Consider the following 57,671-nt stretch of genomic DNA (forward strand, 5'->3'; position numbering starts at 1 on the left):
TACCAGCTCGTGCGCTCATTCTTCCCGGCGGCGCGCGCCATCCGCTACACACCGGAAATGAAGACCGCGATGGTGCTGAAAGCAAAAGACACCATTCGACGCGGGTGTCTGGAATATGACGCCGGTGCCACCGATATCACGCAGTCATTTATGGCTATCCGTAAAACCATGACCAGCAGCGGTCGCAGCTCAACCTATGAAGCCAGCCGCAGTGAAGAGGCCAGCCACGCGGATATCGCATGGGCGACCATGCACGCCCTGTTAAACGAACCGCTTTCCGCAGGGAGCGGGATGCACTCAACCTCAATTCTGGATATTAACTAAGATGAAAAAACGACAGAAGAAACCAGCCGCCATGACCGCCAGCGCACCCCAAAAAATGGAGGCGTTCACATTTGGTGAGCCCTCTCCGGTTCTGGATCGCCGCGACATCCTCGACTATGTCGAGTGTATTAATAACGGAAAATGGTACGAGCCGCCGGTCAATTTCTCGGGGCTGGCGAAAAGCCTGCGCGCCGCCGTACACCACAGCTCGCCGATTTACGTAAAACGTAATATTCTCACGAGCACCTACATCCCGCACCCGTTGCTGTCACGTCAGGATTTTAGCCGCCTTGTGCTCGATTATCTGGTCTTTGCCAATGGCTATCTTGAGAAGCGAATGAGCGTCACCGGCAAGCTTTTTAAACTGGAAACCTCCCCGGCCAAATACACCCGCCGTGGTGTCGAGGATGGCGTTTACTGGTACGTGTCGAACTACGCCCAGCCACACGAATTTGCACCCGGCTCGGTGTTCCATTTGCTTGAGCCTGATATCAATCAGGAGCTTTACGGGATGCCGGAATATCTGAGCGCGCTCAATTCCGCCTGGCTAAATGAGTCCGCCACGCTGTTTCGTCGCAAGTATTATCAGAACGGCGCGCACGCCGGGTACATCATGTATGTCACCGATGCGGCGCAAAGCAGCACCGACGTTGAGTCGCTGCGCTCCGCAATGCGTGATTCGAAGGGGCTCGGGAATTTCAAAAACCTGTTTTTCTACGCGCCCAACGGAAAACCGGACGGGATTAAGATTGTCCCGTTGAGTGAGGTCGCCACCAAGGATGACTTTTTCAATATCAAAAAGGTGAGCGCCGCTGACCTGCTCGATGCGCACCGCGTGCCGTTCCAGCTGATGGGAGGCAAGCCCGAGAATATCGGCTCAATGGGTGATGTCGAGAAGGTGGCAAAGGTGTTTGTGCGTAACGAGCTGTCACCACTGCAGGAGCGTTTTAAAGAGATTAACGACTGGCTCGGAATGGAGGTGATACGCTTTAAAGATTACAGCCTCGCAGAATAACCCCCGCCCAAAATGCCGCCTCCGGGCGGCATCATCTCAAAACACCTCAGACGCCCCACACGCGACGCAACCACTACCACAGCATCATCGCAGACCAGCGAAGCGACGGCGCAACCACGACGCCCTCAGGCGCATTAAATTAAATGTCGTCACCACCGCTGGCGCGCAATGCTTTCCCCGCCACGCCTGCCCGCTTTATGGGTCGCTTTTAATGCAGGTGCATCAGCTGCCCTGAGCCGCGCCAGCGCTGGCGCTCGCTGGCAAATCATGCCCTTAAAAATGAATGCAAACTCATGCACCTAATGCACGCATCACTAAAAAAGCGGAAAATTCACGTCAAATTCATCACTTTTGGCCTCGACGTGCGTCACCGTCATCAGATAAGCCAGCCCCTCGCTCAATGACACTGGTCGCCAAAAATCCATCATATAAACATCGTCGTAAGTGCGGCCTAACCAATAGCCTCCGCCGCACTCCTTAGGGCGCTGAAAAAACACCCATCCACCCGGTCGATAATTCTCCAGCATCTCATCCCGATAGACCACCTGATAATTTACGTCTTTGCCGCCCATATCGACCTCAATTAAAAAACTACTGTATTTGCATACAGTAGTTTTAGCATATAACGGCGGTGATTTCTAACGCCTCGCGAAGCGAGTTGTTTAACCCCGCCAGTCCAGAAACAAGTTTCAGAACCGGCGGCGTTTACGGTCTCCGGGGCGGTGGCTGGATCACATCTAATTTCGGATTGCTGATGTCGTGATATTTGCGGTGATTATCCCTGACGACACCGGCGCACCCGACCAGCTCGTCAGGGGTCAGATTCTCGTTAATCATGATTTGCTGCAGGCGATGCACGACGGCCATCAGCTTGACACTTTTCGTGGTGTGTACCGGCGGCACTGGCATCATTCGCGGATAAGTCATTTTAACCACCCATTTGCTTTAGCATTTGCGACAAGCTCGTCTGAATATTGCCAGACACCATCATCAGCGACGAAAGCCCCACCCGAAACACCGTTAAGTGTTTCATATCCAATAGCGAGACCTAATGGGTGCAAAATTTCGTGATTGATTCTGAAAACCAGCCCCTTCTCGCTTAGTTCTTTCCAGTTCAATAACGACAGGCCGCTAGGTTCATCCGTGGCTAGTAACTGGATGCTCAACATCACATAGTTTCCCACCCACACCGTTAAATCAGTAACGTCTGTTACCCTTACTGATATGCGTTGCCCGGTGTATCCGTTTTCAGGCTCCCATTCATGCAACCTGAGGATATCGCCGCACGCATAATCTCGGTCATTGAGACGAAATTCAGCGCGTTTTTCCTCGTATTTCACAGCCTTAAAATGCTCAGGTGCAATTTTTAACTCATGTATTTTGCTCATTTTTACCATTCCTCAGACATTGAAAACCCCGGCCACAAATCAGTAGCCGCATACTTAAATTTTTTATCGCCATAAATCACCGTTGCCCCACGCGTCAGCGCGTCGAGCTCCCACCGTTCCGGGGTAATACCTTCCTGTGCTAAATCGAAACGAATTTTTGCCACGCGATCCCGTTCGGCTCGGGTCATCCTGGCTGATGGCGCTTGCTCGCTCGTTTTGAGCGGAGCCGCATTTCTTTGCTGACGATTTTTGCGGGGCGCGCCCTCTTTTGACGCCGCTCTGAGTACCCTCATCACGTCGGGCTCATCCCACCCAATGACGCCCTTATCAATCAGATTTAACACCGCTGCGGCTTGCTCAGACGGTGTGGGTGTCATAACTGGATCACCACCGGCGGTGAGCTTTCCACAGTTATTGACAGGACTCCGAGGCGCGGCAGAGCCGCTTTTTAAGGTCAAAGGCTCAACGGCCAAAACCTTTGGAACGATGCGCCAGTCTGCGGACCGCGTTACATGGATATGACCCGCGCCGAGGTGAGGGGCATAAATACCGACCACTCTCTCGATATCTTCCTCGTATTCGTTGACCTCATCCGCCACCTTACGAGCGACCCTGACGGCCTGAGCATCACGCGGCATATTTGCACCGCCTTGCGCGATGATATACAGGTCAAAATCGCCCTTATCTGCAGCCGCTCGCGCAGCTTCGACACGGTCGTCAAACTCGCTGGCGATACTCACCCCGCGCGGCAGTTTGCGCAGTTCGCGATAAGCGCCCATTGTCGGGAGGCCAATCGGTTTAAACTGAGGGATGCGCCATGTTGACGCCCATGCGGTCACGGCTGCAGCCGTGTCTTTCAGTGGCTTGCCGGTGTCGTGGTCGAGCTGGCCGTCGAGCGCATAGCCGTCGATATTTTTGGCAATGTATTTGGCGATATAACCCGCTGCACCGCCCTGATTAAGGTGACGTGACTCAAAGCGCTGTTTTGCCGCGCCCTTTTCGTGTCCGTCCTCTTTTAGGGCATAACGACGCATAATTTCGTTAATGGCTTTACGCTGACCGGGTTTGCAAAACAGCATCATGTGCCAGTGAGGCGTTCCGTCGTGGTGCGGCTCGACAACGCGCATCCCGTAAACCTCTAAATCGTTATCTTTGAACGCGGTACGCATCAGGCTCCAGATTCGGCACAGATAGCGCTGGCCGTCCTTTGGTGTGAATGCGCTTTCGTTCCAGCCGTGATTGAGCTGTACCGTTTTGCTTTCGCCTTTGCCGACCTGTCGGGTCGGGTGATACTTCGACGGCGTGGTCAGCGTGATAAACATCCCCACGTCACCAACGCTGGCCGCGTAGCGCTCAATCCCAGCGATAGTATTCATCAGCTCCATACGACGAATTTCAGGGTTTGAGATGCTCCCCATGACCTTGCTGATGAGGTCGATACGTTCGCCGGTGACTTTGTTTTCCAGCTCGCAGGATTTGAGGTATTCGAGATTAGCCAGGCGGCGCGCGTGAACATCGCGGATCGCCCTTTTGCTTGCGTAAGGTGAACGGTCTTTATTGACCTCACCGGCAGCGATGAGCAGTGCCTCACACCAGCGCATTCGCTGCGCCTTGAGCTGGTTCACCCACCACTCATCTTTTATCAGACGAGAAATAGCGGAAAACGCCTGTCGGATCGTCATCTGACCCTTACGGTATTTTTTCCAGTACATCGGGGTAATGTTAAATGCGCGTGCGACACCGGCCACCTGTCCGTATAAATGCGCCTGCGCTTCATCGGTGAAGAGTGTCTCTTTACCGCCGTGAGCCTCCGCCCATGCGTCGCTTAATTCCTCGTATTTACTCCAGAGCTGCGATGCAATTTTGGCCGAGAATCTTCTGAGCTCTTTGTCATTCATATCAGGCAGGCGCGCATACTGGTCGCGCTCGGACAAAAAGCCAATCGAGGCGGATTCATTCATCCCGCATAATTCGTTTACGCGCTCAAGACGCGGCAGAAGTTTCCGCTCAAACGTGTTTTTGAGGAAATACAGCCCACCTAAAGGGCTTTTTGTGCGACGAACAAAGTTATAACGCGAGGTAAACAGCGTTTGCAGGAAAAACGGCAGGCGGTCAATCCGGTTTAAAACACCTTGCACCTGACGGAGTTCGGCACGTGTAAGGGGTCTGTCGCGGCCAATGGCCTCGTGGGGTTTATTCCAGGGATACGCACCGACGAACGTGTCACCGGTGCTTTTTTTTAGCGGGGGGAGTGGCAATGTGGTGACGCGACCACGACTTAAAGCCGTCACGATGCGCCCCCTAAACGTATAGAATTCCTTTCAGAAACAGACTCTACAAAAGCCTTAATAAATTCAGCTGCAAGAGGCGGGACTATGGCATTGCCAAAACCGCGCACTCGCCCCACTCTTGCGGATACCCCATTAAGAGCATCGCCATATCCGGGAGGTAACATTCTAACTTGACCATCTGCTCCCTCGTCGGGCTCCCATTCAGACCAAAAGTGTGAAGCCACATTTGCCGGTAGAGAGTATCGTTTCTCATCCTCCCATCCTTTCTGTAAAAGGAATTGCTCAGATTCCCTAAATCCTTCCCAGCACGAGCTGTCACTGTTGCCCACGGTCGCACCGAAACAGATTCTTTCTCTCTTGTGGTACGCGCCGACGCCAGAAGCAGGCAATACCGCCGATGCGCAGGCGTAATTTTCTTTTTCCAACTCATCGAATAAATCATCGAGCCAGAATTTATTAATCGCTGCTCTAACTTGCTCTCCAAACAGGATTGAAGGGCGGCACTTGATGACGAGCCTGACGAACGTAGGCGCGAGGTGACGGGAGTCGTTTTGAGCGAGCTGTTTTCCTGCAGTGCTGAATGGTTGACAAGGTGGGCTACCTGTCCAGCATGGGAAATTATCGGGAATTCCTGCGAGTCGCAGGGCATACGACCATCCGCCGATACCTGCAAAAAAGTGGCACTGTTTAAACCCTTTGAGGTCTGAGGGGCTAACATCTGTGATACTCCTTTCATCGACTACACCTGGCGCTATAAGCCCTGAATAAATGAGATTCCGAAGCCATTGCGCCGCGAAGGGATCGAATTCGTTGTAATAGGCGGTCACAGGTTCTGACCTGCAGCTAAAAATGCATCCAGACACTTTTGACCCAATAGCTCGACCTGCCTTTCTAATTCAATAAATTGACGAGCATCACCGGTCAGAATGTTATGCAGCACGAGACCGGAAACGAGCTTGCTGATTGTTGGGTAAAAACCCACGGTATCGAGCCACTCTTTACCGGCATTTTTTCCAGACTTAGCGATTTTCTTTTCCTGTAAAATAAACTGGAATTGATCGCTAGTAATTACGAACTTATTATCGATAACGATATTAATGCTCATACAATCCCTTATTAATTTATTGCTGATTCAAAATTGAATTGTGAAGCCTTTCGGATTCCTGCCCCAACAGCTCGATGATTTCCGTGCGGTTCATTTCAGACTTGCATATGTGAGCTATCAGAGAATCAAGTGAAGACGCGAAACGGGTCGCGGTGACTAGCTGCGCCTCAACTGCGGCCTGAGCCAGCAGAGCTTTGATGTTGCTGCGAGGTACTGATATTTGTTTATTCATTTACCCGACTCCAGACAAAAAGATGTCCCACGCATTCAAGCGCGTTAATTCTTTATCTAGTTAATTAATGTAAATACTGCTCAGGTTTCACCGAGGTTAAAATAGTTGGGGCATATTCAAACAAGCTGAATAATTCACGCAGCGCACGAAATAACTTCTCACGCCAAGAGCAAGAATCATCATTAACTCGCCAGTAAGGCTGATTAAATTCATTCTCAGTTAATCCAGCATGAAGGAATAAAGTGCGGCGCTGGCTGACCGTCAGGAAACTAATATAAGCCGTTTCACTTGCACCAATCTGACGACGTTTAGAAAACGCACCGCGCAGCTCGTCAATCGCACAGGCCAGACGCTCGCGATCCACATCGTTCATTTCTTCAAAACGCATGGTCGCGTGACGCTGTTTCAGTTGAGCATGAAAACAGACCGTCAGGCGGTCACGTTCCATCATCTGATTGTAAAAATCGCAGGAGTCATGCCAGCGCGGTTCTGCAAGATGCTTGCCGATTACTACGCGCAGAGCTGCAGGTTGTTTTTGTACTAAATCAAGAGTCATCACAGCCATTTTGACACCTCTCTGATTTTCATGATGCGCTTAACAACGACTGACAAAATGCCAGGCTTACGGGTGCGGATGATGATGCCCCGGCGTCCCCGTCCGTGGGTGATGGTGAAATTAATCGGGGCCGGGCTCTCATTACGGAGTAACTGAGCTATGCAGCGAGGTTCTTTCATAATTGTCCCCCTATGCCGCAGCGCGGCTACGGCCACGGCCTGATTTTGCGTAGCTAATACGGTTTTTCCAATCGTGCCACTCGGTCGGAGCCTCTTCGACAAGTTGCGCGGCATATTTGTCCCACTCACGCCGATTAATCCATAACTCAGCATGACCGCCCGGCTTTAATGGGTCAGCCATGTAAAAAGCAGGCAGCTTGCCAGACTTTGCCATTTCAGCGACTGCACGCGGCGTTTTGCCGATATACAGAGCAAATCCCTCTTTCGATAAGAGATCAGATGGATGTTCAGAGATACGTACACTCTTTTGCTTAGTTGAGCTTTCAGCTCCAGCCTCATCGCTACTTAAACAAGAAATTTCTACATCAGGCGTCAATTTGCTATCCTCCATAAGATTTGCAATTCACCAACTAGAGCTATTCTGAGTCAAATTGAGTGAATTGCGCATTGCCAACTGACCATATAATTGGAGATTAGCAAATTTATGTCAAGTGAACAAAGCGAGAAGTTAAAGCTCATTCGTGAGTCTGAAAGGCTTAAAACGAAGGAAATAGCTGAATTAATTGGAATTAATTACTACACGTATCACGGTTATGAGTCTGGAAAATCCAAGATGCCGATGGATGCAGGTATGAAGCTCTTTAAGCACCCACGTTTTCGCAAATACCGTGATTGGTTCATGTTTGATGAGGTTGACCCAGCATCCGGACAGATAGCTCCGGCTCTCGCACACTTTGGGCAAGCCGAAACAACCTCGCAGCACTCAGACAAAAAGATTGGCTAACTCTTTACCGCCATTACATGCACATAAAATGCCTGTTATTAGTGGAGAAGTACCAGCAACAAACAGGTAAGACCTGTAACAGAATTAAACAAAACGTAAGTCGGAGGGTTTCATGAGTATCAAGAAACTCGATGATGGTCGCTATGAAGTGGACGTTAGGCCGCAGGGTGCAGACGGAAAACGCATCAGGCGCAAATTTAATACAAAAGGTGAGGCTCAATCTTTCGAACGTCATTTACTGGTTAACTACCACAACAAAGAGTGGCTAGAAAAACCAGCAGACCGCCGAACATTGAAAGAGCTGTTAGACCGGTGGTGGATTTACCACGGTAGAACGCATGAACGCGGAGAAATTGAGCGAGGGAGATTGACGACGATTGTCGCCAAGTTTGCCGAAATCGGGGTTTCCCGAGCTGACCAGCTAACAAGGAAAACCATAACTGATTATCGCGTGGTAATGATGAACGAAGGTTTAAAACCGGCGAGCGTTAATCGACATTTGGCAATTATGAGCGGAGTGTTTACCAAGTTAATTGATGCAGGTGAATATCACTCCAACAATCCATTCAGGGAGGTCAAGCCGCTGCGCGAGGCCATTACTGAAATGTCATTCTTGTCACAGGAAGAGATAACGGTACTGCTTTCACGTCTCGATGGGGATGAATTAAACGCAACTCTCGTCTGCCTTTCCACCGGTGGCCGTTGGGGCGAAGTATCAGGTTTGAAAGCGGAGCACATCATCAATCAGATGGTTACGTTTATGAAAACAAAAAACGGAAAGCGACGGACAATCCCCGTTTCACACGAGCTGATAAAACGGATCAAGACTAAAAGCTCAGGCAGGCTCTTTAATGCAAGTTACTACAAAGTACGTAACGCCTTGAAAGAGGTTAAACCCGATTTACCAGACGGACAGGCAGTACATGTTTTGAGGCATACATTTGCCACACATTTTATAATGAATGGAGGTAACATAATCACATTGCAACGCATCTTAGGTCATTCGAACATTCAGCAAACTATGACCTATGCACACTTTGCACCGGATTTCCTGCAAGATGCAGTGTCTTTAAACCCGGTGTCAGGAATGTCCATAATGCGTCCATAAACCAGAGTTAATTAGAGCTAAATGAAGCGATATGAGTAATTTAAATCATTGTATTACCTCAGAAAACACAGCTACAGCGGGGGCTACCAAGTCAACTATTGGTCGCATTCACTCCTTTGAATCCTGTGGCACCGTCGACGGCCCAGGCATCCGCTTTATTACCTTCTTCCAGGGCTGCCTGATGCGCTGCCTGTACTGCCACAACCGCGACACCTGGGACACCCACGGCGGCAAAGAGATCACCGTTGAAGAGTTGATGAAAGAAGTGGTCACCTATCGCCACTTTATGAATGCATCCGGTGGCGGCGTGACGGCCTCAGGTGGCGAAGCAATCCTGCAGGCTGAATTCGTTCGCGACTGGTTCCGTGCCTGCCGCAAAGAAGGTATTCACACTTGCCTGGACACTAACGGTTTTGTCCGTCGCTACGATCCGGTGATTGATGAACTGCTTGAAGTGACCGATCTGGTGATGCTCGATCTGAAACAGATGAACGATGAGATCCACCAGAATCTGGTTGGCGTCTCGAACCACCGTACTCTGGAATTTGCCAAATACATTGCCGATAAAGGAATCAAAACCTGGATCCGCTATGTGGTTGTTCCGGGTTGGTCAGATGATGATGACTCCGCGCATCGCCTCGGCGAATTTACTCGCGACATGGGCAATGTCGAGAAAATCGAGCTGCTGCCCTATCACGAGCTGGGCAAACACAAGTGGGTGGCGATGGGCGAAGAATACAAACTCGACGGCGTTAAACCGCCTAAGAAAGAGACGATGGAACGCGTCAAAGGCATTCTCGAACAGTATGGTCACAAAGTGATGTACTAAAAGAGGTCTGAATGACAAAAGCCCGGGCAATGTGCACCGGGCTTTTTTTTATCAGGCATGCGCCACTGGCGTCGGATGCTCCCCTGCTTTTCGCAGCAGCATCAGGAGATAGATAAACGACACGCTGGCAATCATGATAAACAGCAGATTATCGGAATAGCTCTGCATCAGCATGGACGTAAACGTCGGACCCAGCAGGCTGCCGATGGTATAGCTCAGAAGCAGTGCCTGATTCATCGCCACCAGCTGGTGATGCTCGACTTTTTCACAGGCCCAGGCCATCGCTACCGGATAGAGCGTAAAGCCCGCAGCGCCCAGGATAAACAGCGCCGGGGCCATCGCCGCGTTGCTCAGCATCGCCAGACAGCCCATGATCACCACGAAAACCTGCACGCGCAGCACCAACAGACGACCAAATTTATCGGCCAGTTTACCGATAGGCCATTGCCCCACGATGCCCGCGCTGACCATCACAGCCATCCAGAAACCAATACCGGAATCACTTACACCTTTATGATTCAGGTAGAGCGGCATCAGGCCGTACAGCGAGCCGAGTACAATCCCGGAGATAATACAGCCGTTGATACCCAGGCGTGCATGACGCAATCTGAGCATCGGCCAGACTTGCGTCGCTTCCTGATGTTCGCTGCCCTGGTTCACAATTCGGGTAAGGAGCAGAGGCAGAATCGCCGCCAGCACCATACCGGTTACCCACGGCAGGACGCTCATCAAATCGGTAGGCAGTTTGCTGATCATCAACTGACCCAGCACCGTCCCCACGTAATAGACCATCATGTACGCCGCCAGTAAGCGGCCACGATTGCGGGATGTCCCACTGCACATCAGTGCGCTTTCCACCACCACCCAGATCATCGCGCAGCCGACGCCAGCGATAAAACGGAAGCTCATCCAACTCCAGAATCCGACCATCACGCCCAGACCAACGCAACCGGCCGCAAAGATCAGCGAGGCCAGGTAATAACTGCGGTTGAACCCGAAGCGTTTGATCAGTTTACCGGTCAGCAAAGTACCCAGCAGATTACCGGTAAAATAGGATGAGCTGACCATACCCACCTGCCATGTCGGAAGGTTTTCATGGGCGAGCCAAAGCGGGACGAGCGTATTTAATACCGCTATCGCCAGGGTCAACAAAAGCAGGCCACAGAGCAAGAGCAGCACTGGGCGGGTGTAGGTGGTCATGGATTTTAACCGTGAGGAAGTAAAGATTCGAGCGCATCATGCCACCGGCAAAAACAAAGTCAATCCATGCAGTTAGCGGCCTCGCACGATTTGTTCGCTGTCGATTTAAAAAATTCATCCTCCGTGCGCAGCCAATACAATACGTAATAATTATCTGATTGTTTTTATTAATCTCTGAGGCAAATTAACGGCCGCGCTCAGTTGAAAAATTTCATGATAGAAAATAAAAAAGCCGGAGCAATTGCCCCGGCTCGATATAACCAAACGATCGTTTAACTGGCGACAGCCATACCTACCGTCATATGCAGACCGTAGAACACACCGCGACCAATCAGCTCCCCTGCCAGTACCAGCACGAAGGCCAGAGACAGCAGCGGAACGGCCGGTTGATATCCTTTCACCTGCGGGATTACCCAGCAGGCCAGAGCCGCAACCAGCAGTGCGATACGCCAGGCCATCAGCGAACCGTAATCCGGTACCAGCGCCGACGCTTGCTGAATAGAGCTATGGATAGCCGCCAGCTCAGCGCCCTGCATCAGCGCAACCATTGCACTGATCACCAGCGCCAGCAGTGATACCGCCGGCAGAAGGCGCATTGCCCAGCCATCGACACCCGCCACGCGCAGCAGCAGGAAGCCCAGCAGCGGACCACCAATAAACATGGTCAGGAAGAAGCTCATTGGTGTCCAGACGCTGTACCAGGTAGGAACGGTATCGATGGTGTTATAGACGCGTACCATCATCCAGACAAATACGACCCCAAGCATCATGGTCGCGATCAGCCACACACCGCGCAGCCCTGACGGTAACTTCTTCAGTGCTGCCAGCAGCCAGCCAAGACCACCGACAGCAAAGAAGATCGCCCCACTCGCAATTTCATTACTGAGCGAAGATGCGCCGATACGGTTCAGGGAGTTAAAAGCGCGCAGCGGCGAGCCGAGGTGGAGCGTGGAGGCGATAAAGCCAATCCCCATCAGAACCCACAGGCCGAACATACCCAGTATCAGACGCTGTTGCTTTTCAGCGCGTAAATCACCTTTAAGCAATGCCAGAGCGAGGACAATAAACCCGCCCACCACGCACTGTCCGAAGACGGTGAAAATCATCAACGGCCATTCATGCCATCCACTTCCCATCTCACACCTCCTTCGGATTGGCCAGGTAGCCGGTGGTATCACCCGTCGGACGGCTATTGGCATTCGGTTTAATAACGATACTTGGCTTCGTGAAGTGCGCAGACGGCAGCGGCGCGACAGCGGCGAGCTGACCGTGTTTCTGACGCAGCTCTTCAATCGGGCCAAAGTCCAGCGCGCGCAGCGGGCAGGACTCCACGCAGATTGGCTTTTTACCTTCTGCGACGCGGCTGTGGCAGCCGTCGCATTTGGTCATGTGGCCTTTCGCAGCGTTGTACTGCGGCGCGCCGTACGGGCAGGCCATATGGCAGTAGCGGCAGCCGATGCAGACATCTTCGTCCACCACTACAAAACCGTCGTCACGCTTGTGCATCGCGCCACTCGGGCACACTTTGGTACAGGCGGGATCTTCGCAGTGGTTACAGGCGATCGACAGATAGTAGGCAAACACGTTCTGATTCCAGACGCCGTTGTCCTCCTGCCAGTCGCCGCCTGCGTATTCGTAGATACGGCGGAAACTGACATCAGGAGTTAAGTCTTTGTAATCTTTACACGCCAGCTCGCAGGTTTTGCAACCGGTGCAACGACTGGAATCAATGAAAAATCCATACTGGGTAGTCATCGGTTACTCCTTATACCTTTTCAACCTGAACGAGGTTCGTGTGGGACGGATTGCCTTTCGCCAGAGGCGACGGGCGCTGCGTGGTCAGCACGTTAATGCTGCCTGCCTGGTCGATGCGATTGGCATCCGGGTTGTACCAGGCCCCTTCCCCCAGCGCGACCACGCCTGGCATCATACGCGGCGTCACTTTCGCCTCGATATGCACCTCTCCGCGATCGTTAAAGATACGAATGCGATCGCCATTGGCAATGCCACGTTTCTGCGCATCCATCGGGTTCATCCACATCTCCTGGCGGCACGACGCTTTCAGCACATCGACGTTGCCATAGGTAGAGTGAACGCGCGATTTATAGTGGAAGCCGGTGAGCTGCAATGGGTATTTGGCGATGAGCGGATCGTTATAGTTCTCAAAACCAGGGGTGTAGATCGGCAATGGATCGATGACATCCCCTTCTGGCAGCTCCCAGCTGGCGGCAATTTTTGCCAGTGCTTCAGAGTAAATCTCGATTTTGCCAGACGGCGTAGTCAGTGGATTCGCCTGCGGATCTTCACGGAACGCTTTATAGGCCACATGATGCCCTTGCGGATCGCGCTGCTTGAACATCCCTTGCTTACGGAAGGTGTCAAAATCAGGCAGTTCAGGCATCGCCTTGCGGGAGAGTTCATACAGATGACGCATCCACCCTTCCTGAGTACGGCCTTCCGTGAACTGCTGCTCAACGCCGAGACGTTTAGCCAGTTCCGTGGTCATCTCGTAGATGGTTTTGCATTCAAAGCGCGGTTTGATTGCCTGGTCGGCAAAGATGACGTACGACATGTTGCCGCAGGAGGCATCCAGCGCGAAGTCCATCTGCTCAGAGGCGGTGCAGTCCGGCAGCAGAATATCGGCATATTTCGCCGACGAGGTCATATGGCAGTCGATCACCACAATCATCTCGCATTTTTTCTCATCCTGAAGGATGTCATGCGTGCGGTTGATGTCTGAATGCTGGTTAATAATGCAGTTACCGGCATAGTTCCAGATCATCTTGATCGGTACATCCAGTTTATCTTTGCCGCGCACCCCGTCACGCAGGGCCGTCATTTCCGGGCCGCGTTCAATCGCATCGGTCCACATAAACATGGAGATACTGGTCTTCACCGGGTTTTCCAGCGTTGGCATGCGTTCGAATGGTAAAGAATAAGAGCCTTCACGCGCGCCGGAGTTACCGCCGTGGATGCCGACGTTGCCCGTTAAAATTGAGAGCATCGAAATCGCGCGAGTGGCAATTTCACCGTTCGCATGACGCTGCGGGCCCCAGCCCTGGCTGATATAGGCCGGTTTCGCCGAGCCAATTTCACGCGCCAGTTGCACAATACGCTCAACGGGAATGCCTGTGATGGTGGATGCCCATTGCGGCGTTTTCGCCACGCCATCGCTGCCCTGTCCAAGGATATACGCCTTGTAATGACCGTTAGCCGGGGCGCTGGCTGGCAAGGTTTTCTCGTCATACCCGACACAGTATTTGTCGAGGAATGGCTGATCGACGAGATTCTCTGTGATCATCACCCACGCCAGCGCATTCACCAGCGCCGCATCGGTACCGGGGCGAATCGGGATCCATTCATCTTCACGACCGGCGCCGGTATCCGTATAGCGCGGATCGACGATGATCATCCGGGTATTAGATTTTGCGCGCGCCTGCTCGAGGTAATAGGTCACCCCACCGCCGCTCATACGCGTTTCACCCGGATTGTTGCCGAACAGAACCACCAGTTTGCTGTTTTCGATATCGGACGGGCTGTTGCCGTCGGCCCAGCCGCCGTAGGTGTAATTCAGCCCTTCAGCGATTTGCGCAGAGGAGTAATCACCGTAGTGATTGAGATAACCGCCGCAGCAGTTCATCAGACGGGCAATCAGCGTTTTACCCGGTGGCCATGAGCGAGTCAGGGTGCCACCGAGCGTGCCGGTACCGTAGTTCAGATAGATGGATTCGTTGCCGTGCTCTTTGATCAGTCGCTGCATATTCCCGGCGATGGTATCAAAGGCCTCTTCCCAGCTGATGCGCTCAAACTTGCCTTCACCGCGTTTGCCCACGCGTTTCATGGGATATTTGAGGCGATCCGGATTGTAAACACGACGACGCATCGAGCGACCACGCAGGCAGGCACGAACCTGATGTAACCCTTCGTAGTTATCATCCCCGGTGTTGTCGGTTTCGACATATTTGATTTCGCCATCGACAACGTGCATCCGCAGCGGGCAACGGCTGCCACAGTTGACGGTACAGGCGCTCCAGACCACTTTATCTGGGGCACTCAGCGGCGCGATAGCTTCAGCCGCGGTTGCCATCCGTGAAAAAGGGAGAGTGAACGCGCTGCTGGCAACGGCCAGGCCACCAATCGCCGTCGTTTTGACTAACCCGCGACGACTCACCTCGGCAGCCAGAAGAGCATCAGGCGCTTTGATTTTCATAGAAACTCACTTTGGTTGCTCACAAATAAATAAAGGTGCGGCACACGCCGCTATATAGTTTTTTATATAACGATTTAATTCGTTATTAGATTTTTATGCTAATAATGAGTGAGGTGAGTATTACTACTTTAGGAGGATAAGTTATTGTCTGGAGTCAAAACGCAGGCATAAAAAAAGCGCCATCAGGCGCTTTTTTGTTTTAGGGCAAATCAACCGATGTACTGCTGGCCTTTCATGTACGGGCGCAGCACTTCAGGGATCTCAATACGGCCGTCTGCCTGCTGGTAGTTTTCCAGCACAGCAACCAGCGTACGGCCAACAGCCAGACCAGAACCGTTCAGGGTATGAACCAGACGGGTTTTCTTGTCAGATTTGCTGCGGCAACGCGCCTGCATGCGACGTGCCTGGAAATCCCAGACGTTAGAGCAGGAGGAGATTTCGCGGTAGGTGTTCTGCGCAGGGACCCAAACTTCCAGGTCGTAGGTTTTACAGGCACCAAAACCCATATCACCCGAGCACAGCGCCATACGACGGTACGGCAGACCCAGCAGTTCAAGCACTTTCTCTGCATGGCCGGTCATCTCTTCCAGCGCATCCATCGACTCTTCCGGGCGAACGATCTGAACCATCTCGACTTTGTCGAACTGGTGCATACGAATCAGACCACGGGTATCACGACCGTAGGAACCCGCTTCAGAACGGAAGCACGGAGAGTGTGCAGTGAGTTTGATTGGCAGATCGTCTTCGTCGATGATTTCATCGCGAACAAGGTTGGTCAGCGGCACTTCAGCTGTTGGGATCAACGCATAGTTGCTGCTGTCTGCTTCTTCGTCCAACGGACGGGTGTGGAACAGATCGCCTGCAAATTTCGGCAACTGGCCAGTACCGTACAACGTATCGTGGTTAACCAGATACGGAACGTAGGTTTCGCTGTACCCATGCTGCTCGGTGTGCAGATCCAGCATGAACTGCGCCAGCGCACGGTGCAGATGCGCGATCTGGCCTTTCATCACCACAAAGCGAGAACCGGTCAGTTTCACCGCAGCGGCAAAATCCAGACCCGCGTGCATTTCACCGAGGGTGACATGATCGCGCACATCGAAGTCGAATTCACGCGGGGTACCCCAGCGTTTCACTTCAACGTTATCATTTTCGTCTTTGCCGACAGGAACGCTATCGTCAGGAATGTTCGGGATCGCCAGCGCGATATCACGAATTTCGGTCTGAAGAACATCCAGTTCAGCTTTCGCCTGATCCAGCTCTTCACCCAGTTTGTTCACTTCCAGACGCAATGGCTCAATGTCTTCCCCGCGTGCTTTCGCCTGGCCGATGGATTTCGATCGAGAGTTACGCTCAGCCTGCAGATTTTCAGTTTGTACCTGCAGAACTTTACGACGCTCTTCAAGAGCGCGCAGCTTATCTACATCCAGCTTAAAGCCCCGGCGTGCCAGTTTTTCAGCGACTGCGTCTGGCTCGTTACGCAGCAGATTGGGATCGAGCATGCTTATCCTGTGCTTATCGAATTAAAAGAGGAAAAGTGACCACAGCCTGCGGTCACAGGGATACATTGCCAACATTACCGCAACGATCGCGCTAACGGTAGCGTTTTATAGGGCTATTTTGATCCTGTCCGGTAAGCCAGGCGAGCTTTTCGCCAATCTTGCCTTCAAGACCTCTGTTGGTTGGGCGATAATAGCGCGTTTGTGCCATTTCCTGCGGGAAATATTCCTCCCCGGCGGCATAGGCGTTCGGCTCATCGTGGGCATAGCGATATTCCTGGCCGTAGCCCATCTCTTTCATGAGTTTGGTCGGCGCATTACGCAGATGCACTGGCACATCATAGTCCGGCCGATCGCGAGCATCGGACATCGCTGCTTTAAACGCGGTGTAGACAGCATTACTTTTCGGCGCACAGGCCAGATAGACAATCGCCTGGGCGATGGCGCGCTCGCCCTCCGCCGGCCCTACGCGGGTAAAACAGTCCCAGGCAGAAATCGCCACCTGCATGGCACGCGGATCGGCATTACCGACATCTTCGGATGCAATCGCCAGACAGCGGCGCGCGACGTAGAGCGGATCGCCACCGGCGGTAATAATGCGCGCATACCAGTAGAGCGCAGCATCTGGCGCACTGCCCCGCACGGATTTGTGTAATGCCGAAATGAGATCGTAAAAACGATCGCCTTTGTTGTCGAAACGCGCGCTGCGCTCTCCGGCAATTTCGGTCAGTAACTCCGCCTTCAGCACCCGCTTCCCGGATGCGTCCAGCTCGGCCATATCGGCCATCATTTCCAGCGTGTTTAACGCCCGGCGCGCATCGCCATTGACCAGTTCGGCAATCGCACGACGCGTGTCATCCGGTAGAACGATATCCTGTCCGCCGTAGCCGCGCGATTTGTCTTCCATCGCCTGAGTCAGTACCTGCTCGATATCGTCCGTGGTGAGCGATTTCAGCAGGTAGACGCGCGCACGCGACAGTAGCGCCGAGTTGAGTTCAAAAGAGGGGTTTTCGGTAGTCGCACCGATAAAAAAGATCGTTCCATCTTCAATGTGCGGCAGAAACGCATCCTGCTGGCTCTTATTGAAACGATGGACTTCATCGACAAACAGGATTGTACGACGACCGGCATTGCGGTTTTGACGGGCGCGCTCAATGGCTTCGCGAATCTCTTTCACGCCTGACGTGACGGCAGAAAGGCGCTCCACGTCCGCATCTGCATAGCGAGCAATCACTTCGGCCAGCGTAGTTTTACCCGTACCGGGTGGCCCCCAGAGGATCATCGAGTGCAGATGCCCGGCTTCGATAGCGCGCGGCAACGGTTTACCGGAAGCCAGCAGATGCTGCTGGCCAATGTACTGCGCTAAATTTTCTGGCCGCATACGCGCGGCCAGAGGTTGAAACGCATTGTCAGAAAAATCGAGCGACAGGTTGCCCACTCACGCCTCTTACTTATTGCGTTGATCGTCCACCGTTACGCCCTGCGGCGGGGTAAAGGTGAATTTCGATGCGTCAATAGCGCCATTTTGCTGAGATTTGAGCTGGTAGCTGCTGCGCTGCTCATCCTGCTCAACGGCGCTGAATTGATTGATAGTCCCGTTGCTGCTCACATTAATGGTGAACTGCTTGAGATTGCCGTTATTGCCTTTCGGCGTCAGTACAAAATCATCGCCATTCTGTTTAATGTTGTACTGCTGCCAGTCGCTGGTCTGATTACGGGCGATGAGCATGAACGGTGTATTGCTGGTCGCGTCTTTCAGCAACGTTGCAGTCGCCTGCTCAACAAACGGATTGTAGAACCACAGGGTTTTGCCATCGGAAACCAGAATACTTTCATCCGGTTGCGTCATGTGCCAGTTGAACAGATTAGGACGTTTCACCCAGAGATCGCCCTGACCTTCCTGCACCGCATTACCGCTACCATCCGTCACTTTCTGTGTGAAGCTGGCATGGAAGCTGCTGACTTTATCCAGGCGGCTTTTAAGGTCGCTTGCGGCATCAGCCCAGACGCTGCTGGCAACAAAGCTGGTCAGTAGTGCTCCGACGATTGCGATTTTTTTCATTATTAATCCTTAAAATTCGTCATCCCCGAATGGGGTTCTGTCCTCTATTCTGGACCTGCCCGCAGGCAGGCGACAGAAGAAAATGCTTAATTTTTGCTGATTTACCCATCTTTGCAATCGGCGACATATTATTCGAACGGCGGTGGTGCCAGCACTTCGCGGTTACCGTTGTGCCCCTGCTCGCTCACAATGCCTTGCGCTTCCATCTGTTCGATGATGCGTGCGGCACGGTTGTAACCGATGCGGAACTGACGCTGTACGCCCGAGATTGAGGCTTTACGTTTTTCCGTCACAAAGTTAACTGCCTGGTCGAATAACGGGTCCAACTCTTCCGCACCGTCAAAACCGCCACCGCCGCTCTCGCTTTCACTTTCAGAGGTGATGCCGTCAATGTACTGAGGACGACCGCGCGCTTTCCAGTCCTGGACCACGGCGTGAACTTCCTGGTCGCGCACGAAAGCACCGTGAACACGCACTGGCGTCGTGGAGTTAGGGCCGGAAAAGAGCATATCACCCATGCCAAGCAGCGATTCTGCACCGGCCTGATCGAGGATAGTACGGGAGTCGATTTTGCTCGAAACGGTGAAGGCGATACGCGTTGGAATGTTCGCTTTAATCAGACCGGTGATGACATCAACGGATGGACGCTGCGTCGCGAGCACCAGGTGAATACCTGCCGCACGGGCTTTCTGCGCCAGTCGGGCGATCAGCTCTTCCACTTTCTTGCCCACGGTCATCATCAGGTCGGCGAATTCATCCACCAGCACCACAATATACGGCAGTTTTTCCAGAACCGGATGCTGAGCATCCATGCTGTCGCCCGGCTTCCAGTATGGGTCCGGGATCGGACGCCCCATGCGCGCGGCTTCAGCAATTTTATCGTTATAACCGGCAAGATTACGCACGCCCAGAGCCGACATCAGCTTGTAGCGGCGCTCCATCTCATTGACGCTCCAGCGCAGTGCGTTGGCGGCATCTTTCATATCGGTTACAACTTCGGTGAGCAGATGCGGAATGCCTTCATAGACAGACAGTTCCAGCATTTTCGGGTCGATCATGATGAAACGCACATCTTCCGGCTGCGCTTTGTACAGCATGCTCAGGATCATGGCGTTTACACCCACGGATTTACCGGAACCCGTGGTCCCTGCAACCAGCAGATGCGGCATTTTCGCCAGATCGGCCACCACAGGCTCGCCCGCGATATCTTTGCCCAGCACCACGGTGAGCGGCGACGGATTATCGCGGAACTTGGCGTTATCCAGCACTTCGCGCAGATAAACGGTATGGCGTTTCTTGTTCGGCAGTTCCAGGCCCACGTAAGGCTTGCCTGGTATGACTTCTACCACGCGCACAGCCACGGTTGACAGTGAGCGTGCCAGATCGCGTGACAGGTTAGAAATACGTGCCGCTTTAACACCAGGTGCCAGATTTAACTCGAAGCGCGTAATGACCGGGCCTGGTGAATAGTTCACAACATCCGCTTTGATACGGAAATCGGCAAGACGTGTTTCAACCAGACGCGCCATTTGCTCCAGCGCGAAGGTATCCACCGGCTCAACTTCCGTCGGCGGAGAGGTTAAGAGATCCAGCGACGGCAGCGGCGTAGTCGGTCGTTGCACAGGACGGCTGTCACCATTGCGCATCAGCAGCGGGTGAATCAGGCTCTCCTGCGGCTGTGCGACAGGTTGCTGCGGTTGCGCGTATTGCGGTGGTGCAGCAACGGGCTGCTGCGGCTGCGCATATTGCGGTGGTACAGCAACGGGCTGCTGCGGCTGCGCATATTGCGGTGGTACAGCGACCGGCTGCTGCGGTTGTGCATATTGCGGTGGCGCAGCAACGGGCTGCTGTGGTTGCGCATATTGCTCTGGAGCGGCAGGTTGTGGAACGTGCGCAGGCTGAGCAGGCGCATAGTGCTGACGCGGCGGTTCGGCTTCCGGCATAACACTCGGCGTAAACAGCGGTTCACTCGGCGTGTCATCCACCAGATCTTTCATTGGTGAGAATTCAAAATCTGACAGAGAGAAAGGATTCGCATTGGCTGGCTGTTCGCCAGAGTAACGCTGCTCTTGCGAGGCGGCAAACTGACGAGCCAGCTCCGCTTCGGCGGCATCATCTTCGTCGTCCTGAACACCCGGCTGATACTCTTCGCCGTAGCGCTGATGTTGCTGAGCAGCAAACTGGCGGGCCAGTTCGTCCTGCTGCATTTCGTCGACATCATCGATGTCATCAGGATCGCGCGCTTTTTCCTCAGCCATACGCTGAGAAGGCAGTTTAATCCCGTAGGACGCCAGCTCGCGACGGGTCGGAACGCGCACACGATTTGGACGTGGCAACTGCGGACCGATGCCCTCTTTAACCTGAGGACGCGGCGCGCCACCCGTTGCCAGACTGAACACTGGCGCGGCGGCCGCAGCTGTCGCTGCCGCAGAGGCAGTCGCTTGCTTAATACCACCCGCAACAGGTGCCACGGATGCGGTCGGGTCGAGATCGGGTGTACTAAAGGACGCAGGCGACGCAGAAGGCGTGACAACAGGCTCACTCACTGGCTCCGGCACAGGCTGATACCAGGCCGCAAGCTGCTCGCGTTCACGGGCACGCTTCTCTTCCACTTCTTCAAAATAGTACATCGGTGGACGAGAAGGTTTTACCTCTTCCACTTCAACCTGCGGCTCGACGACGGGCTCAGGCGTGTATTCCTGATAAGTCTGAACCTGAGGCTCAGCATACTGCGGATAAGTTTCTGGTTCGTAAACCGGCTCCGGCTGATACGGCTGCTGCCACTGTTCTTGCGGTTGCATCTCTTGCGGCTGAACGGGCACGTAGCTTTCTGGCTCAGGGGCAATGGTCGGTTCAGGCGTGTGAACGCCTGGCGCCGTTTGCCAGTCGACTACAGGCTGCTGCATTGCAGGCTCGGGTGTCTGCACCGGCGCTGCAGGCATGACAGCTTCTACTGGTGCGGCATAGGCTTGCGCGGCCGTCGTCGCAACAGCCGCAGCGGCAACAGGTGCCGTAACGGAATGACCGTTTAACAGCGGATCGTATTCATCAAAATCACCCGGCGTCGCCCGATTGCCGGAGAACAGCACGTCATCCGGATCGGCAGCAACCCCGCCCGCGCTATAGGAGATCTGCTCATCATCATCCATGCGTTTGCCGGAGAAGAGTGCAGCGTCCGTTTTACGCGCCACAGGATTGGTGAATTTGTCTGCGATGCGTTTACGACGCGCCAGAGCACCACGCATAATGCGCGTACGGCGAGATTCAGTACGATTAGCGGATGACGTCTCTTCTTCATAGTCGTCATCTTCGTATTCTTCTTCATCCACCCAGGTGTCGTCACGACGGGTGCGATTACTGGCGAAAGTCAGAATATTGAGGATAAAACCGCCAAGTTTCTCGGCGATGCTCACCCACGACCAGCCGGTAAAAAGGGTAAGCCCGGCGGCCCAGATACAGAGCAGCGTAATGGTGCCACCACTGCTGTGAAGCATAGGCTTAAGCGCCGTGCTCAGCAGGCTGCCAATCACGCCACCGGAGGCGAAATACCAGATATCATCGGCGTTAATCGCGGCCAGCCCACAGGATGTGAGGATCAGCGCCAGCGCGCCAATCAAACGCAGCGAAACGGCAAAATAGTCGATGTACTCTTCGTTCTGACGATGACGCCAGGCAAACCAGCACCCGCCGACAATAATGATCGGAATGGTGTAGGCCATCACGCCAAACACGAAGAACAGCGTGTCCGCCAGCCATGCGCCAGGCACCCCGCCCAAATTATGGATCGGTTCATGCCATGCCGTTTGTGACCAGCTGGGATCGGAAGGATTGAAACTGAGTAAGGCGGCCATCAACCAGACGGCAAAAAGGGCAACAAGAATTAGTAACGCCTCAAGGAGTCGGCGCCCGCTGCTTAACTTCGTTAACGTGACTTCTTTGTCTTCAGTATATTCCTGGCTCAAAAAAGGCTCTCCAGGTACCAGGCATTTCCTGCCTGTTTGCTAAAACGGACAACAGCGCCGGGATACCCGGCACTGTTGCTGTATGGATTAACAGGAGTGTAATCAAATTACGCTGATTTTGCACCTGTTCCGTATTAGCGCGTCTTAATAACCAGACGATTGCTCTGTTTGACCTCTTCCATCACCACGTAGGTGCGGGTGTCATTCACGCCAGGCAGTCGCAGCAGGGTTTCACCCAGCAGTTTACGATAGGCTGACATGTCCGGTACACGGGTCTTCAACAGGTAGTCGAAATCACCAGAAACCAGATGACACTCTTGAATTTCTTCAAGTTTTTGCACTGCGGTGTTAAATTGCTCAAACACATCCGGCGCGCCACGATTCAGAGTAATCTCAACAAATACCAGAAGTGAGGCATCCAGATAATGCGGGTTCAACAGAGCCGTATAGCCCTGAATAAAACCCTGTCTTTCCAGTCGGCGCACACGCTCAAGGCATGGCGTCGGAGAAAGTCCCACACGTTTTGAAAGCTCGACGTTGGAAATACGCCCATCCTTTTGCAATTCATTCAGAATGTTACGATCGATACGGTCGAGATCTTTGCCAGGGCGCTTCTTGCTATCTACCATTATTATTGTCTCTCTGTATTCCTTCCCTACTCCTGCCTGGACCCTGTGCACATCACTGTTCAGAGCCTGTACCCGTTGCTTATCACATCGCCTTTTATAGTTTGTACGCGATGCAGATTCGGGTTCTACGGTGAGAAGACCGTTGCCAGAAGGCTGTCACCGACATCACGCATGGCATCTGTCCACACCATGCGTAGATTTCACTGACCCGGTAAAAATGGCGTTTCCGTGCATGTCTATGCGACACAACGTTAGCGCGGCTTTTTTTTCTTCCTTCAATGTTTTCGCAAAAGCGCAGGGGATTGTCAAAGCAAAACATCGTTTTTTAGTACAACATGCCAGTTATTCATTGCGACCGGGTATTAATCCTCATTCTGACGCCGTATAAACGACCGTTTTTCACCGATAGTGTGATGTTATTACGCCCAAAAAGGCCGCCTCATCGTCCCCGGCTATTACACAAATCGTTTACAAAATTGCTGTGCTCTTTTTTTAAGGCAACAAATTCCCTACAATCCGAGCAAATGTCTGCCAACAACAATGGGGATCTCATGGGCACGGCTAAACACAGTAAGCTGCTAATCCTTGGTTCTGGACCTGCGGGATATACCGCAGCGGTCTATGCTGCACGCGCTAACCTGCACCCGGTGTTAATCACCGGCATGGAAAAAGGCGGTCAGTTGACCACCACAACTGAAGTGGAAAACTGGCCAGGCGATCCGAACGACCTGACCGGGCCGCTGCTGATGGAACGTATGCACGAGCATGCCATCAAATTCGAAACCGAAATCCTGTTCGATCACATCAACAAGGTTGATCTGCAAAACCGTCCGTTCCGTCTGACAGGCGACAGCGGAGAGTACACCTGCGATGCGCTGATTATCGCAACCGGCGCGTCCGCGCGTTATCTCGGTCTGCCGTCCGAAGAGGCGTTCAAAGGCCGTGGCGTCTCTGCCTGTGCCACCTGCGACGGTTTCTTCTATCGTAACCAGAAAGTGGCGGTAATCGGCGGCGGTAACACCGCGGTCGAAGAAGCGCTTTATCTGGCAAACATTGCCTCTGAAGTGCATCTGATCCACCGTCGTGACACCTTCCGCGCGGAAAAAATCCTCATCAAACGTTTGATGGATAAAGTGGAGAGCGGCAACATCGTGCTGCACACCCACCGCACGCTGGAAGAAGTCACTGGCGATCAGATGGGCGTTGCCGGCCTGCGTCTGCGTGATACGCAAAACAGCGACAACATTGAGTCGCTGGAAGTGGCAGGTCTGTTTGTGGCTATCGGCCACAGCCCAAACACCGCTATCTTCGACGGTCAGCTGGAGCTGGAAAACGGCTACATCAAAGTGCAGTCTGGTATTCACGGCAACGCGACCCAGACCAGCATCCCAGGCGTCTTCGCCGCAGGCGATGTGATGGACCATATTTACCGTCAGGCAATCACCTCCGCAGGCACCGGCTGTATGGCTGCACTGGATGCGGAACGCTACCTGGATGGGCTGGCTGAATTAAGTAAATAATCTTTACAAGTCAGTAACAAACGTAAATAAAGGCGGCCACTGGTCGCCTTTATTTTTTCCCACGTGTAACATGCGGTTGTCTAATTTCTTATAACTCACCTGCAAAGCGCGTAATGGAAAAAACCCGTCAACAAGAGTTAACTCGCTGGCTTAAACAGCAAAGCGTTATTTCCCGCCGCTGGCTGACTATTTCCCGTCTTTTGGGTCTTATCAGCGGTTTGTTGATTGTTGCCCAGGCATGGCTGCTGGCCCGCATTCTTAACCATATGATTATGGAGAACATTCCGCGCGAGGCATTATTGATGCCGTTTGTCGTGCTGGTGCTGGTCTTTGTTCTTCGCGCCTGGGTGGTCTGGCTGCGCGAGCGTGTGGGCTTCCACGCCGGACAACATATTCGCTACGAAATCCGCCGTAAGGTTCTGGATCGTCTCCAGGAAGCAGGCCCGGCCTGGATTCAGGGCAAACCAGCCGGTAGCTGGGCGACACTGATCCTTGAACAGATCGACGATATGCACGACTACTACGCCCGCTTTCTGCCCCAGATGGCGCTGGCAGTCTGTGTTCCGCTGCTGATCGTGCTCGCGATTTTCCCCTCTAACTGGGTGGCGGCGTTGATTCTGCTCGGCACCGCGCCGCTGATCCCGATGTTCATGGCGATGGTCGGCATGGGCGCGGCAGATGCCAACCGCCGTAACTTCCTCGCGCTGGGTCGCCTGAGCGGGCATTTCCTCGACCGCCTGCGCGGAATGGAGACATTGCGCGTCTTTGGTCGTGGCGAAGCCGAAATCGATAATATCCGTCTCGCCTCACAGGACTTCCGTCAGCGCACCATGGAAGTGCTGCGTCTGGCGTTCCTCTCCTCCGGCGTGCTGGAGTTTTTCACCTCACTTTCCATTGCGCTGGTCGCGGTTTACTTTGGGTTCTCCTACCTTGGCGCGCTGGATTTTGGCCACTACGGCACTGCGGTAACGCTGTCAGCCGGTTTCCTCGCCCTGATCCTGGCGCCTGAGTTCTTCCAGCCGCTGCGCGATCTGGGAACGTTTTATCACGCCAAAGCGCAGGCCGTGGGCGCAGCTGACAGCCTGAAAACCTTCCTTGAAACGCCGCTGGCACACCCGGAGCGTGGAGATATCACGCTCAACAGCAAAGAGCCGATCACCGTTCACGCCGAAGATTTTTCTATCCTGTCGCCGGAAGGCAAAGTATTGGCCGGGCCGCTCAACTTTACACTCTCGGCGGGCCAGCGCGTGGTGCTGGTTGGCATCAGCGGCTCGGGGAAAAGCTCGTTGCTGAATACGTTATCCGGCTTTATGGCGTATACCGGCTCGCTGCAGATCAACGGAACGGAACTGCGCTCGCTTGAGCCTGATGCCTGGCGTAGGCAACTGAGCTGGGTGGGACAAAACCCACAGCTGCCAGCCGCGACGCTTCGCGAAAACGTCCTGCTGGCCCGCCCCGACGCCCGGGAAGATGAGCTGCAATCGGTGCTCGACCGCGCCTGGGTCAGCGAGTTTCTGCCGCTGCTGCCAAACGGCGTGGATACTGTTGTCGGCGATCAGGCGGCAGGACTCTCCGTCGGCCAGGCCCAGCGTATCGCCGTGGCGCGCGCATTGCTGAATCCAAGCCAGTTAATGCTGCTCGACGAACCCGCCGCAAGCCTTGACGCTCACAGTGAACAGCGCGTCATGCAGGCGCTGAATGATGCCTCTCGCCAGCAAACGACGCTGATGGTCACGCACCAGCTAGAAGGTATTGCCGACTGGGATCAGATTTGGGTAATGGAAAACGGGCGTATTGTCGAACAAGGTGATTACGCCACGCTCGCCGCCGCGCAGGGGCCATTTGCCTCCCTGCTGGCTAATCGTCAGGAGGATATTTAATGCGCGCCCTGCTGCCGTACCTCGCATTGTATAAACGCCATAAATGGATGCTGACGCTGGGCATTGTGCTGGCTATCGTCACCCTGCTGGCCAGTATCGGATTATTAACACTCTCTGGCTGGTTCCTGTCGGCTTCTGCCGTCGCGGGCGTTGCCGGGCTCTACAGTTTTAACTACATGCTGCCCGCTGCGGGCGTGCGCGGCACTGCGATTGCCCGTACCGCCGGGCGCTATTTTGAGCGTCTGGTCAGCCATGATGCGACCTTCCGCGTTCTGCAACATCTGCGTATTTTCACCTTCAGCAAACTTCTGCCCCTCTCCCCTGCCGGGCTGGCGCGTTTTCGTCAGGGCGAACTGCTGAACCGCGTGGTGGCCGATGTCGATACGCTGGATCATCTCTATCTGCGCGTGATCTCCCCGCTGGTTGGCGCGTTTGTGGTGATCGTGACCGTCACGCTGGGCCTTTGTGTGCTCGACGTGCCTATCGCTCTCACCCTGGGCGGCATTATGTTGCTCACGCTGCTCCTGCTGCCGCCGCTGTTTTATCGCGCCGGGAAATCCACGGGTGAAAATCTGACTCGTCTGCGCGGCGACTACCGCCAGCAGTTAACGTCCTGGCTGCAAGGCCAGGCAGAACTGACGATTTTCGGTGCCAGCCGCCGCTACCGCGCTCAGATGGAAAGCACGGAGCTGAGCTGGCATGAAGCCCAGCGCCGACAGTCCGAGCTGACGGCGCTGTCCCAGGCGGTGATGATGCTGATCGGCGGTGTTGCGGTGATTGCGATGCTGTGGATGGCATCAGGCGGCGTGGGCGGAAATACGCAGCCCGGCGCGCTGATCGCGTTGTTTGTCTTCTGTGCGCTGGCAGCGTTTGAAGCACTCGCGCCGGTAACGAGCGCGTTCCAGCACCTCGGCCAGGTGATTGCCTCGGCGGTGCGCATTACCCAGATTACCGAACAGAAACCGGAAGTGGCGTTCACCGACGCACAGCACGATGTGGCTCCTCAGTCCGTGGCGCTGCAGCTGAAAGACGTGACGTTTGCCTACGATGGGCAGGCGCAAAACGCGCTTGATGGCATCAGCCTGACAGTTCCGGCCGGCAAGCACGTTGCTGTGCTCGGCAGAACCGGCTGCGGTAAATCGACACTGCTGCAATTACTGACCCGCGCCTGGGACCCGCGTCGGGGCGAAATTCGCTTTAACGATACAAAGCTTACGGAATTTAGCGAGCCCGCCCTGCGTAAGGCTGTCAGCGTAGTTCCGCAGCGCGTGCATCTGTTTAGCGCCACGCTGCGCGATAACCTGCTGCTGGCGTCGCCGCAAGCCTCTGACAGCGACTTAAGCGCCGTGCTGGAACAGGTCGGCCTGCAAAAACTGCTCGAGGATGACGGCTTAAACAGCTGGCTCGGAGAAGGAGGTCGTCAGCTTTCGGGTGGAGAGTTACGGCGTCTGGCGGTAGCTCGTGCTCTGTTGCATGACGCGCCGCTGATGCTCCTGGATGAACCGACGGAAGGTCTGGACGCCACAACCGAAAGCCAAATCCTTGATTTACTGGCGCAAGTCATGAAAAACAAAACCGTGCTGATGGTGACACACCGCCTGCGCGGACTGGCGAATTTTGACCAAATAATTGTAATGGACAATGGGCAAATTATTGAGCAAGGTAGTCACGCAGAGCTGTTGGCGAAACAGGGTCGCTATTACCAGTTTAAACAACGTCTGTAGACTATATTTGAACCGATCCTAACTCGCGTATTGGAGTTTCGCAGTCATGCGCCTGGTCCAGCTTTCTCGTCATAATATTGCGTTCCCTTCGCCAGAGGGAGCGCTACGTGAACCCAATGGGCTTCTGGCGCTTGGCGGTGATTTAAGCCCGGCGCGTTTGCTGATGGCCTACCAGCGCGGCATTTTTCCGTGGTTCTCACCCGGCGATCCGATTCTTTGGTGGTCGCCAGATCCTCGCGCAGTGCTGCTTCCCGCGCAGTTTCACCTGAGTCGCAGCATGAAACGCTTCCATGCGAAATCCCCGTATCGGGTGACGCTCAATCACGCGTTCGGGCAGGTGATCGAAGGGTGTGCCCGCGATCGTCATGAAGGCACCTGGATCACACACGACATTATCGACGCTTATCATCGCTTACACGAACTGGGCCACGCCCACTCCATCGAAGTGTGGGAAAACGAGGCGCTGGTTGGCGGCATGTACGGCGTGGCGCAGGGCACCTTGTTTTGCGGTGAGTCGATGTTCAGCCGCGCCATTAACGCCTCCAAAACGGCCCTGCTGGTCTTTTGCCAGGAATTCTCTTTGCGCGGTGGTCAACTGGTGGATTGTCAGGTGCTGAACGAGCACACTGCCTCACTGGGCGCCGTTGAAATATCACGTCGACATTATCTGGAACAGCTGGATGCCATGCGTTTGCAGAAGCTGCCACAGAACTTTTGGGTTCCCAGAACGCTCTTTATCTCTCAGGCATAAATGTTTTCCGCCCATTTCTGATGAGGAGTGTTATAATTGGTGCCGCAGAGTAGGTTCAGCCTGTTGCCCCGCCGCCGTTTGGGAATCCTTCGCACCAGATAACGTCCTTGCGTTTATCCTGTCGCCTCCCCTTTACGAATGCGCTTCTCGTACGGTTATACCGTGACGACTGGGCAATACGCCGAAACTGTTTTGTTGCGTTTTAAACGCGCAATTCTTTACTTAATTGATGAATTTCGGCATTATCTTGCCGGTTCAAAACTTGGTAGTGATACCCCAGAGGATTAGATGGCCAAAGAAGACAATATTGAAATGCAGGGTACCGTACTTGACACGTTACCTAACACCATGTTCCGCGTAGAACTGGAAAACGGTCACGTGGTAACCGCGCACATCTCCGGTAAAATGCGCAAGAACTACATCCGTATCCTGACGGGCGACAAAGTGACTGTTGAGCTGACCCCGTACGACCTGAGCAAAGGCCGCATTGTCTTCCGTAGTCGCTAATTGTTTTCGCCAGTAAAGGCGTAGAGATATTTAAAAAGGTCGGGGAATCCCCGGCCTTTTTTATTTCCGCTATATACCGGGCCAGGCCGAAAATCTATTACCGTCAGAGACCTCGCCACCGCCTGCGTTATATCCGAACCGGTCACATGCAACAGCCCGACGCGTTCAACCTGTGACACCCACAAAACACAGGCATAAAAAAACCGGGCTTTCACCCGGCTTTTATTTACGCGATATAACTCAGTGTGCCGCTTCTGGCTTATGCTTCTGTGCACTCTGGAAGTCGTACGTCAACTCCCCTTTCGCCTGATCCAGCGCCACGGTCACCTGGCCGCCATCCACCAGCGAACCAAACAGCAGTTCGTTGGCCAGCGGTTTTTTCAGGTTGTCCTGAATGGCTCGCGCCATCGGACGTGCGCCCATCGCACGGTCGTAGCCTTTCTCGGCCAGCCAGTTGCGGGCCTCCTGGCTCACTTCCAGCGATACGCCTTTCTGATCCAGCTGAACCTGCAGCTCGACGATGAACTTGTCCACCACCTGATGGATCACCTCGGTAGACAGGTGATCGAACCAGATAATGTTGTCCAGACGGTTACGGAACTCTGGCGTAAAGATCTTCTTGATCTCTTCCATCGCATCGGTGCTGTTATCCTGGTGGATCAGGCCGATCGATTTACGTTCCGTTTCACGCACACCGGCGTTGGTGGTCATCACCAGCACCACGTTGCGGAAGTCCGCTTTGCGCCCGTTGTTGTCGGTCAGCGTCCCGTTGTCCATCACCTGAAGCAGGATGTTGAACACGTCCGGGTGCGCTTTCTCGATCTCATCGAGCAGCAGAACCGCGTGCGGATGCTTGATCACCGCATCGGTGAGCAGGCCGCCCTGGTCAAAGCCCACGTATCCTGGAGGCGCACCAATCAAACGGCTGACGGTGTGGCGTTCCATGTACTCGGACATATCAAAGCGCAGCAGCTCAATGCCCAGCGCTTTAGACAGCTGCACCGTTACCTCGGTTTTCCCCACACCGGTTGGACCGGCAAACAGGAAGGAGCCAACCGGTTTATGGTCGTGTCCCAGCCCGGCACGGGCCATCTTGATGGCTTCGGTTAAGGCCTCAATGGCTTTATCCTGGCCAAACACCAGCATTTTCAGGCGGTCGCCGAGGTTTCTCAGGGTATCGCGGTCGCTCTGAGAGACACTCTTCTCAGGGATACGCGCGATGCGAGCTACCACGGATTCAATGTCCGCCACATTGACGGTTTTCTTGCGTTTGCTGGCCGGCATCAGACGCGCACGCGCGCCCGCTTCGTCGATCACGTCAATCGCTTTATCCGGCAGATGACGGTCGTTGATGTACTTCACCGCCAGCTCTACCGCCGCACGCACCGCTTTGGCGGTGTAACGCACGTCGTGGTGCGCTTCGTACTTCGGTTTCAGGCCGTTGATAATCTGCACCGTTTCCTCAACGGACGGCTCAGTAATATCAATTTTCTGGAAGCGGCGCGCCAGCGCACGGTCCTTCTCGAAGATATTGCTGAATTCCTGATAGGTGGTCGACCCCATCACGCGGATCTTGCCGCTCGAGAGCAGCGGTTTGATCAGGTTAGCCGCATCCACCTGGCCGCCAGACGCCGCACCTGCGCCGATGATGGTGTGAATCTCATCGATAAACAGGATGCTGCTGGTGTCTTGCTCCAGCTGTTTCAGCAAGGCTTTGAAGCGTTTTTCAAAATCACCGCGATATTTCGTGCCCGCAAGCAGAGAACCGATATCCAGCGAGTAGATGGTGCAATCGGCCATCACTTCCGGAACATCGCCCTGCACAATACGCCAGGCCAGCCCTTCAGCAATCGCGGTTTTACCCACGCCCGATTCCCCCACCAGCAGCGGGTTGTTCTTACGGCGACGGCACAGGACCTGAATCGCGCGTTCCAGCTCTTTATCGCGGCCAATCAGCGGGTCGATCCCACCGACGCGAGCAAGCTGGTTAAGATTGGTGGTGAAGTTTTCCATACGATCCTCCCCGCCTGCTTGCTCTTCATTATTATTGACCTGATTGCTGGAATCCGACGCCTGATTAGGCTCGTCTTTTCGCGTTCCGTGAGAGATAAAGTTCACCACGTCGAGTCGGCTGACTTCGTGTTTACGCAGCAGGTACGCAGCTTGCGACTCCTGCTCGCTAAAGATGGCAACCAGCACATTTGCGCCAGTTACTTCGCTACGGCCAGAGGACTGGACGTGGAACACCGCACGCTGCAGCACGCGCTGGAAGCTGAGCGTCGGCTGAGTGTCGCGCTCCTCTTCGCTGACGGGCAGCACCGGTGTCGTTTGTTCGATGAAGGCTTCGAGTTCCTGACGTAACGCCACCAGGTCCACGGAGCAGGCTTCCAGCGCTTCGCGGGCGGATGGGTTGCTGAGCAGTGCAAGCAGCAGGTGCTCAACGGTCATAAACTCATGACGGTGCTCACGCGCTCTGGCGAAAGCCATGTTTAAACTGAGTTCCAGTTCTTGATTGAGCATAGGCACCTCCCCCAATTTTATGCCTTTTCAGGCTTTTTCCAGCGTACACAGCAACGGATGCTCGTTCTCCCTTGCATACTCGTTCACCATCGCCACTTTGGTTTCGGCTACTTCGGCAGTAAAAATGCCGCAGATGGCTTTGCCGCGATAGTGAACGGTGAGCATCAATTGCGTTGCACGTTCAACATCATAAGAAAAGAACTTTTGTAGCACGTCAATAACAAATTCCATCGGCGTGTAATCATCGTTCATTAACATAACTTTATACATAGATGGCGGTTTTAGCGCGTCGCGCACTTTGTCTTCCGCCAGCTGGTCAAAATCCAGCCAGTCGTTCGTCTTACCCATTGTCAGTCGTCATCATCGGTTACGGTTTCCGGCAGAACATTTTTCGCTGACAGGCATTGATACATATTCTGAATCTACCTCAGATATCAGATAACAAACATCTATTACTGCCATCCGCGATGTCTGTCACATTCCCGTCAATAGCGTTAACTGCTTCAAATTTTGGTTGATTATTGTCCCAACTCCAGCGCCTGACACTTGACGATAAGGCTGGTTTATCTAAATTGTACAAGCGTGAGTTGGCGAGGTTTTGAACAGCCCCCACTCCACCACCGGTTCATTCCATCTTACTTAATAAGATATACGAAGGATGTCGAAGCATGGAAATGGGTACTGTTAAGTGGTTCAACAACGCCAAAGGGTTCGGGTTCATCTGCCCTGAAGGCGGCGGCGAAGATATCTTCGCTCACTATTCCACCATTCAGATGGATGGATACAGAACACTAAAAGCCGGACAGTCGGTTCGGTTTGATGTTCACCAGGGGCCAAAAGGCAATCATGCCAGTGTCATTGTGCCCATTGAAGCAGAAGCTGTCGCTTAGCCCTCTGATTCATTGTGTACATCCTGTCGGCAAAATGCCAGCCCGATCGGCTGGCATTTTTATTTCCAGCACCGGTCGCGCGACGGCGCGTAACCCGGTAAAACTCACTCGCGAGCCAATGCATCCACCGGATCGAGCCGCGCCGCATTGCGCGCCGGCAACCAGCCAAACAGCACGCCCGTCGCCGTCGAACATAAAAATGCCGTCAGCAGCGCAAAGGGTGAGAAACCGATCTCCCAGCCCGGTAAAAACAGCTGCAGGGTAAAGGCGATCAGCATCGAAAGCGTGATACCAAACGCACCGCCCACCAGACAAACCAGCACCGCTTCAATCAAAAACTGTTGCAGCACATCGCTTGCCCGCGCGCCAACCGCCATGCGAATGCCAATCTCGCGCGTGCGCTCCGTCACCGACACCAGCATGATATTCATCACCCCAATCCCACCGACAACCAGCGAAATCACCGCCACCAGCGTCAGGAACATCTGAAGAGTACGTGTGGTCTTTTCCGCCGTTTTCAAGACGCCGTCCATATTCCAGGTGAAGAAATCTTTCTTCCCGTGGCGCAGGGTGAGCAGTCGTTCGATCTGCTGTTCGGCCTGAGTGCTGTCGTAACCCTCTTTCACCCGCACGGTGATGGAGTTAAGCCACGACTGCCCCATGATACGCCCGGAAATGGTAGTGTACGGCAGCCAGACGCGCAGGATTTTACTGCTGCCAAACATCGACTGTTTCTCCTCCGCCACGCCAATCACCGTCGCGGGCATGTTGCCGACCAGAATCACTTCACCGACGACGTTGGTTTTATTCGGGAACAGCTGGCGACGCGAGTTATCATCCAGCACCACCACCTGCGCGCGGCCCGCAAGCTGCTCGGCGTTAAAGGTTGCGCCCTGGCTGAAGGTCATCCCGTAGACGTTAAAATAGTCACCGCTCACGCCGTTGGCGCTGGCCGCTACGTCAATATTGCCATAGCGCAGACGCAGGTTTTGCGATACCGCTGGGGTGGCCGAGTTCACCCACGGCTGTTTTTGCAGCGCCACCAGATCGTCATACTTCAGCGCCTGCTGGTTTTGCGGTTCATCGTCACCAAAATCTTTACCCGGATAGACATCGATGGTGTTGGTCCCGATGGCGCGGATATCCGCCAGCACCAGCTGTTTCGCCGCATCACCCACCACCACAATCGACACCACCGACGCAATGCCGATGATGATGCCGAGCATGGTCAGCAATGTGCGCATTTTGTTCGCCACCATCGCCAGCCAGGCCATGGTTAACGCCTCGCGGAATCCGCTGACAAACTGCCCCCAGCCCGTCGGCGGCGGCAGGATCGTTTTCTGCACACCGACGTGATTTTTCTTCGCTGGCGGGTTGCTTATCAGCTCACCGTCGTGAATTTCAATGATTCTCTCCGCCTGCGCCGCCACCTGCGGATCGTGGGTGACAATAATCACCGTATGCCCCTGATCGCGCAGCTGATGCAGGATCGCCATCACCTCTTCACCGGAATGGCTGTCCAGCGCGCCCGTCGGTTCATCGGCCAGAATCACCTGCCCACCGTTCATTAGCGCGCGGGCAATACTCACGCGCTGCTGCTGGCCTCCAGAGAGCTGCGACGGCTGATAATCGACACGCTCGGCCAGACCCAGACGCGTCAGCAGCGCATGGGCACGCTCAAGGCGCTTCTTGCGTTCCACACCGGCATACACCGCCGGGACTTCCACGTTTTGCGCCGCCGTCAGATGCGAAAGCAGATGGTAGCGCTGGAAAATAAAGCCGAAGTGTTCACGACGCAGTTTGGCCAGCGCATCGCTGTCGAGGGTGGAAATATCCGTCCCCGCCACGCGATAGGTGCCGCTGGTTGGTTTATCCAGGCAGCCGAGAATGTTCATCAGGGTGGATTTTCCGGAGCCGGACGCCCCGACGATCGCCACCATCTCCCCGGCTTCGACGCGCAGGGTGATGCCCTTCAGCACCTCTACCGCCCCCTCTCCGGAAGGATAGCTGCGGCGGATATCGTTCAGTTCAAGCAATGCCGTCATTTCGCGGCCCCGGACTGGCTTTCACCCGTCACCACTTCGTCGCCCTCTTCGAGCCCTTTGACGATCACAACGTCCGTATCATTACGCTCGCCAATCTCCACCTCGCGCTCGCGGGTTTCGCCGTTACGCAACACTTTCACTTTATAGCGGTTGTTCCCTGCCGGTTCGCCCAGCGCCGCCAGCGGGACGGTCAGCACATCTTTCACGCCCGTTAGCTGAATATGCACCTGCGCGGTCATATCCAGACGCAGCACGCCTTTCGGGTTTGGCACTTCAAAGCGGGCATAGTAGAAAATCGCGTCATTGACCTTCTCCGGCGTCGGCAGAATATCCTTCAGCACGCCCTCATAGCGGGTATTCGGATCGCCCAGCACCGTGAACCAGGCTTTCTGACCGGGCTTGAGATGGATAACGTCGGCCTCGGAAACCTGCGCTTTTACCAGCATGGTGCCCATATCCGCCAGCGTCAGGATGTTTGGCGCCTGCTGAGCGGCGATAACCGTCTGGCCCTGCAGGGTGGTGATTTGCGTCACTTCCCCGGCCATCGGTGCCACGATACGGGTGTAATCGAGGTTAGTTTTGGCCGTATCCAGGGAGGCCTGGTTACGTTTGATTTGCGCGTCAATGGTGCCAATCTGCGCCTGTTTTACCGCCAGTTCCGTCGTCGCGGTATCCAGATCCTGACGGGAAACGGCCTGCGTTTTTGCCAGCGCCTGCTGACGTCCAAGCGTCACCTGCGCCAGCTTGCGCTCGGCTTCGGCCTGGCTGCGCTGGGCGCGTAATTCCATAAGCGTGGCTTCTACTTCGCGGATCTGGTTTTCTGCTTGCTCAGGATCGATCACCCCCAGCAGCTGACCTTTTTTCACTTTGTCGCCAATCTCAACCGACAGCGTTTTAAGCTGACCGCTGACCTGCGCGCCGACGTCGACTTTTCGCAGAGCATCCAGCTTACCGGTTGCCAGCACGCTTTGTTGCAGCTCGCCCGGCCGCACAATCAGCGTTTGGTACTGCGGCACAGGTGCGTTGAGGACCTGCCAGAGCCAGTATCCGCCCACCAGCACGACGACGGCCAACAGTAAAAACAGCTTCCTGCGTTTTCCCTTGAGATTCATAAATATTCCAAATAAATGTTCTGGCAATTATAAATGTCGATTCTATCTAAACTGTTCCTCAACGAAACCCCCGTTTTTTTATCTCTCACCTCATTTGTTGACGAGATGTTGATTAAATGGCTGCTGAAATAGAGATCTCATCCAGAAGCCAGGAATAATCATGTCTTCCATCGCCGATCTACCTTCTTCACAGCCGTCGCAGCCAAAATCAGGATGGCAGCTTTTCCAGAGCCTTGCATCAGGCGAATTAACACCGGGGCTTGCGTGGCAGAACCCCTCCTATCGGCGTAAATTCATGCTTCGTTCGCTGGCGGCACCGTTCAGCACTGCGCGCCTGCTGGCAAGCCTGGCAAAACAACCGCGTTTAATGCAAATGTTGAAAGTGCAGCCAGGGCTGCCGTGCCGACTGCACCGCCCATGGCTTTCAGTAGACATGAGCCGTCAGAGCGCGCTTGAGGCGCTGAACTGGCACTACCAGACCATGAGCAAAACCCTTCCGGCATCGCTGATGAACGGGTATTTATCAAAACAAGGTGTCACCCTGTTAACGCTGACCGGCAAAGACGAACGCCAGTTTACGATCCGCCTGTGTGCCGATGCGTTCCTCGATAAAGAGGGCGAAGCAACGCTGGCCTTCTGCGATCACCAGAATACGGTGCTTGCCGAGATGACCTTCACCCTGTGTCAGCTCGACGGGAAAACCACCCTGTTTATCGGCGGCCTGCAAGGAGCAAAAGCTTTTGTGCCTCACGAGCTGATCCAGGGTGCAACCAAAGCCTGTCATGGCCTGTTCCCGAAACGTCTGCTGGTGGAAGCCGCTATGACACTGGGCACCGCGTTCCCGGTGGAGCAGATTTTGGCCGTCAGCAACGCCACGCATATCTATCGCAGCTGGCGCTATCGTAAGAAAAAAGAGGGCAAACTGCTGGCGGATTACGACAGTTTCTGGCGCTCAATGAGTGGCGAACCGCTGGCGAGCGGTCACTTCCAGCTACCGCTCGAGATGGCGCGCAAACCGATGGAAGAGATCGCGAGCAAAAAACGCTCTGAGTACCGTCGCCGCTATGAACTGCTGGATAGCCTGATCGAGCAGATCAATCAGGCAACCCACCGCTAGTCGGCTTTCCCGCGTGCCAGCCACAGCACGCGGGAGAACATTTTACGCAGTAATGTCGGCACCGCCTCGACCCCTCTCCGTCCTGCTTCCGCCGACACTTCAATAGCCAGATCCGGCTTCGATGAGCGATGAATCGCTTTGGCGATCACCCGTCGCATATTCATCGGCACGCCCGGCGGGATCATGGCCACGCGGTGAAACACATCGTCGAACCCCTGACGATACATAAAGTGTTCCATATCCATCGCCGGTAATTCCGTGAGGTGCTCCCGCTCCTCTTCCCGGTTGTTGTTCAGCAAACCGCGTACGGTACTGGCATATTTTTTCCCGGCCTCATCGCCATCCACCAGCACATGCCATTCGATCCCCATCCGGCGGGCAAATTTGATCAGCGGTTTTAATCCCGACTGGGCAAACTCAATGACTTTGATCCCTTCGGCGTCGAAATGGTGCCCACACTGACGCGCCAGTTCGTTGATCACCCAGGTCTCCGTTTCCCCCTCAACCAACAGCCAGCAGCGGGCAAACAGCGACGACGCACGGTTAAAGCGGATATGAAACGCGATACGGCGGCCATCTTCCGGGTTTAATCCCCCTGGTCCCAAGCGAAACGCGGTGACGCGTGAGGATTCACGCACCAGACGGCAGACATGCTCCACCGGCGTCAGAGAGAGCAATTCCCCGGAGTTAGTGGTCGTGATGCGCTGAAGGGGCAGCAGATTCAGGAGATGCCAGGCCACCGACAGCATGATCGGATGCAGCCGTGTTTCCGGATCTTCCACCAGCAATAAAGGACGCGCGTCGCGGTCCAGCCGTACCGACCCTTTCGCCTGCAGCAGCGTGGAGAACAGCCCCAGCAGAATCACCCGATGCGCGCGCCCACCGGGTTTGTCGATCATACGGTTGATGATATCCAGATAGCGCCAGCTGCGCTGCTCATCGTGAGAGCGCCTGCGCATCAGGCGGTGGCGGGTTTGAGTCGTGCCCTGTTCGGAAAAATAGTGCTCAAGCAGCTGCACCATCGCCGACAGCCCCTGGCGAATCTGCCCGTCCGTGAGATTTTGTGGACGCGCCACCAGCTCACGCGCCAGAAAATCCAGCTCGCGGGCGGTGACTTCAACGTCGGGCAAATTAGGCACCGAGCCGTTGCGGATCCGGCGCATAAAGCGCGCATCCCGCAGGCGCAGCACCGGCATCAGGCGCACCAGATGGGCGGCCTGAGCGTCAATATCCTCCAGCGGAATAGGCTGCCCACGGGCATCCATAAACCCGCGCAGGGTCATCACACTCTCATCTTCTGCCAGCTCGCCTTCAAGGCGATAAAAGATACGTTGATAGCCATCATCTGAGGGCGTCCAGCAGGGAGAAAGTGGCCGGTAGCGGCGAACGCGATGACGACCGGGTTCCAGCTCGCGAAAGGTCAGAACGATATGCAGATGGTGCTCGCGCCCCTGAATATCCCCCGGCGGAAACCAAAAGTCCTCCCGAACGAAGCTGTAAAGGTCTGCCTCCGGCGAAAGCAGCAGGGTCAACGCATCCAGAAGGCTGGATTTACCCCAGGCGTTTTCACCGATCAGCACGTTGTTCTGTTCCAGCATTAACGATAAACGGTTAATGCCGCGAAACCCGACGATCTCCACACGTTCGAGAAACATAATGCCCCCTGAAATGCTCACTTTTTCCTTCAAGTTATCAGCAGTATAGCGGCAGGCGGTGTGACAGGACACATTAAGATCGACGGATTATTTCAGGACGGAGCCTAAAATTCAGAATTTACACCACGACTTTCGTTTGAAACATATTTTCCGGCATAAGATACTTCGCATTCCGAATTGGACTATGCTTTAAATCCATCCAGTCCGAACAAGGATTAACATCACATTGCCATAAATCAAATTAAACAGATTTATTTAACTGGCGAAGGGGTGTTGTTGGTTTTTAAAATAATGGCTCTTTGAGTCGTCATCCCTTTTAGGCGATTTAGTAGCCCGCGCGCAGGACAGCGTGCGGAAATTAACGAGGTGGTTATGTTTAGAAAATTAGCGGCAGAATGCTTTGGTACATTCTGGCTGGTGTTTGGTGGTTGCGGTAGTGCCGTTCTGGCTGCGGCATTCCCGGAATTAGGTATTGGTTTTGCGGGCGTGGCATTAGCCTTTGGCTTAACCGTATTAACGATGGCATTTGCTGTCGGCCATATTTCCGGCGGGCATTTTAACCCGGCTGTGACATTAGGCCTGTGGGCTGGCGGTCGTTTTCCGGCGAAAGACGTGATTGGCTATATTGTGGCGCAGGTGGTTGGCGGCATTATTGCGGCAGCGGTCCTGTACGTTGTGGCCAGCGGTAAAGCGGGCTTCGACGCGGCGGCAAGCGGTTTTGCTTCTAACGGCTATGGCGAACACTCACCAGGTGGCTTCTCTATGCTGTCTGCGATTGTTATTGAAATCGTCCTGACCGCGGGCTTCCTGCTGGTAATCCACGGTGCCACTGACAAACACGCACCCGCCGGTTTTGCCCCTATTGCTATCGGCCTCGCGCTGACCCTGATTCACCTGATCAGCATTCCGGTAACGAACACCTCCGTGAACCCTGCGCGCAGCACCGCAGTGGCGATCTTCCAGGGTGGCTGGGCGCTGCAGCAGCTGTGGCTGTTCTGGGTGATGCCAATTGTCGGCGGTATCCTCGGCGGGCTGCTGTATCGTACGCTGCTGGAAAAACGCGACTGAGTGTACGGCTGTGATGCCGGGTGGCACGTCGCGAACCCGGCTAACAGGTGCAGTCATCCAGGCCGGGTAAGGCGTCGCCGCCACCCGGCCTTTATTTTGTACTTTGACTGGCAGACCGGAATTGGGTAGTGTCACTGGCGCTATTCAGACACACAAAAGGACCCGGCTGTTCATGTTTTCAGGACTCTTAATCATTCTGCTACCGCTGGTAGTGGGCTATCTTATTCCCCTCCATCATGAGTCGGCATTAAAACTCATTAATCGCTTTCTCAGCTGGATTGTCTACGTCATCCTGTTTTTTATGGGAATAAGCCTCGCATTCCTGGATAACCTGGCCGCTAATTTACTCTCTATTCTCCATTATTCTGTTGTTACTATTGTGGTGATTCTGCTGTGTAATATTGCGGCGCTATTTTGGCTTGAGCGCGCATTGCCATGGAAAAACCATCATCAACAGGAAAAATTACCCTCGCGAATTGCCATGGCGCTGGAGTCATTAAAACTGTGCGGCGTGGTCGTGCTCGGCTTTTTGCTTGGCCTGACCGGTTTAGCGTTTTTACAACACGCCACCGAAGCCAGCGAATATACCCTCATCTTCCTGTTATTCCTGATCGGTATTCAATTACGCAATAACGGCATGACGCTGAAACAGATTGTGCTCAATCGACGCGGAATGATCATCGCGGTGGTCGTGGTGGGCAGTTCGCTGATTGGCGGCGTGATTAACGCATTTATTCTCGACCTGCCGCTGAAAACCGGGCTGGCGATGGCCTCCGGTTTTGGTTGGTACTCCCTGTCAGGGATTTTAATGACCGAATCCTTTGGCCCGGTGATTGGCAGCGCGTCATTCTTTAACGATCTGGGCCGCGAGCTGATCGCCATTATGCTCATTCCGGGGCTGGTGCGTAAAAGCCGCTCTACAGCGGTTGGCCTGTGCGGTGCGACGTCGATGGACTTTACCCTGCCCGTTCTGCAGCGTTCCGGCGGGCTTGAGCTGGTTCCTGCCGCCATCGTTCATGGTTTTATTTTGAGCCTGCTGGTGCCGATTCTGATGGCGCTGTTCACCGCATAATACCTCTCTGGCGGTAGGCTTCTGCCGCCAAAATTGCGTTAAATCAATCTCCCTTTACTTTGTAGAAGAAAGACCTTTTCTCTGTCCGGTCACAGGCATAACCTTAAACATGTATCTAAAATATAACTTTAACAGGTGTGATTATGTTTTGTGTGCAATGTGAACAAACCATCCGTACCCCAGCTGGCAACGGCTGCTCCTACGCGCAGGGCATGTGCGGTAAAACCGCAGAAACGTCTGACCTGCAAGATCTGCTGATTGCAGCCCTGCAAGGCCTCTCCGCCTGGGCGGTAAAAGCGCGCGAATATGGCATTATCGACCACGACATCGACAACTTCGCGCCGCGCGCATTCTTCTCCACGCTGACCAACGTCAACTTCGACTCCCCTCGCATCGTAGGCTACGCGCGCGAAGCCATCGCCCTGCGTGAAGCGCTGAAAGCGCAAAGCCTGAGCGTGGACGCGAACGCCGCCGTCGATAACCCTATGGCTGGTCTGCAACTGGTGAGTGACGATCTGGGCGAACTGCAGCGTCAGGCGGCGGAATTCACCCCGAACAAAGACAAAGCGGCGATTGGCGAGAACATTCTCGGCCTGCGTCTGCTGTGCCTGTACGGCCTGAAAGGTGCGGCGGCCTATATGGAACACGCCCACGTTCTCGGTCAGTACGACAACGACATTTATGCCCAGTACCACAAAATCATGGCGTGGCTCGGCACCTGGCCTTCCGACATGAACGCCCTGCTTGAGTGTTCAATGGAAATCGGCCAGATGAACTTCAAAGTGATGAGCATTCTGGATGCAGGCGAAACCAGCACCTACGGCCATCCGACGCCGACTCAGGTCAACGTCAAAGCCACTGCCGGGAAATGCATTCTGATCTCCGGCCACGACCTGAAAGATCTCTTCAACCTGCTGCAACAGACCGAAGGCACGGGTGTGAATGTCTACACCCACGGCGAAATGCTGCCTGCCCACGGCTACCCGGAGCTGCGTAAATTTAAGCACCTGGTCGGCAACTACGGCAGCGGCTGGCAGAACCAGCAGGTGGAGTTCGCCCGCTTCCCAGGCCCTGTCGTCATGACCTCCAACTGCATCATCGATCCGACCGTCGGTGCCTATGACGACCGTATCTGGACGCGCAGCATCGTTGGCTGGCCGGGTGTAAGCCACCTCGAAGGCGATGATTTCACCCCGGTTATCACCCAGGCGCAGCAGATGGCAGGCTTCCCGTTCAGCGAAATAGAACATCTGATCACCGTCGGCTTCGGCCGCGAAACCCTGCTGGGTGCGGCGGATTCCCTGATCGACCTGGTGAGCCGCGAAAAACTGCGTCACATCTTCCTGGTCGGCGGCTGTGACGGCGCGCGCGGCGAACGTAACTACTTTACCGATTTCGCCACCAGCGTGCCGCAGGACTGCCTGATCCTGACCCTGGCGTGCGGGAAATACCGCTTCAACAAACTGGACTTCGGCGATATCGAAGGCCTGCCGCGTCTGATTGATGCCGGTCAGTGTAACGATGCCTACTCGGCGATCATTCTGGCGGTGACGCTGGCCGAGAAACTGGGCTGCGGCGTGAACGATCTGCCGCTGTCACTGGTGCTCTCCTGGTTCGAACAGAAAGCGATCGTGATCCTGCTGACGCTGCTGTCGCTGGGCGTCACCAATATCGTGACCGGCCCGACGGCACCGGGCTTCCTGACCCCGGATCTGCTGGCGGTGCTGAACGAAAAATTTGGTCTGCGTTCCGTGACCACCGTAGAAGAAGACATGCAGCAACTGCTGAGCGCGTAAGGAGTTTTTCATGACGATGCCAACCTCACAATGCCCGTGGCGGATGCAGGTTCATCACATCCATCAGGAGACGCCGGATGTGTGGACGCTGTCGCTGTTATGCCATGATTTTTACCCCTATCGCGCCGGTCAGTATGCGCTGGTAAGTGTCCGCAATTCTGCGGACACCCTTCGCGCCTACACCCTTTCCTCAACGCCGGGCGTGAGTGAATACATCACGCTCACCGTGCGTCGGATCGATGACGGTGCGGGTTCACAGTGGCTGACGAACGAAGTGAAGCGCGGGGATTATCTCTGGCTCTCCGACGCCCAGGGGGATTTCGTCTGCGACGATAAAGCTGACGATAAATTCCTGATGCTGGCGGCGGGCTGTGGCGTGACGCCGGTGATGTCGATGCGTCGCTGGCTGGCGAAGAACCGTCCGCAGGCTGACGTACAGGTGATTTTCAGCGTTCGCTCACCGGAGGATGTCATTTTCGCCGACGAGTGGCGCAATTATCCGGTCACCCTGGTCGCCGAGAATAACGCGACTCACGGTTTTGTCGCGGGCCGTCTGAGCCGCGAACTGCTGCAAAGCGTGCCAGATATCGCCTCGCGCACCGTGATGACCTGCGGCCCAGCGCCGTATATGGAAATCGTGGAGAACGAGGTGAAAGCGCTCGGCGTGACCCGCTTCTTTAAGGAGCAGTTCTTCACGCCAGTGGCCGAAGCCGCCACCAGCGGGGTGAAATTCACTAAACTGCAGCCTGCGCAGACCTTCTTCGGCCGCGTCGGTACCACGCTGCTGGAAGCGCTGGAGAGCAATAACGTTCCGGTCGTTGCGGCCTGTCGCGCGGGCGTGTGCGGGTGCTGTAAAACGAAAGTGGTTTCTGGCGACTACACCGTGAGCAGTACGATGACGCTGACGGATGCGGAAATTGCCGAGGGTTACGTGCTGGCCTGTTCTTGTCATCCGCAGGGTGATTTGGTTCTGGCATAAACTGTGCACCATATACGGTGCACAATGTGCCGGGCAGCTTTGCGGTTGCCCGGCCTACCCTCTTCTGGCCCGGTAGATATTAAGCTACCGGGCTTTTTTATTCTCAACGCCAGGCCGGATCGCGCGCCAGTGAATAACGCCCTGCCCCCATAAAGGCCAAAGCCAGTGCGCCAATGAAGAAATAGACCAGACTTTCAATCGCCCATGCGCCTACCGCATCCAGCGCAAAGGTTTTGCCGGTGCCGACCATCAGCCAGGCAACGATCATCGTAAACGCCAGCACCAGCGCCGCCGGACGGGTCAGGATCCCCAGCACAATCAGAACCGGTGCCACCACTTCACCAATCAAAACGCCATAAGCAATAAACCCCGGCAGCCCTTTTTCCACCAGCATGCCGCTGATAAACCCCACGCCGCCAAACAGCTTGTGTAAACCGTGAAACAGCATCAACCCGCCAACCGCCAGACGTAATAACAATTTGCCAAAATCATCATGCGTTAGCGTTCTATTAACAGCAATTAACAATGATTTAACCATCTGAAATGATTCCTGTTTTCACCCTGTGTGCCATCAGAATATGACGAAAGGTTGTACAAAGAAAGTCACTATTAATCAGGGGGATTAAACGGGCATAACGCCCAGTTTCTTCTAAGCTTGTAAGCGTTATCACAAAACGGAGATGGACAACCATGAAACAGACCGTAGCGGCCTACGTAGCAAAAACCCTGGAACAAGCTGGCGTCAAACGCATCTGGGGCGTCACCGGCGATTCTCTCAACGGATTAAGCGACAGCCTCAACCGAATGGGCACCATTGACTGGATGCCGACGCGCCACGAAGAGGTGGCGGCCTTTGCCGCAGGCGCGGAAGCGCAGCTGACGGGCGAGCTGGCGGTATGCGCAGGTTCGTGCGGACCGGGCAACCTGCATCTGATTAACGGTCTTTTCGACTGTCACCGTAATCACGTCCCGGTACTGGCGATTGCGGCGCATATTCCGTCGAGCGAAATTGGCAGCGGCTATTTTCAGGAGACGCATCCCCAGGAGCTGTTCCGTGAATGTAGCCACTACTGCGAGCTGGTTTCCACACCGGAGCAGATCCCGCAGGTCATGGCGATCGCCATGCGCAAGGCGATCCTCAACCGCGGCGTGTCGGTGGTGGTTCTGCCGGGCGACGTCGCACTCAAAGCCGCGCCCGAAGGGGCCAGCACCCACTGGTATCACGCCCCGCAGCCGGTGGTAACGCCTGCGGAAGAGGAGCTGAAAAAGCTGGCGCAGCTGCTGCGCTACTCCAGCAATATCGCGCTGCTGTGCGGCAGCGGCTGTGCGGGCGCGCATAAAGAGTTAGTCGAATTTGCCGAGAAGATAAAAGCCCCCATCGTTCACGCGCTGCGCGGCAAAGAGCATGTGGAATACGATAACCCGTACGATGTCGGCATGACCGGCCTGATTGGTTTCTCGTCCGGGTTCCACACCATGATGAACGCCGACACCCTGGTGCTGCTCGGCACCCAGTTCCCGTACCGGGCGTTCTATCCGAGCGACGCAAAAATCATTCAAATCGACATCAATCCCGGCAGCATTGGCGCGCACAGTAAGGTTGATATGGCGCTGGTGGGCGATATCAAAGCCACGCTTGCCGCCCTGCTGCCGCATCTGGAAGAGAAAACCGACCGCAAGTTCCTCGACAAAGCCCTGAGCGACTATCGTGACGCGCGCAAAGGGCTGGACGATCTCGCCAAACCGAGCGACAAAGCCATTCACCCGCAGTACCTTGCGCAGCAGATCAGCCATTTCGCCAGCGACGACGCCATCTTTACCTGCGACGTGGGCACCCCCACCGTCTGGGCGGCGCGTTATCTGAAAATGAACGGGAAACGCCGCCTGATCGGTTCGTTCAACCACGGCTCGATGGCAAACGCAATGCCGCAGGCGCTGGGGGCACAAGCCACTGCACCGGAGCGACAGGTGGTGGCCATGTGTGGCGACGGCGGGTTCAGCATGCTGATGGGCGATTTCCTCTCCGTCGTGCAGATGAAACTCCCGGTTAAAATCGTGGTGTTCAACAACAGCGTGTTAGGTTTTGTGGCGATGGAGATGAAAGCCGGGGGCTATCTGACGGACGGCACCGAATTGCATGACACCAATTTCGCGAAGATTGCCGAAGCCTGCGGGATTCCAGGTATTCGCGTGGAAAAAGCCGCGGACGTGGATGAAGCCCTGCAGCGCGCCTTCTCCATCGACGGCCCGGTGCTGGTGGATGTGGTCGTTGCCAAAGAGGAGCTGGCGATCCCGCCGCAGATCAAACTGGAGCAGGCGAAAGGCTTTAGCCTGTACATGCTGCGCGCCATTATCAGCGGGCGCGGCGACGAAGTGATCGAACTGGCAAAAACCAACTGGCTCAGGTAAAACATCTCACATCACCTTTAAAACTATAGGGATGTGAAATGATAGACCTGCGCAGTGATACCGTAACCCGTCCGAGCCGCGCCATGCTCGAAGAGATGATGGCCGCCCCGGTCGGGGATGACGTTTACGGTGACGATCCCACCGTAAACGAACTTCAGCGCTACGCCGCCGAATTAAGCGGTAAAGAGGCGGCGCTGTTCCTGCCAACCGGCACTCAGGCGAATCTGGTGGCGCTGCTGAGCCACTGCGAACGCGGCGAAGAGTATATCGTCGGCCAGGGTGCCCATAACTACCTGTATGAAGCCGGTGGCGCTGCGGTGCTCGGTAGTATTCAGCCACAGCCCATTGATGCCGCGCCTGACGGCTCCCTGCCGCTGGACAAAGTCGCTGCCAAAATCAAAGCCGACGATATTCACTTCGCCCGCACCAAACTCCTGAGTCTGGAAAATACCCACAACGGCAAAGTGCTGCCGCGCGAGTATCTGAAAGCCGCATGGGAGTTTACCCGCGAACGCAAATTGGGTCTGCACGTCGACGGCGCGCGTATTTTTAACGCCGTCGTCGAGTATGGTTGCGAGCTGAAAGAGATCGCCCAGTATTGCGATTCGTTCACCATTTGCCTCTCAAAAGGGCTGGGGACGCCGGTCGGCTCACTGCTGGTCGGCAATGCGGACTACATCAAGCGCGCCAACCGCTGGCGTAAAATGACCGGCGGCGGCATGCGTCAGGCCGGAATTCTGGCGGCAGCGGGGCTGTATGCGCTTAAACATAACGTTGCCCGTCTGCAAGACGATCACGATAACGCGGCGTGGATGGCGGCGCAGCTGCGCGAGATCGGCGCGGATGTGATGCGTCACGACACCAATATGCTGTTTGTTCGCGTTGGCGAAGAGAACGCGGCGGCGCTGGGTGAGTATATGAAAGCGCACGGCGTGCTGATGAACGCCTCGCCGGTTGTGCGTCTGGTGATGCATCTCGACGTGAGCCGCGAGCAGCTGGCGGAAGTGGTAAAACACTGGCAGGCCTTTTTACAGCGTTAAGGAGCACAACGTGCCGCAACGTATTCTGGTGCTCGGTGCCAGCGGTTATATCGGTCAGCATCTGACGACGGCGCTCAGCCAGCACGGACATCAGGTGCTGGCGGCGGCACGTAATGTGGAACGGCTGCAAAAACTCGCGCTGCCCAACGTCACCTGTCACACGGTGGATCTTAACTGGCCAAAAGAGCTACCGACGCTGCTGGAAGGCGTCGATACGCTCTATTATCTGGTACACAGCATGGGCGAAGGCGGTGACTTTATCGCCCATGAGCGTCAGGTGGCGCTGAACGTACGTGACGCGCTGCTGCAAACGCCGGTAAAGCAGATTATTTTTCTCAGTTCCTTACAGGCTCCTGTACACGAGCAATCGGACCACCTGCGCGCCCGTCAGCTAACGGGGGAAATGCTCCGTAGTGCGGGGATCCCGCTGACGGAACTGCGGGCGGGCATTATCGTCGGGGCGGGTTCTGCGGCCTTCGAAGTGATGCGCGATATGGTCTATAACCTGCCGGTGCTCACGCCGCCGCGCTGGGTGCGCTCACGCACCACGCCGATTGCGCTGGAAAACCTGTTGCACTATCTGGTCGAACTGCTGAATCATCCGACGGAAAGTCATCGCGTGCTGGAAGCCGCCGGGCCGGAGGTGCTGAGCTATCAGGAGCAGTTCGAACACTTTATGACCGTCAGCGGCCGTCGTCGCTGGCTGGTGCCCGTCCCCTTCCCGACCCGCTGGATCTCGGTGTGGTTTTTGAATGTCATCACCTCCGTTCCACCTACGACTGCCAAAGCGCTGATTCAGGGGCTGAAGCACGATCTGCTGGCCGACGACCGCGAGCTGCGGGCGCTGATTCCACAAAATCTGATCCGCTTTGACGATGCGGTACGCAACACCCTCAAAGAGGAAGAGGAGCTGATGAACTCCAGCGACTGGGGTTATGACGCTCAGGCCTTTGCCCGCTGGCGGCCAGAATACGGCTATTACCCGAAACAGGCCGGTTGCACGGTGAAAACAACCGCCAGCCTGGCGGCGCTTTGGGAGGTAATCAATCAAATCGGCGGCAAAGAGCGCTATTTCTTTGGCAATATTCTCTGGGAAACGCGCGGGATGATGGATCTGCTGGTCGGGCATAAACTGGCAAAAGGCCGCCCTGCGCACCCATACTTACAGACGGGCGATAGCGTGGACAGCTGGAAGGTGATCATCGTTGAGCCGGAAAAACAGCTGGCGCTATTGTTTGGTATGAAAGCGCCGGGTCTGGGCCGCCTCTGCTTTACCCTAAAAGACAAAGGCGATCACCGGGAGCTGGACGTTCGCGCCTGGTGGCATCCGCACGGAATGCCAGGGCTGTTCTACTGGCTGTTCATGATCCCAGCGCACCTGTTTATCTTCCGGGGGATGGCAAAGCGTATTGCGCATCTTGCAGAAGGAATCACGGAAAAAGTCTGATTTAAACTCTGATTCTTTCACCTTTCCCATTGCATCGTGACGTAATTCACGGAAGAATGCGCACGAAATTCTTTTCAACACAGTGGATAGATATGAAGGTACTGGTTACCGGCGCCACCAGCGGCTTAGGCCGAAATGCGGTCGAGTTTTTGCGTCAGAAAGGCATCAGCGTCAGAGCCACCGGTCGCAACGAAGCGATGGGTAAACTCCTGCAAAAAATGGGCGCGGAATTCATCCACGCCGATCTGACAGAGCTGGTGTCTTCGCAGGCCAAAGTCATGCTCGCCGGAATCGATACACTGTGGCACTGCTCCAGCTTTACCTCTCCCTGGGGAACGCAGCAGGCGTTCGACCTGGCCAACGTTCGCGCCACTCGCCGACTCGGTGAATGGGCCGTCGCCTGGGGCGTACGCAACTTTGTGCATATCTCCTCCCCGTCGCTCTATTTTGATTATCACCACCATCGCGATATTCAGGAAGATTTCCGCCCGGCGCGTTTCGCCTGTGAGTTCGCGCGCAGCAAAGCGGCCAGCGAAGAGGTGATCGATCTGCTGGCGCAGTCAAACCCCCACACCCGTTTCACCGTTCTGCGTCCACAGAGCCTGTTTGGGCCGCATGACAAAGTATTTATCCCGCGTCTGGCGCAGATGATGCACCACTACGGCAGCGTGCTGCTGCCGCGCGGCGGCGATGCGCTGGTGGATATGACCTACTACGAGAACGCGATCCACGCCATGTGGCTGGCCAGTCAGTCCGAGTGCGATCATCTGGTGTCCGGCCGCGCCTACAACATCACCAACGGCGAGCCGCAGACGCTGCGCAGCATCGTCCAGCGCCTGATCGATGAGCTTAACATTCACTGCCGCATTCGTTCTGTGCCCTACCCGATGCTGGACATGATCGCCCGCAGCATGGAGCGCTTTGGCAATAAATCGGCGAAAGAGCCGGCGCTGACCCACTACGGCGTGTCAAAGCTGAACTTCGATTTTACGCTGGATACCACGCGCGCCGAAACCGAGCTGGGTTATCAGCCCATCGTCACGCTGGATGAAGGGATCGTGCGCACAGCAGCCTGGCTGCGCGACCACGGCAAACTGCACCGGTAATTATCCCTGGCCGTATTTCTCTAACAACGCGCTGGCAATCGCCAGCGTTTCTGCATCGGCAATACCGTTCCACAGCTGGGGACGGTAGTGCATCTGGAAGACCATAATCACCCGTTTTTGCTGCGCCTCGGTGCTGTTCTCCGGCACGTCATAGCCGTAGCGCGCCAGCAGATCGAGCAACGCTGCCGTCTCTACGCGCTCATACTTCGACTTTCCGTTGAGATAAAACGTCACGCGGGCGGGATCGGGCCAGGCACCGATGCCCTGCTGTGCCAGCTGCTGCCAGGGAAACAGCGGGCCTGGATCGTCTTTACGCTGCGGGGCAATATCCGAATGGGCCACCACGTTTTCCGGTTTGATGTCATAGCGGGCAATAATGTCTTTGGCGAGAGGTATAAGCGCCGCGATTTGCGCCGGTTCAAACGGGGTGAAGATTTTCTCGCCGTTCGACTTTTGCCAGCCACGGTTTTCCAGCTCAATACCAATCGAGGTATCGTTGATGCGGTTCGTTCCGCGCCAGAAACTGATCCCTGCGTGCCAGGCTAAATCTTTCTCCGGCACCAGCTGCCAGATACGCGGTTTGCCGGACGGCTCAGGCGGTCTGGCCGGAATCAGGTAGTGGGAGCTGACGTTTTTGTCCGTGAGCGTCGCAAGTGAGCTGTCAAAATCATCGGCGGTATAGTGAATGACCAGCACTTTGATCCGCGGATACGCCGCCTGCGCCTGATGCCGCGTGTCCAGCTCGTAGGCCCCTTTATCGATAATCCCTGTCTCTGCGCAGCCTGCCAGCAACACCGCCAGCAGGAGCGTGGACCACAAACGTTTCATCGGCGCGTTTTCACCGCCGTACCGCTGACGCTCACCATCAGCATGCTGGCGTCTTTGCCGACGGTTTCGTAGTCGATATCAATGCCCACAACGGCATCCGCGCCCAGGGATTTGGCCTGCTCGCCCAGCTCTTTAAACGCGATTTCCCGTGCTTTGCGCAGCTCTTTCTCATAGGCACCCGAACGCCCGCCGACGATATCGCGGATCCCGGCAAAAAAGTCGCGGAAGATGTTCGCGCCAAGGATGGCTTCACCGGTGACAACGCCGCAATACTCGACAATCGGCTGTCCTTCCAGAGTCGGGGTGGTGGAAAATTGCATGTTTATCTCCTTCAATACTCAAAATAGTCACGTAGTCACAAGGCGGCACGTGAGAGAATCCCCCGTAGCTGACGTGAGTCAGTGAACGGGTGAACGAACGCGTTAAATGCATCGGCATGCGGAAGTATGACGATTATTTAACGTTCAATGCGTTAGCGGATTAACTCAGCCGCATTATCGGTTCGTTACGCTATTATTGAAAGGATAGTTAATCATTAAGGAAATCAACATGCGCTATTCTGCTTTGACGCTTTTAGTGCCGTGCGCGCTGCTGCTCAGCGCCTGCACCACAACGGTGACACCGGCTTTTAAGGATATCGGGACACGCAGCGGTCCGTGCATTGACGGCGGCCCGGATGCCGTGGCTCAACAGTTCTATGATTACCGCATTTCGCATCGCAGCAGCGATCTCACCGCTCTGCGCCCGTACCTGAGTGACAACCTGGCGAAACTGCTTAACGATGCCTCGCGCGATCCACAGCATAACGCGCTGCTGAAATCCGATCCGTTCTCCAGCCGCACCACGCTGCCTGACCGCGCAGACGTCTCCAGCGCCTCTACCATCCCGAACACCGATGCGCGCAACATCCCGCTGCGAGTCAAACTGACGCAAGGCAGCCAGACCTGGCAGGATGAAGTGCTGATGATCCGTGAGGGCCAGTGCTGGGCCATCGACGACGTGCGCTACATCGGCGGCAGCGTCCACGCCCCAGCCGGTACGCTTCGCCAGTCGATAGAAAACCGTTAGTCCAAAAAAGTTTCCCCCGTAAAATGTGCGGCATTTCGAGAGGAATGCCGACATTTATTCTCGCCCCCTATGCCCTTCGCTATTTTGTGCTATGTTTAAACGTGAATACGGTTTATATTTAACTTTTAACGCATAAATATTGCATAACTATTCTGTCAACGGTACTATCTGCGGCCTCAATTGCTATAGATTGCCTGGATGAGTAAAGACTGCCCCGATGAGTATTCAACTAAACGGCATTAACTGCTTCTACGGCGCACACCAGGCGCTGTTCGACATCACGCTGAACTGCCCAGAGGGCGAAACGCTGGTTTTGCTCGGCCCAAGCGGTGCAGGCAAAAGCTCACTGCTGCGCGTCCTCAATCTGCTTGAAATGCCACGTTCCGGCACGCTCGCGATTGCCGGAAATCATTTCGATTTCGCCAAAGCCCCTTCTGATAAAGCGATCCGCGATCTGCGTCAGAACGTCGGCATGGTGTTTCAGCAATACAATCTCTGGCCGCACCTCACCGTGCAGCAAAACCTGATTGAAGCGCCCTGCCGCGTGCTGGGTTTAAGCAAAGATCAGGCCCTCTCCCGCGCTGAAAAGCTGCTCGAACGTCTGCGCTTAAAACCTTACAGCGATCGCTATCCGCTGCACCTGTCCGGTGGACAGCAGCAGCGTGTCGCCATTGCCCGTGCGCTGATGATGGAGCCGCAGGTACTGCTGTTCGATGAGCCTACCGCCGCGCTGGACCCGGAAATTACCGCCCAGATCGTCAGCATCATCCGCGAGCTGGCCGAAACCAATATCACACAGGTGATCGTGACCCATGAAGTGGAAGTGGCGCGCAAAACCGCCAGCCGCGTGGTGTACATGGAAAACGGTCATATTGTTGAACAAGGTGATGCGAGCTGCTTTACCGCCCCGCAAACCGACGCCTTTAAAAACTATTTATCTCACTGATGTGTTAGGGAAAATGACAATGAAAAAAGTACTGATAGCCGCGCTGCTTGCCAGCGTCAGCCTTTCCGCTACCGCAGCACAGACGATTCGTTTTGCCATGGAAGCGTCTTACCCTCCGTTTGAATCCATGGATGCAAGCAATAAGATCGTAGGCTTCGATGTGGATCTGGCGAACGCGCTGTGTAAAGAGATCGACGCCACCTGCACCTTTACCAACCAGGCGTTCGACAGCCTGATCCCAAGCCTGAAGTTCCGTCGTTTCGACGCGGTGATTTCCGGAATGGACATCACGCCAGAACGTGAAAAACAAGTGCTGTTCACTCAGCCGTACTATGAAAACTCAGCCCTGTTCGTCGGTCAGAAAGGCAAAATTGCTGATATCGCCGCGCTGAAAGGCAAAAAAGTCGGTATGCAGAACGGCTCCACGCACCAGAAATTCATCACCGATAAGCACCCGGAAATCACCGTTGTGCCTTACGACAGCTACATGAACGCCAAGCTGGATATGCAGAATGGTCGTATTGATGCCGTATTCGGTGACACCGCCGTAGTCACCGAGTGGCTGAAAGCCGATCCGAAACTGGCCGCTATCGGTGACAAAGTGACGGACAAAGATTACTTCGGTACCGGTCTGGGTATCGCTGTTCGTCAGGGCAACACTGACCTGCAGCAGAAGCTCAATACTGCGCTGGATAAAGTGAAAAAAGACGGCACGTACGAAACCATCTATTCCAAATGGTTCCAGAAGTAAGATCTGATGAACGAAATTTTTCCTTTAGCAAGTGCCGCCGGGATGACCGTCGGCCTTGCCGTTTGCGCACTCATTATCGGCCTTGTGCTGGCGATGTTCTTTGCGGTGTGGGAGTCAGCCAAATGGCGCCCGGTCGCATGGGCGGGCTCAGCGCTGGTGACGGTTCTGCGCGGGCTGCCGGAAATCCTGGTGGTTCTGTTTATCTATTTCGGCTCCTCACAGCTGCTGCTAACGCTGTCGGACGGCTTTACCCTTAACCTCGGCTTTGCGCAGATCCCGGTGCAGATGCAGATTGAAAACTTTGACGTCAGCCCGTTCCTGTGCGGCGTGATTGCCCTTTCTCTGCTCTACTCCGCCTATGCGTCTCAGACGCTGCGCGGCGCGCTGAAAGCGGTGCCCGTGGGTCAGTGGGAATCCGGCCAGGCGCTGGGCTTATCGAAAGCCGCCATTTTCTTCCGCCTGGTGATGCCGCAAATGTGGCGTCATGCCCTGCCGGGTTTAGGCAACCAGTGGCTGGTGCTGTTGAAAGACACCGCGCTGGTGAGCCTGATTAGTGTGAACGATTTAATGCTGCAAACTAAAAGCATCGCCACCCGCACCCAGGAGCCTTTCACCTGGTATATCGTTGCGGCGGCTATCTACCTGGTGATCACGTTGCTGAGCCAATACGTTCTTAAACGTATTGATCTGCGCGCAACGCGTTTTGAACGGAGACCAGGCTGATGCTTGAGTATTTACCGGAGCTGATGAAAGGGCTGCACACCAGCCTGACGCTGACCGTGGCGTCTATCGTGGTGGCTCTGATTCTGGCCCTCTTTTTCACCATCGTGCTGACGCTGAAAACGCCGGTGCTGGTGTGGGTGGTTCGCGCCTATATCACACTCTTTACCGGTACGCCGCTGCTGGTACAGATCTTCCTGATTTACTACGGACCGGGCCAGTTCCCGTCGCTGCAGAACTATCCGGTTATCTGGCATCTGCTGTCTGAACCCTGGCTGTGCGCGCTGATTGCGCTCTCCCTGAACAGTGCGGCCTATACCACGCAACTGTTTTATGGTGCGATTCGCGCCATTCCGGAAGGCCAGTGGCAGTCCTGCGGGGCGCTGGGCATGAGCAAGAAAGACACGCTGGCGATCCTGCTGCCGTATGCGTTCAAACGCGCGCTCTCTTCCTACTCCAACGAAGTGGTGCTGGTGTTTAAAAGTACCTCTCTGGCTTACACCATTACGCTGATGGAAGTGATGGGCCACGGCCAGCTGTTGTACGGACGCACCTATGATGTGATGGTCTTTGGCGCAGCCGGTCTGGTTTACCTGGTGGTGAACGGCCTGCTGACCCTGCTGATGCGTCTTATCGAGAACAAAGCGCTGGCCTTTGAGCGTCGAAACTAACTGCATAATCACTGCATCACGAAAACGGGTAAGTCTAACGACTGCCCGTTTTTTTTATTTCAATAAAAATACTTAATCATAATTATTGCATACAAATTCATTAACTGGCATTGTACCTCCATGCCGCAGACACGGCGCATAATGACAAGATTGACAGACGGGAGCATTAAAATGAAAAAGTTAGTTCTGGCTGCATTACTGGCAACATTCGCCGCAGGCGCATCAGCTGCAGATAAAATCAATTTCGGCGTTTCAGCGACCTATCCGCCGTTCGAATCGCTGGATGCCAGCAACCAGATCGTGGGTTTTGATATCGACCTCGCCAAAGCGCTGTGCAAACAGATGCAGGCCGACTGCACATTCACTAACCACGCGTTCGACAGCCTGATCCCGTCGCTGAAATTCAAAAAATATGACGCGGTGATTTCCGGTATGGACATCACGCCAGAGCGTAGCAAGCAGGTCTCCTTTACCGACCCGTACTACGCCAACTCCGCGGTGGTGATTGCGAAGAAAGGGGCTTACACCTCTTTTGATCAGCTGAAAGGCAAACGCATCGGGATGGAAAACGGCACCACGCACCAGAAATACCTGCAGGATAAGCATCCGGAAGTGAAAACCGTGGCCTATGACAGCTACCAGAACGCGATCATCGACCTGAAAAATGGCCGTATTGACGGGGTCTTTGGCGATACGGCGGTGGTGAACGAGTGGCTGAAAACCAATCCACAGCTGGGTACCGCGACCGAGAAAGTGACCGATCCGCAGTATTTCGGCACCGGTCTGGGTATCGCTGTACGCCCGGATAACAAAGCCCTGCTGGAAAAACTGAACGGCGCGCTGAAAGCGATTAAAACTGACGGAACTTACCAGAAAATTAGCGACCAGTGGTTCCCGCAGTAATTTTAAAATGATATTGCCGGGTGGCGGTTACGCCGCCCGGTTTTTCTTAAAGCGGCACAAAAAAGCGGAATGTCGCCCCCGGTTCAGAATCCAGCAGACTGATCCCGCCCCCATGTAGCTCCAGCATCTTTTTCACGATTAACAGCCCTAACCCACCGCGATTCTCCCGCGACGCCTGCTGGCTCAATGCCGAGGGACGCTGGAACAATTCTTCGCGCAACGACGCCTCAATGCCCGGCCCGCTGTCGGTCACTTCTACCTGCAGCTGTTCGTTATCCTGCCACACGGAAAGCCGGATATCGCCGCCCGACGGCGTATGACGCACGGCGTTATCCAGCAGATTCGTCACTACCCGCTCGATCATCGACACATCGGCAAACACCAGCGGCAGCGGCCCCGGCACGTCGATATGCAGCCGAAGCTGGCGCGTCTGGGCGGTCAGTTCAAATTTTTGTGCCACGTCAGAGATCAGTTCCGCCATCGCAAAACGCTCGCGCTGCGGCTTGATGCCGCCGTGCTCCAGCCGGGCCAGCTCAAACAGCTGCTGCGAGAGATGACGCACTTTTTGCCCCTGTCTGAGGGCCGTCGCCAGATACTGCTGATGCTGCGCGGCGCTCAGGGTGGCGGATTTCAGAGACAGGGTTTCCAGATAGCCCAGCAACGACGTCAGCGGCGTGCGTAAATCATGAGAGATATTGGCGATAAATTCCCGGCGCTGCCGGTCGCTGTCGGCCAGCCGGTCCCACTGCGCGGTGATCTGGCGCGCCAGCTCGATAAACGTATTACGCAGCTGCGTCACTTCATCCGCTGAGCCCGGCACCGGCGTTTGCGCTGCCAGCTGTTTAATGGCGCTGATACTGTCCTGCTCCAGCCCGGACACTTCCGCCGTCAGCCTTTTTACCGGCCGCGTGACCCAGTACCAGACCAGTCCTCCCGCCAGCAGGGCAAAGCCCGCTACCAGCAGCAGAGACCACATTACCGTGCTCCAGAGCGTCTTGTGCCACGCCATATCCGCCAGAGCGTTAAACTCCTCGCCCTGCAGGATAATATACAGATAGCCGCGCAGCTCCCCGTCCTGGCGCAGCGGCGTTACGCTAAACACTTTCTGTTTATCCAGGCTGCGCGGATCGTCACCGTACACCGGCCAGCTGGTGCCACTGAGAAAAGTTTGCAGCGGCGCGATGGCGATTTTTTGCCGCTTAATATGCCCCGGCGGTGCGGCGTCGGCCAGCAGATCGCCATCGGGTGAGATCACGTACAGTTCAACGCTGGGATTAAAGGTCATCAGCCGATCAAACAGCGGTTTCAGGCGGCTGCGGTCAACGCCCCCTTCGGCGTCCAGCACCGGCTCGCGCTGAAGGATCTGCTGCGCCAGACTGCTGGAAAGACGCTGCACCATGGCGTTACCGTACTGTTTGCTGGCGTAGAGCTGCACCACACAGGCCACGGTGGCACAGAGGATCAGCAGCAGGATAAACAGCAGCGTCAGCCGCTGACTGAGGCTAAGACGTCGCATCATGGTTCAGTTCCGCAAATTTGTAGCCTTTGCCCCAGACGGTGCGAATAATTTCCGGCTCGGCGGCATCTTTTTCGATTTTGATCCGCAGGCGGTTAATGTGGGTGTTAACGGTGTGCTCGTAGCCTTCGTGCTGATACCCCCAGACCTGTTCCAGCAGCGCCAGCCGCGAAAAGACCTCGCCGGGGTGACGGGCAAAAAACCAGAGCAACTCGAATTCGCGCGGCGTGAGATCCACCTCTTTGCCGTGCAGACGC

54 protein-coding genes and 1 pseudogene (1 of these 55 running past the window's edge) are annotated in these 57,671 nt (G+C 55.0%); 26 read left to right on the forward strand and 29 right to left on the reverse strand.

Features of this window, described 5'->3' with window-relative positions:
* Nucleotides 1-324, forward strand: a pseudogene (locus ABIE11_RS08055) (oxidoreductase); the annotation flags it as partial.
* Nucleotide 325: 1 nt separating this feature from the next.
* The gene (locus ABIE11_RS08060; protein ID WP_429184282.1) at nt 326-1,339 is read left to right on the forward strand and encodes a phage portal protein; all 1,014 of its coding nucleotides are present in this window, start codon (nt 326-328) and stop codon (nt 1,337-1,339) included.
* 314 nt (nt 1,340-1,653) lie between these two features.
* Here ABIE11_RS08060 and ABIE11_RS08065 read toward each other — a convergent pair whose 3' ends face one another.
* From ABIE11_RS08065 to ABIE11_RS08110, 10 genes are all read right to left on the reverse strand, one after another.
* On the reverse strand, nt 1,654-1,911 hold the full coding sequence (locus ABIE11_RS08065) for a hypothetical protein (protein WP_429184283.1): 258 nt from the start codon (nt 1,909-1,911) through the stop codon (nt 1,654-1,656).
* Between the two features lie 133 nt (nt 1,912-2,044).
* Entirely contained in the window at nt 2,045-2,266 is a 222-nt protein-coding gene (locus ABIE11_RS08070) for a hypothetical protein (RefSeq protein ID WP_429184284.1), read from the reverse strand.
* On the reverse strand, nt 2,263-2,727 hold the full coding sequence (locus ABIE11_RS08075; protein WP_429184285.1) for a DUF3850 domain-containing protein: 465 nt from the start codon (nt 2,725-2,727) through the stop codon (nt 2,263-2,265). The genes ABIE11_RS08070 and ABIE11_RS08075 overlap by 4 nt, the downstream gene beginning before the upstream one ends.
* A 2-nt stretch (nt 2,728-2,729) precedes the next feature.
* Nucleotides 2,730-4,865: a replication endonuclease gene (locus ABIE11_RS08080; RefSeq protein ID WP_429184511.1), complete on the reverse strand. Its 2,136-nt coding sequence runs from the start codon at nt 4,863-4,865 to the stop codon at nt 2,730-2,732.
* Between the two features lie 149 nt (nt 4,866-5,014).
* Nucleotides 5,015-5,845 (reverse strand): DNA cytosine methyltransferase, encoded by an 831-nt coding sequence (locus ABIE11_RS08085; protein ID WP_429184286.1) that lies wholly within the window; start codon nt 5,843-5,845, stop codon nt 5,015-5,017.
* On the reverse strand, nt 5,842-6,123 hold the full coding sequence (locus ABIE11_RS08090) for a DUF5405 family protein (RefSeq protein ID WP_429184287.1): 282 nt from the start codon (nt 6,121-6,123) through the stop codon (nt 5,842-5,844). The genes ABIE11_RS08085 and ABIE11_RS08090 overlap by 4 nt, the downstream gene beginning before the upstream one ends.
* 16 nt (nt 6,124-6,139) lie before the next feature.
* Nucleotides 6,140-6,355 (reverse strand): DUF2732 family protein, encoded by a 216-nt coding sequence (locus tag ABIE11_RS08095; RefSeq protein WP_429184288.1) that lies wholly within the window; start codon nt 6,353-6,355, stop codon nt 6,140-6,142.
* A 64-nt stretch (nt 6,356-6,419) separates the two neighbouring features.
* Nucleotides 6,420-6,920 (reverse strand): replication protein B, encoded by a 501-nt coding sequence (locus ABIE11_RS08100; RefSeq protein ID WP_429184289.1) that lies wholly within the window; start codon nt 6,918-6,920, stop codon nt 6,420-6,422.
* Nucleotides 6,911-7,090, reverse strand: a complete 180-nt coding sequence (locus tag ABIE11_RS08105) for a hypothetical protein (RefSeq protein WP_429184290.1) — start codon at nt 7,088-7,090, stop codon at nt 6,911-6,913. Before ABIE11_RS08105 ends, ABIE11_RS08100 begins: the two co-directional genes overlap by 10 nt.
* A gap of 10 nt (nt 7,091-7,100) precedes the next feature.
* Nucleotides 7,101-7,481 (reverse strand): Cox family DNA-binding protein, encoded by a 381-nt coding sequence (locus tag ABIE11_RS08110; protein ID WP_429184291.1) that lies wholly within the window; start codon nt 7,479-7,481, stop codon nt 7,101-7,103.
* Nucleotides 7,482-7,574: 93 nt separating this feature from the next.
* On the opposite strand from ABIE11_RS08110, the gene ABIE11_RS08115 reads away from it, so the two are divergent.
* From ABIE11_RS08115 to pflA, 3 genes are all read left to right on the forward strand, one after another.
* Complete coding sequence (locus tag ABIE11_RS08115) at nt 7,575-7,874, forward strand: helix-turn-helix domain-containing protein (protein ID WP_429184292.1); 300 nt, start codon at nt 7,575-7,577, stop codon at nt 7,872-7,874.
* A 112-nt stretch (nt 7,875-7,986) separates the two neighbouring features.
* Nucleotides 7,987-8,982, forward strand: a complete 996-nt coding sequence (locus ABIE11_RS08120; RefSeq protein WP_429184293.1) for a phage integrase — start codon at nt 7,987-7,989, stop codon at nt 8,980-8,982.
* Between the two features lie 31 nt (nt 8,983-9,013).
* On the forward strand, nt 9,014-9,811 hold the full coding sequence (gene pflA / locus ABIE11_RS08125) for a pyruvate formate lyase 1-activating protein (RefSeq protein ID WP_429184294.1): 798 nt from the start codon (nt 9,014-9,016) through the stop codon (nt 9,809-9,811).
* 51 nt (nt 9,812-9,862) lie between these two features.
* Here pflA and ABIE11_RS08130 read toward each other — a convergent pair whose 3' ends face one another.
* The 9 genes from ABIE11_RS08130 to lrp form a co-directional block, all read right to left on the reverse strand.
* Entirely contained in the window at nt 9,863-11,011 is a 1,149-nt protein-coding gene (locus ABIE11_RS08130; protein WP_429184295.1) for an MFS transporter, read from the reverse strand.
* A gap of 272 nt (nt 11,012-11,283) precedes the next feature.
* Complete coding sequence (locus ABIE11_RS08135; protein WP_429184296.1) at nt 11,284-12,147, reverse strand: dimethyl sulfoxide reductase anchor subunit family protein; 864 nt, start codon at nt 12,145-12,147, stop codon at nt 11,284-11,286.
* Between the two features lies 1 nt (nt 12,148).
* Nucleotides 12,149-12,766: a DMSO/selenate family reductase complex B subunit gene (locus ABIE11_RS08140; RefSeq protein WP_429184297.1), complete on the reverse strand. Its 618-nt coding sequence runs from the start codon at nt 12,764-12,766 to the stop codon at nt 12,149-12,151.
* A 10-nt stretch (nt 12,767-12,776) separates the two neighbouring features.
* Nucleotides 12,777-15,221 carry a dimethylsulfoxide reductase subunit A gene (gene dmsA, locus ABIE11_RS08145; RefSeq protein WP_429184298.1) on the reverse strand — a complete coding sequence of 815 codons (2,445 nt, stop codon included), beginning with the start codon at nt 15,219-15,221 and terminating at the stop codon, nt 12,777-12,779.
* 209 nt (nt 15,222-15,430) lie between these two features.
* Nucleotides 15,431-16,723: a serine--tRNA ligase gene (serS, locus tag ABIE11_RS08150; RefSeq protein ID WP_100777011.1), complete on the reverse strand. Its 1,293-nt coding sequence runs from the start codon at nt 16,721-16,723 to the stop codon at nt 15,431-15,433.
* A 91-nt stretch (nt 16,724-16,814) separates the two neighbouring features.
* Nucleotides 16,815-18,158, reverse strand: a complete 1,344-nt coding sequence (gene rarA / locus ABIE11_RS08155; RefSeq protein ID WP_100777012.1) for a replication-associated recombination protein RarA — start codon at nt 18,156-18,158, stop codon at nt 16,815-16,817.
* 9 nt (nt 18,159-18,167) lie between these two features.
* Nucleotides 18,168-18,782, reverse strand: coding sequence for an outer membrane lipoprotein chaperone LolA (gene lolA, locus ABIE11_RS08160; RefSeq protein WP_100777013.1), 615 nt, complete (start codon nt 18,780-18,782; stop codon nt 18,168-18,170).
* Between the two features lie 128 nt (nt 18,783-18,910).
* On the reverse strand, nt 18,911-22,744 hold the full coding sequence (gene ftsK / locus ABIE11_RS08165; RefSeq protein WP_429184299.1) for a DNA translocase FtsK: 3,834 nt from the start codon (nt 22,742-22,744) through the stop codon (nt 18,911-18,913).
* A gap of 134 nt (nt 22,745-22,878) precedes the next feature.
* The gene (gene lrp / locus ABIE11_RS08170) at nt 22,879-23,373 is read right to left on the reverse strand and encodes a leucine-responsive transcriptional regulator Lrp (protein WP_000228473.1); all 495 of its coding nucleotides are present in this window, start codon (nt 23,371-23,373) and stop codon (nt 22,879-22,881) included.
* 551 nt (nt 23,374-23,924) lie between these two features.
* Between lrp and trxB the strand changes: the two genes are divergently transcribed.
* From trxB to infA, 5 genes are all read left to right on the forward strand, one after another.
* Entirely contained in the window at nt 23,925-24,893 is a 969-nt protein-coding gene (trxB, locus tag ABIE11_RS08175) for a thioredoxin-disulfide reductase (RefSeq protein ID WP_181827557.1), read from the forward strand.
* Between the two features lie 113 nt (nt 24,894-25,006).
* Entirely contained in the window at nt 25,007-26,773 is a 1,767-nt protein-coding gene (cydD, locus tag ABIE11_RS08180) for a heme ABC transporter permease/ATP-binding protein CydD (protein WP_429184300.1), read from the forward strand.
* Nucleotides 26,773-28,497, forward strand: a complete 1,725-nt coding sequence (gene cydC, locus ABIE11_RS08185) for a heme ABC transporter ATP-binding protein/permease CydC (protein ID WP_429184301.1) — start codon at nt 26,773-26,775, stop codon at nt 28,495-28,497. Before cydD ends, cydC begins: the two co-directional genes overlap by 1 nt.
* A 46-nt stretch (nt 28,498-28,543) precedes the next feature.
* Nucleotides 28,544-29,248, forward strand: a complete 705-nt coding sequence (gene aat, locus ABIE11_RS08190; RefSeq protein ID WP_100777018.1) for a leucyl/phenylalanyl-tRNA--protein transferase — start codon at nt 28,544-28,546, stop codon at nt 29,246-29,248.
* 288 nt (nt 29,249-29,536) lie between these two features.
* Nucleotides 29,537-29,755, forward strand: coding sequence for a translation initiation factor IF-1 (gene infA, locus ABIE11_RS08195; protein ID WP_002211347.1), 219 nt, complete (start codon nt 29,537-29,539; stop codon nt 29,753-29,755).
* A 240-nt stretch (nt 29,756-29,995) separates the two neighbouring features.
* Here infA and clpA read toward each other — a convergent pair whose 3' ends face one another.
* Together clpA and clpS are read right to left on the reverse strand one after the other, a co-directional pair.
* Complete coding sequence (gene clpA / locus ABIE11_RS08200) at nt 29,996-32,275, reverse strand: ATP-dependent Clp protease ATP-binding subunit ClpA (protein WP_100777019.1); 2,280 nt, start codon at nt 32,273-32,275, stop codon at nt 29,996-29,998.
* Between the two features lie 27 nt (nt 32,276-32,302).
* The gene (clpS, locus tag ABIE11_RS08205) at nt 32,303-32,623 is read right to left on the reverse strand and encodes an ATP-dependent Clp protease adapter ClpS (protein ID WP_025912927.1); all 321 of its coding nucleotides are present in this window, start codon (nt 32,621-32,623) and stop codon (nt 32,303-32,305) included.
* A gap of 320 nt (nt 32,624-32,943) precedes the next feature.
* Here clpS and cspD point away from each other — a divergent pair, with 320 nt between their 5' ends.
* Nucleotides 32,944-33,165: a cold shock-like protein CspD gene (gene cspD, locus ABIE11_RS08210; RefSeq protein ID WP_100777020.1), complete on the forward strand. Its 222-nt coding sequence runs from the start codon at nt 32,944-32,946 to the stop codon at nt 33,163-33,165.
* A gap of 104 nt (nt 33,166-33,269) precedes the next feature.
* Here cspD and macB read toward each other — a convergent pair whose 3' ends face one another.
* Entirely contained in the window at nt 33,270-35,210 is a 1,941-nt protein-coding gene (gene macB / locus ABIE11_RS08215; RefSeq protein WP_100777021.1) for a macrolide ABC transporter ATP-binding protein/permease MacB, read from the reverse strand.
* Nucleotides 35,207-36,322, reverse strand: a complete 1,116-nt coding sequence (gene macA / locus ABIE11_RS08220) for a macrolide transporter subunit MacA (RefSeq protein WP_100777022.1) — start codon at nt 36,320-36,322, stop codon at nt 35,207-35,209. Before macA ends, macB begins: the two co-directional genes overlap by 4 nt.
* Before the next feature lie 160 nt (nt 36,323-36,482).
* Here macA and ABIE11_RS08225 point away from each other — a divergent pair, with 160 nt between their 5' ends.
* A complete protein-coding gene (locus ABIE11_RS08225; RefSeq protein WP_429184302.1) occupies nt 36,483-37,439 on the forward strand; it encodes a VirK/YbjX family protein in 957 nt (318 codons plus the stop codon).
* Here ABIE11_RS08225 and ABIE11_RS08230 read toward each other — a convergent pair.
* Nucleotides 37,436-39,094 (reverse strand): ATP-dependent endonuclease, encoded by a 1,659-nt coding sequence (locus tag ABIE11_RS08230; RefSeq protein WP_100777024.1) that lies wholly within the window; start codon nt 39,092-39,094, stop codon nt 37,436-37,438. The two genes, ABIE11_RS08225 and ABIE11_RS08230, sit on opposite strands and share 4 nt — an antisense overlap.
* Before the next feature lie 366 nt (nt 39,095-39,460).
* Here ABIE11_RS08230 and aqpZ point away from each other — a divergent pair, with 366 nt between their 5' ends.
* The 4 genes from aqpZ to hcr all read left to right on the forward strand — a co-directional run bounded on the left by aqpZ (nt 39,461) and on the right by hcr (nt 44,009).
* Nucleotides 39,461-40,162, forward strand: coding sequence for an aquaporin Z (gene aqpZ, locus ABIE11_RS08235; protein ID WP_256469555.1), 702 nt, complete (start codon nt 39,461-39,463; stop codon nt 40,160-40,162).
* A gap of 172 nt (nt 40,163-40,334) precedes the next feature.
* A complete protein-coding gene (locus tag ABIE11_RS08240; RefSeq protein ID WP_102105158.1) occupies nt 40,335-41,234 on the forward strand; it encodes a lysine exporter LysO family protein in 900 nt (299 codons plus the stop codon).
* Between the two features lie 143 nt (nt 41,235-41,377).
* Nucleotides 41,378-43,030: a hydroxylamine reductase gene (gene hcp, locus ABIE11_RS08245; protein ID WP_429184303.1), complete on the forward strand. Its 1,653-nt coding sequence runs from the start codon at nt 41,378-41,380 to the stop codon at nt 43,028-43,030.
* A 10-nt stretch (nt 43,031-43,040) separates the two neighbouring features.
* A complete protein-coding gene (gene hcr, locus ABIE11_RS08250) occupies nt 43,041-44,009 on the forward strand; it encodes an NADH oxidoreductase (RefSeq protein WP_102105160.1) in 969 nt (322 codons plus the stop codon).
* A gap of 103 nt (nt 44,010-44,112) precedes the next feature.
* Here hcr and ABIE11_RS08255 read toward each other — a convergent pair whose 3' ends face one another.
* Entirely contained in the window at nt 44,113-44,547 is a 435-nt protein-coding gene (locus tag ABIE11_RS08255) for a DoxX family protein (protein ID WP_181827551.1), read from the reverse strand.
* Between the two features lie 152 nt (nt 44,548-44,699).
* Here ABIE11_RS08255 and poxB point away from each other — a divergent pair, with 152 nt between their 5' ends.
* The 4 genes from poxB (at nt 44,700) to ABIE11_RS08275 (ending at nt 50,011) form a co-directional block, all read left to right on the forward strand.
* Nucleotides 44,700-46,418, forward strand: a complete 1,719-nt coding sequence (gene poxB, locus ABIE11_RS08260) for a ubiquinone-dependent pyruvate dehydrogenase (RefSeq protein WP_429184304.1) — start codon at nt 44,700-44,702, stop codon at nt 46,416-46,418.
* A gap of 38 nt (nt 46,419-46,456) precedes the next feature.
* The gene (gene ltaE, locus ABIE11_RS08265) at nt 46,457-47,458 is read left to right on the forward strand and encodes a low-specificity L-threonine aldolase (RefSeq protein ID WP_181827549.1); all 1,002 of its coding nucleotides are present in this window, start codon (nt 46,457-46,459) and stop codon (nt 47,456-47,458) included.
* A gap of 10 nt (nt 47,459-47,468) precedes the next feature.
* Nucleotides 47,469-48,905: an SDR family oxidoreductase gene (locus ABIE11_RS08270; protein ID WP_312069651.1), complete on the forward strand. Its 1,437-nt coding sequence runs from the start codon at nt 47,469-47,471 to the stop codon at nt 48,903-48,905.
* Nucleotides 48,906-48,997: 92 nt separating this feature from the next.
* The gene (locus ABIE11_RS08275) at nt 48,998-50,011 is read left to right on the forward strand and encodes an NAD-dependent epimerase/dehydratase family protein (RefSeq protein ID WP_100777033.1); all 1,014 of its coding nucleotides are present in this window, start codon (nt 48,998-49,000) and stop codon (nt 50,009-50,011) included.
* On the opposite strand, the gene ABIE11_RS08280 is transcribed toward ABIE11_RS08275, so the two are convergent.
* Together ABIE11_RS08280 and ABIE11_RS08285 are read right to left on the reverse strand one after the other, a co-directional pair.
* Entirely contained in the window at nt 50,012-50,839 is an 828-nt protein-coding gene (locus ABIE11_RS08280; protein ID WP_429184305.1) for an N-acetylmuramoyl-L-alanine amidase, read from the reverse strand.
* Entirely contained in the window at nt 50,836-51,159 is a 324-nt protein-coding gene (locus ABIE11_RS08285) for a heavy metal-binding domain-containing protein (RefSeq protein ID WP_100777035.1), read from the reverse strand. The genes ABIE11_RS08280 and ABIE11_RS08285 overlap by 4 nt, the downstream gene beginning before the upstream one ends.
* Before the next feature lie 229 nt (nt 51,160-51,388).
* On the opposite strand from ABIE11_RS08285, the gene ABIE11_RS08290 reads away from it, so the two are divergent.
* The 6 genes from ABIE11_RS08290 to artJ all read left to right on the forward strand — a co-directional run bounded on the left by ABIE11_RS08290 (nt 51,389) and on the right by artJ (nt 55,898).
* On the forward strand, nt 51,389-51,907 hold the full coding sequence (locus tag ABIE11_RS08290) for a lipoprotein (RefSeq protein ID WP_100777036.1): 519 nt from the start codon (nt 51,389-51,391) through the stop codon (nt 51,905-51,907).
* A 217-nt stretch (nt 51,908-52,124) separates the two neighbouring features.
* A complete protein-coding gene (gene artP, locus ABIE11_RS08295) occupies nt 52,125-52,853 on the forward strand; it encodes an arginine ABC transporter ATP-binding protein ArtP (RefSeq protein ID WP_429184306.1) in 729 nt (242 codons plus the stop codon).
* Between the two features lie 19 nt (nt 52,854-52,872).
* Complete coding sequence (gene artI, locus ABIE11_RS08300) at nt 52,873-53,604, forward strand: arginine ABC transporter substrate-binding protein ArtI (protein ID WP_102105164.1); 732 nt, start codon at nt 52,873-52,875, stop codon at nt 53,602-53,604.
* Nucleotides 53,605-53,610: 6 nt separating this feature from the next.
* Nucleotides 53,611-54,327, forward strand: a complete 717-nt coding sequence (artQ, locus tag ABIE11_RS08305; protein ID WP_100777039.1) for an arginine ABC transporter permease ArtQ — start codon at nt 53,611-53,613, stop codon at nt 54,325-54,327.
* A complete protein-coding gene (gene artM / locus ABIE11_RS08310; RefSeq protein ID WP_100777040.1) occupies nt 54,327-54,995 on the forward strand; it encodes an arginine ABC transporter permease ArtM in 669 nt (222 codons plus the stop codon). The genes artQ and artM overlap by 1 nt, the downstream gene beginning before the upstream one ends.
* A gap of 171 nt (nt 54,996-55,166) precedes the next feature.
* On the forward strand, nt 55,167-55,898 hold the full coding sequence (artJ, locus tag ABIE11_RS08315; protein ID WP_100777041.1) for an arginine ABC transporter substrate-binding protein ArtJ: 732 nt from the start codon (nt 55,167-55,169) through the stop codon (nt 55,896-55,898).
* Nucleotides 55,899-55,944: 46 nt separating this feature from the next.
* On the opposite strand, the gene ABIE11_RS08320 is transcribed toward artJ, so the two are convergent.
* Both ABIE11_RS08320 and ABIE11_RS08325 read right to left on the reverse strand, forming a co-directional pair.
* Nucleotides 55,945-57,417, reverse strand: coding sequence for a sensor histidine kinase (locus ABIE11_RS08320; protein ID WP_429184307.1), 1,473 nt, complete (start codon nt 57,415-57,417; stop codon nt 55,945-55,947).
* Nucleotides 57,401-57,671 carry the end of a response regulator transcription factor gene (locus ABIE11_RS08325; RefSeq protein WP_100777043.1) on the reverse strand. The gene runs 437 nt beyond the window's last position, so only the last 271 of its 708 coding nucleotides appear in the window; its start codon lies off the right edge, out of view — the gene reads right to left on this strand; it ends in the stop codon at nt 57,401-57,403. The genes ABIE11_RS08320 and ABIE11_RS08325 overlap by 17 nt, the downstream gene beginning before the upstream one ends.

This window comes from Lelliottia sp. 489, from assembly GCF_050435885.1.
In the GTDB taxonomy this organism is placed as follows: Bacteria; Pseudomonadota; Gammaproteobacteria; order Enterobacterales; family Enterobacteriaceae; genus Enterobacter; species Enterobacter nimipressuralis.

Bases quoted from the DNA above. Each gene is read 5' to 3' on its own strand.
- ABIE11_RS08070 (WP_429184284.1), bottom strand. From the start codon at position 2,266: ATGACTTATCCGCGAATGATGCCAGTGCCGCCGGTACACACCACGAAA.
- ABIE11_RS08110 (WP_429184291.1), bottom strand. From the start codon at position 7,481: ATGGAGGATAGCAAATTGACGCCTGATGTAGAAATTTCTTGTTTAAGT.
- ABIE11_RS08120 (WP_429184293.1), top strand. From the start codon at position 7,987: ATGAGTATCAAGAAACTCGATGATGGTCGCTATGAAGTGGACGTTAGG.
- infA (WP_002211347.1), top strand. From the start codon at position 29,537: ATGGCCAAAGAAGACAATATTGAAATGCAGGGTACCGTACTTGACACG.
- hcr (WP_102105160.1), top strand. From the start codon at position 43,041: ATGACGATGCCAACCTCACAATGCCCGTGGCGGATGCAGGTTCATCAC.
- ltaE (WP_181827549.1), top strand. From the start codon at position 46,457: ATGATAGACCTGCGCAGTGATACCGTAACCCGTCCGAGCCGCGCCATG.
- ABIE11_RS08290 (WP_100777036.1), top strand. From the start codon at position 51,389: ATGCGCTATTCTGCTTTGACGCTTTTAGTGCCGTGCGCGCTGCTGCTC.
- ABIE11_RS08280 (WP_429184305.1), bottom strand. From the start codon at position 50,839: ATGAAACGTTTGTGGTCCACGCTCCTGCTGGCGGTGTTGCTGGCAGGC.
- lrp (WP_000228473.1), bottom strand. From the start codon at position 23,373: ATGGTAGATAGCAAGAAGCGCCCTGGCAAAGATCTCGACCGTATCGAT.
- clpS (WP_025912927.1), bottom strand. From the start codon at position 32,623: ATGGGTAAGACGAACGACTGGCTGGATTTTGACCAGCTGGCGGAAGAC.
- cydD (WP_429184300.1), top strand. From the start codon at position 25,007: ATGGAAAAAACCCGTCAACAAGAGTTAACTCGCTGGCTTAAACAGCAA.
- ABIE11_RS08285 (WP_100777035.1), bottom strand. From the start codon at position 51,159: ATGCAATTTTCCACCACCCCGACTCTGGAAGGACAGCCGATTGTCGAG.
- poxB (WP_429184304.1), top strand. From the start codon at position 44,700: ATGAAACAGACCGTAGCGGCCTACGTAGCAAAAACCCTGGAACAAGCT.
- artP (WP_429184306.1), top strand. From the start codon at position 52,125: ATGAGTATTCAACTAAACGGCATTAACTGCTTCTACGGCGCACACCAG.
- serS (WP_100777011.1), bottom strand. From the start codon at position 16,723: ATGCTCGATCCCAATCTGCTGCGTAACGAGCCAGACGCAGTCGCTGAA.
- ABIE11_RS08320 (WP_429184307.1), bottom strand. From the start codon at position 57,417: ATGATGCGACGTCTTAGCCTCAGTCAGCGGCTGACGCTGCTGTTTATC.
- ABIE11_RS08140 (WP_429184297.1), bottom strand. From the start codon at position 12,766: ATGACTACCCAGTATGGATTTTTCATTGATTCCAGTCGTTGCACCGGT.
- ABIE11_RS08225 (WP_429184302.1), top strand. From the start codon at position 36,483: ATGTCTTCCATCGCCGATCTACCTTCTTCACAGCCGTCGCAGCCAAAA.
- macB (WP_100777021.1), bottom strand. From the start codon at position 35,210: ATGACGGCATTGCTTGAACTGAACGATATCCGCCGCAGCTATCCTTCC.
- cspD (WP_100777020.1), top strand. From the start codon at position 32,944: ATGGAAATGGGTACTGTTAAGTGGTTCAACAACGCCAAAGGGTTCGGG.
- ABIE11_RS08115 (WP_429184292.1), top strand. From the start codon at position 7,575: ATGTCAAGTGAACAAAGCGAGAAGTTAAAGCTCATTCGTGAGTCTGAA.
- aat (WP_100777018.1), top strand. From the start codon at position 28,544: ATGCGCCTGGTCCAGCTTTCTCGTCATAATATTGCGTTCCCTTCGCCA.
- ABIE11_RS08130 (WP_429184295.1), bottom strand. From the start codon at position 11,011: ATGACCACCTACACCCGCCCAGTGCTGCTCTTGCTCTGTGGCCTGCTT.
- hcp (WP_429184303.1), top strand. From the start codon at position 41,378: ATGTTTTGTGTGCAATGTGAACAAACCATCCGTACCCCAGCTGGCAAC.
- dmsA (WP_429184298.1), bottom strand. From the start codon at position 15,221: ATGAAAATCAAAGCGCCTGATGCTCTTCTGGCTGCCGAGGTGAGTCGT.
- ABIE11_RS08240 (WP_102105158.1), top strand. From the start codon at position 40,335: ATGTTTTCAGGACTCTTAATCATTCTGCTACCGCTGGTAGTGGGCTAT.
- trxB (WP_181827557.1), top strand. From the start codon at position 23,925: ATGGGCACGGCTAAACACAGTAAGCTGCTAATCCTTGGTTCTGGACCT.
- ABIE11_RS08095 (WP_429184288.1), bottom strand. From the start codon at position 6,355: ATGAATAAACAAATATCAGTACCTCGCAGCAACATCAAAGCTCTGCTG.
- artM (WP_100777040.1), top strand. From the start codon at position 54,327: ATGCTTGAGTATTTACCGGAGCTGATGAAAGGGCTGCACACCAGCCTG.
- ABIE11_RS08255 (WP_181827551.1), bottom strand. From the start codon at position 44,547: ATGGTTAAATCATTGTTAATTGCTGTTAATAGAACGCTAACGCATGAT.
- ABIE11_RS08135 (WP_429184296.1), bottom strand. From the start codon at position 12,147: ATGGGAAGTGGATGGCATGAATGGCCGTTGATGATTTTCACCGTCTTC.
- artI (WP_102105164.1), top strand. From the start codon at position 52,873: ATGAAAAAAGTACTGATAGCCGCGCTGCTTGCCAGCGTCAGCCTTTCC.
- ABIE11_RS08105 (WP_429184290.1), bottom strand. From the start codon at position 7,090: ATGAAAGAACCTCGCTGCATAGCTCAGTTACTCCGTAATGAGAGCCCG.
- artQ (WP_100777039.1), top strand. From the start codon at position 53,611: ATGAACGAAATTTTTCCTTTAGCAAGTGCCGCCGGGATGACCGTCGGC.
- ABIE11_RS08060 (WP_429184282.1), top strand. From the start codon at position 326: ATGAAAAAACGACAGAAGAAACCAGCCGCCATGACCGCCAGCGCACCC.
- ABIE11_RS08100 (WP_429184289.1), bottom strand. From the start codon at position 6,920: ATGGCTGTGATGACTCTTGATTTAGTACAAAAACAACCTGCAGCTCTG.
- ABIE11_RS08075 (WP_429184285.1), bottom strand. From the start codon at position 2,727: ATGAGCAAAATACATGAGTTAAAAATTGCACCTGAGCATTTTAAGGCT.
- ABIE11_RS08230 (WP_100777024.1), bottom strand. From the start codon at position 39,094: ATGTTTCTCGAACGTGTGGAGATCGTCGGGTTTCGCGGCATTAACCGT.
- clpA (WP_100777019.1), bottom strand. From the start codon at position 32,275: ATGCTCAATCAAGAACTGGAACTCAGTTTAAACATGGCTTTCGCCAGA.
- macA (WP_100777022.1), bottom strand. From the start codon at position 36,322: ATGAATCTCAAGGGAAAACGCAGGAAGCTGTTTTTACTGTTGGCCGTC.
- cydC (WP_429184301.1), top strand. From the start codon at position 26,773: ATGCGCGCCCTGCTGCCGTACCTCGCATTGTATAAACGCCATAAATGG.
- ABIE11_RS08275 (WP_100777033.1), top strand. From the start codon at position 48,998: ATGAAGGTACTGGTTACCGGCGCCACCAGCGGCTTAGGCCGAAATGCG.
- lolA (WP_100777013.1), bottom strand. From the start codon at position 18,782: ATGAAAAAAATCGCAATCGTCGGAGCACTACTGACCAGCTTTGTTGCC.
- ABIE11_RS08065 (WP_429184283.1), bottom strand. From the start codon at position 1,911: ATGGGCGGCAAAGACGTAAATTATCAGGTGGTCTATCGGGATGAGATG.
- pflA (WP_429184294.1), top strand. From the start codon at position 9,014: ATGAGTAATTTAAATCATTGTATTACCTCAGAAAACACAGCTACAGCG.
- ABIE11_RS08090 (WP_429184287.1), bottom strand. From the start codon at position 6,123: ATGAGCATTAATATCGTTATCGATAATAAGTTCGTAATTACTAGCGAT.
- artJ (WP_100777041.1), top strand. From the start codon at position 55,167: ATGAAAAAGTTAGTTCTGGCTGCATTACTGGCAACATTCGCCGCAGGC.